This window comes from Terrabacter sp. 01T434 (assembly GCF_056398545.1).
Genome location: NZ_JBFTPP010000006.1, coordinates 228,616 through 286,286 on the forward strand (window position 1 = coordinate 228,616; position 57,671 = coordinate 286,286).

At 71.3% G+C, this 57,671-nt stretch carries 50 protein-coding genes and 1 riboswitch (2 of these 51 only partly in view); of the genes, 23 read left to right on the forward strand and 27 right to left on the reverse strand.

The features are described from left to right. Positions 1–1,048 carry the 3' portion of an N-acetylmuramoyl-L-alanine amidase gene (locus tag AC1DIW_RS14920; RefSeq protein ID WP_478109107.1) on the forward strand. It extends 860 nt beyond the left edge of the window, so 1,048 of the gene's 1,908 nt are visible here — the last part of the coding sequence; the start codon falls outside the window, past its left edge; its stop codon occupies positions 1,046–1,048. Between the two features lie 78 nt (positions 1,049–1,126). On the opposite strand, the gene AC1DIW_RS14925 is transcribed toward AC1DIW_RS14920, so the two are convergent. Next, complete coding sequence (locus tag AC1DIW_RS14925; protein ID WP_478109109.1) at positions 1,127–3,157, reverse strand: SpoIID/LytB domain-containing protein; 2,031 nt, start codon at positions 3,155–3,157, stop codon at positions 1,127–1,129. 170 nt (positions 3,158–3,327) lie between these two features. Continuing rightward, positions 3,328–5,193 carry a glycosyltransferase family 2 protein gene (locus tag AC1DIW_RS14930; protein WP_478109111.1) on the reverse strand — a complete coding sequence of 622 codons (1,866 nt, stop codon included), beginning with the start codon at positions 5,191–5,193 and terminating at the stop codon, positions 3,328–3,330. Between the two features lie 24 nt (positions 5,194–5,217). Here AC1DIW_RS14930 and AC1DIW_RS14935 point away from each other — a divergent pair, with 24 nt between their 5' ends. Next, a complete protein-coding gene (locus AC1DIW_RS14935; RefSeq protein ID WP_478109113.1) occupies positions 5,218–7,404 on the forward strand; it encodes a DUF6541 family protein in 2,187 nt (728 codons plus the stop codon). 100 nt (positions 7,405–7,504) lie between these two features. Here AC1DIW_RS14935 and AC1DIW_RS14940 read toward each other — a convergent pair whose 3' ends face one another. From AC1DIW_RS14940 to glf, 4 genes are read right to left on the reverse strand one after another with little or no spacing between them, the layout of a single operon-like run. Beyond that, a complete protein-coding gene (locus AC1DIW_RS14940) occupies positions 7,505–8,635 on the reverse strand; it encodes an ABC transporter ATP-binding protein (RefSeq protein ID WP_478109114.1) in 1,131 nt (376 codons plus the stop codon). After that, positions 8,632–9,462, reverse strand: a complete 831-nt coding sequence (locus tag AC1DIW_RS14945; RefSeq protein ID WP_442280617.1) for an ABC transporter permease — start codon at positions 9,460–9,462, stop codon at positions 8,632–8,634. The genes AC1DIW_RS14940 and AC1DIW_RS14945 overlap by 4 nt, the downstream gene beginning before the upstream one ends. Continuing rightward, entirely contained in the window at positions 9,459–11,381 is a 1,923-nt protein-coding gene (locus AC1DIW_RS14950) for a glycosyltransferase (RefSeq protein WP_442280616.1), read from the reverse strand. The genes AC1DIW_RS14945 and AC1DIW_RS14950 overlap by 4 nt, the downstream gene beginning before the upstream one ends. Beyond that, the gene (gene glf / locus AC1DIW_RS14955; RefSeq protein ID WP_478109117.1) at positions 11,378–12,565 is read right to left on the reverse strand and encodes a UDP-galactopyranose mutase; all 1,188 of its coding nucleotides are present in this window, start codon (positions 12,563–12,565) and stop codon (positions 11,378–11,380) included. Before glf ends, AC1DIW_RS14950 begins: the two co-directional genes overlap by 4 nt. 110 nt (positions 12,566–12,675) lie before the next feature. Here glf and pseI point away from each other — a divergent pair, with 110 nt between their 5' ends. Continuing rightward, positions 12,676–13,746: a pseudaminic acid synthase gene (gene pseI, locus AC1DIW_RS14960; protein ID WP_478109118.1), complete on the forward strand. Its 1,071-nt coding sequence runs from the start codon at positions 12,676–12,678 to the stop codon at positions 13,744–13,746. On the opposite strand, the gene AC1DIW_RS14965 is transcribed toward pseI, so the two are convergent. Next, entirely contained in the window at positions 13,730–15,232 is a 1,503-nt protein-coding gene (locus AC1DIW_RS14965) for a GNAT family N-acetyltransferase (RefSeq protein ID WP_478109120.1), read from the reverse strand. The genes pseI and AC1DIW_RS14965 overlap by 17 nt on opposite strands. Before the next feature lie 53 nt (positions 15,233–15,285). Beyond that, complete coding sequence (locus AC1DIW_RS14970; RefSeq protein WP_478109121.1) at positions 15,286–16,014, reverse strand: cytidylyltransferase domain-containing protein; 729 nt, start codon at positions 16,012–16,014, stop codon at positions 15,286–15,288. A gap of 112 nt (positions 16,015–16,126) precedes the next feature. Between AC1DIW_RS14970 and pseB the strand changes: the two genes are divergently transcribed. The 4 genes from pseB to AC1DIW_RS14990 all read left to right on the forward strand — a co-directional run bounded on the left by pseB (position 16,127) and on the right by AC1DIW_RS14990 (position 20,454). Continuing rightward, positions 16,127–17,110, forward strand: coding sequence for a UDP-N-acetylglucosamine 4,6-dehydratase (inverting) (gene pseB, locus AC1DIW_RS14975; protein ID WP_442280612.1), 984 nt, complete (start codon positions 16,127–16,129; stop codon positions 17,108–17,110). Between the two features lies 1 nt (position 17,111). After that, a complete protein-coding gene (locus AC1DIW_RS14980) occupies positions 17,112–18,242 on the forward strand; it encodes a DegT/DnrJ/EryC1/StrS family aminotransferase (RefSeq protein WP_442280611.1) in 1,131 nt (376 codons plus the stop codon). 1 nt (position 18,243) lies between these two features. Further along, a complete protein-coding gene (locus tag AC1DIW_RS14985) occupies positions 18,244–19,722 on the forward strand; it encodes a lipopolysaccharide biosynthesis protein (protein WP_478109123.1) in 1,479 nt (492 codons plus the stop codon). An 87-nt stretch (positions 19,723–19,809) separates the two neighbouring features. Continuing rightward, positions 19,810–20,454 carry a pseudaminic acid biosynthesis-associated methylase gene (locus AC1DIW_RS14990; protein ID WP_442280609.1) on the forward strand — a complete coding sequence of 215 codons (645 nt, stop codon included), beginning with the start codon at positions 19,810–19,812 and terminating at the stop codon, positions 20,452–20,454. 21 nt (positions 20,455–20,475) lie between these two features. Here the strand turns inward: AC1DIW_RS14990 and AC1DIW_RS14995 are convergent, their stop codons facing one another. Both AC1DIW_RS14995 and AC1DIW_RS15000 read right to left on the reverse strand, forming a co-directional pair. Next, positions 20,476–21,522: a hypothetical protein gene (locus AC1DIW_RS14995; protein ID WP_478109125.1), complete on the reverse strand. Its 1,047-nt coding sequence runs from the start codon at positions 21,520–21,522 to the stop codon at positions 20,476–20,478. 7 nt (positions 21,523–21,529) lie between these two features. After that, positions 21,530–22,675, reverse strand: a complete 1,146-nt coding sequence (locus AC1DIW_RS15000) for a glycosyltransferase family 4 protein (protein ID WP_478109126.1) — start codon at positions 22,673–22,675, stop codon at positions 21,530–21,532. A 110-nt stretch (positions 22,676–22,785) separates the two neighbouring features. Here AC1DIW_RS15000 and AC1DIW_RS15005 point away from each other — a divergent pair, with 110 nt between their 5' ends. The 4 genes from AC1DIW_RS15005 to glfT1 are packed head-to-tail and all read left to right on the forward strand — an operon-like array spanning position 22,786 to position 26,057. Further along, positions 22,786–23,469, forward strand: coding sequence for a glycosyltransferase family 2 protein (locus tag AC1DIW_RS15005; RefSeq protein WP_478109127.1), 684 nt, complete (start codon positions 22,786–22,788; stop codon positions 23,467–23,469). Further along, the gene (locus tag AC1DIW_RS15010; protein WP_478109129.1) at positions 23,466–23,954 is read left to right on the forward strand and encodes a DUF2304 family protein; all 489 of its coding nucleotides are present in this window, start codon (positions 23,466–23,468) and stop codon (positions 23,952–23,954) included. Before AC1DIW_RS15005 ends, AC1DIW_RS15010 begins: the two co-directional genes overlap by 4 nt. Then, positions 23,941–25,113 (forward strand): LCP family protein, encoded by a 1,173-nt coding sequence (locus AC1DIW_RS15015; RefSeq protein ID WP_442280604.1) that lies wholly within the window; start codon positions 23,941–23,943, stop codon positions 25,111–25,113. Before AC1DIW_RS15010 ends, AC1DIW_RS15015 begins: the two co-directional genes overlap by 14 nt. After that, positions 25,113–26,057: a galactofuranosyltransferase GlfT1 gene (gene glfT1 / locus AC1DIW_RS15020; RefSeq protein WP_478109131.1), complete on the forward strand. Its 945-nt coding sequence runs from the start codon at positions 25,113–25,115 to the stop codon at positions 26,055–26,057. Before AC1DIW_RS15015 ends, glfT1 begins: the two co-directional genes overlap by 1 nt. On the opposite strand, the gene AC1DIW_RS15025 is transcribed toward glfT1, so the two are convergent. Both AC1DIW_RS15025 and AC1DIW_RS15030 read right to left on the reverse strand, forming a co-directional pair. Then, positions 26,036–26,848: a WecB/TagA/CpsF family glycosyltransferase gene (locus AC1DIW_RS15025; RefSeq protein ID WP_478109132.1), complete on the reverse strand. Its 813-nt coding sequence runs from the start codon at positions 26,846–26,848 to the stop codon at positions 26,036–26,038. The two genes, glfT1 and AC1DIW_RS15025, sit on opposite strands and share 22 nt — an antisense overlap. 4 nt (positions 26,849–26,852) lie before the next feature. Beyond that, positions 26,853–28,019, reverse strand: coding sequence for an acyl-CoA dehydrogenase family protein (locus AC1DIW_RS15030; protein WP_478109133.1), 1,167 nt, complete (start codon positions 28,017–28,019; stop codon positions 26,853–26,855). Positions 28,020–28,159: 140 nt separating this feature from the next. Next, positions 28,160–28,273, forward strand: a riboswitch (SAM riboswitch). An 88-nt stretch (positions 28,274–28,361) separates the two neighbouring features. Between AC1DIW_RS15030 and AC1DIW_RS15035 the strand changes: the two genes are divergently transcribed. Beyond that, positions 28,362–29,681 carry a bifunctional o-acetylhomoserine/o-acetylserine sulfhydrylase gene (locus AC1DIW_RS15035; protein ID WP_478109135.1) on the forward strand — a complete coding sequence of 440 codons (1,320 nt, stop codon included), beginning with the start codon at positions 28,362–28,364 and terminating at the stop codon, positions 29,679–29,681. 51 nt (positions 29,682–29,732) lie between these two features. Further along, positions 29,733–30,773, forward strand: a complete 1,041-nt coding sequence (locus AC1DIW_RS15040; RefSeq protein WP_478109136.1) for a S66 family peptidase — start codon at positions 29,733–29,735, stop codon at positions 30,771–30,773. Positions 30,774–30,783: 10 nt separating this feature from the next. Here AC1DIW_RS15040 and AC1DIW_RS15045 read toward each other — a convergent pair whose 3' ends face one another. From AC1DIW_RS15045 to AC1DIW_RS15055, 3 genes are all read right to left on the reverse strand, one after another. Continuing rightward, complete coding sequence (locus AC1DIW_RS15045) at positions 30,784–33,264, reverse strand: exo-alpha-sialidase (protein WP_478109137.1); 2,481 nt, start codon at positions 33,262–33,264, stop codon at positions 30,784–30,786. 130 nt (positions 33,265–33,394) lie between these two features. Beyond that, positions 33,395–35,281: a Na+/H+ antiporter gene (locus tag AC1DIW_RS15050; RefSeq protein WP_478109139.1), complete on the reverse strand. Its 1,887-nt coding sequence runs from the start codon at positions 35,279–35,281 to the stop codon at positions 33,395–33,397. Between the two features lie 24 nt (positions 35,282–35,305). Continuing rightward, the gene (locus AC1DIW_RS15055) at positions 35,306–36,325 is read right to left on the reverse strand and encodes an LLM class F420-dependent oxidoreductase (RefSeq protein WP_478109140.1); all 1,020 of its coding nucleotides are present in this window, start codon (positions 36,323–36,325) and stop codon (positions 35,306–35,308) included. 84 nt (positions 36,326–36,409) lie between these two features. Here AC1DIW_RS15055 and AC1DIW_RS15060 point away from each other — a divergent pair, with 84 nt between their 5' ends. Next, on the forward strand, positions 36,410–36,874 hold the full coding sequence (locus AC1DIW_RS15060; RefSeq protein WP_478109142.1) for a CoA-binding protein: 465 nt from the start codon (positions 36,410–36,412) through the stop codon (positions 36,872–36,874). A gap of 84 nt (positions 36,875–36,958) precedes the next feature. Here the strand turns inward: AC1DIW_RS15060 and purE are convergent, their stop codons facing one another. From purE to AC1DIW_RS15100, 8 genes are all read right to left on the reverse strand, one after another. Continuing rightward, positions 36,959–37,456, reverse strand: a complete 498-nt coding sequence (gene purE / locus AC1DIW_RS15065; protein ID WP_478109200.1) for a 5-(carboxyamino)imidazole ribonucleotide mutase — start codon at positions 37,454–37,456, stop codon at positions 36,959–36,961. Between the two features lie 50 nt (positions 37,457–37,506). Further along, positions 37,507–38,703, reverse strand: a complete 1,197-nt coding sequence (locus tag AC1DIW_RS15070) for a 5-(carboxyamino)imidazole ribonucleotide synthase (protein WP_478109143.1) — start codon at positions 38,701–38,703, stop codon at positions 37,507–37,509. 21 nt (positions 38,704–38,724) lie between these two features. Beyond that, positions 38,725–39,372 (reverse strand): GtrA family protein, encoded by a 648-nt coding sequence (locus AC1DIW_RS15075; RefSeq protein WP_478109144.1) that lies wholly within the window; start codon positions 39,370–39,372, stop codon positions 38,725–38,727. 59 nt (positions 39,373–39,431) lie between these two features. Next, positions 39,432–40,460, reverse strand: coding sequence for a sensor histidine kinase (locus AC1DIW_RS15080; protein ID WP_478109146.1), 1,029 nt, complete (start codon positions 40,458–40,460; stop codon positions 39,432–39,434). A gap of 2 nt (positions 40,461–40,462) precedes the next feature. Further along, positions 40,463–41,140 carry a response regulator transcription factor gene (locus tag AC1DIW_RS15085; RefSeq protein ID WP_442280591.1) on the reverse strand — a complete coding sequence of 226 codons (678 nt, stop codon included), beginning with the start codon at positions 41,138–41,140 and terminating at the stop codon, positions 40,463–40,465. Positions 41,141–41,292: 152 nt separating this feature from the next. Beyond that, complete coding sequence (locus tag AC1DIW_RS15090) at positions 41,293–42,132, reverse strand: enoyl-CoA hydratase/isomerase family protein (RefSeq protein ID WP_478109147.1); 840 nt, start codon at positions 42,130–42,132, stop codon at positions 41,293–41,295. Positions 42,133–42,152: 20 nt separating this feature from the next. Continuing rightward, entirely contained in the window at positions 42,153–43,283 is a 1,131-nt protein-coding gene (locus AC1DIW_RS15095; RefSeq protein WP_478109148.1) for an adenylate/guanylate cyclase domain-containing protein, read from the reverse strand. Between the two features lie 7 nt (positions 43,284–43,290). Then, the gene (locus AC1DIW_RS15100) at positions 43,291–44,184 is read right to left on the reverse strand and encodes a biotin--[acetyl-CoA-carboxylase] ligase (RefSeq protein ID WP_478109149.1); all 894 of its coding nucleotides are present in this window, start codon (positions 44,182–44,184) and stop codon (positions 43,291–43,293) included. Between the two features lie 24 nt (positions 44,185–44,208). Between AC1DIW_RS15100 and AC1DIW_RS15105 the strand changes: the two genes are divergently transcribed. The 5 genes from AC1DIW_RS15105 (at position 44,209) to AC1DIW_RS15125 (ending at position 50,419) form a co-directional block, all read left to right on the forward strand. Then, entirely contained in the window at positions 44,209–45,882 is a 1,674-nt protein-coding gene (locus AC1DIW_RS15105) for an acyl-CoA carboxylase subunit beta (RefSeq protein ID WP_478109151.1), read from the forward strand. A gap of 28 nt (positions 45,883–45,910) precedes the next feature. Continuing rightward, complete coding sequence (locus tag AC1DIW_RS15110) at positions 45,911–46,135, forward strand: acyl-CoA carboxylase subunit epsilon (protein ID WP_478109153.1); 225 nt, start codon at positions 45,911–45,913, stop codon at positions 46,133–46,135. Between the two features lie 91 nt (positions 46,136–46,226). After that, on the forward strand, positions 46,227–47,876 hold the full coding sequence (pknB, locus tag AC1DIW_RS15115; RefSeq protein WP_478109154.1) for a Stk1 family PASTA domain-containing Ser/Thr kinase: 1,650 nt from the start codon (positions 46,227–46,229) through the stop codon (positions 47,874–47,876). An 84-nt stretch (positions 47,877–47,960) separates the two neighbouring features. Continuing rightward, positions 47,961–49,655, forward strand: a complete 1,695-nt coding sequence (locus AC1DIW_RS15120) for a DUF885 domain-containing protein (RefSeq protein ID WP_478109156.1) — start codon at positions 47,961–47,963, stop codon at positions 49,653–49,655. Positions 49,656–49,741: 86 nt separating this feature from the next. Then, positions 49,742–50,419, forward strand: coding sequence for a Maf family protein (locus AC1DIW_RS15125; RefSeq protein ID WP_442280583.1), 678 nt, complete (start codon positions 49,742–49,744; stop codon positions 50,417–50,419). A gap of 17 nt (positions 50,420–50,436) precedes the next feature. Here the strand turns inward: AC1DIW_RS15125 and AC1DIW_RS15130 are convergent, their stop codons facing one another. Genes AC1DIW_RS15130 through AC1DIW_RS15140 form a run of 3 tightly spaced genes read right to left on the reverse strand, consistent with a single transcriptional unit; the run spans position 50,437 to position 54,444 of the window. Next, positions 50,437–51,744: a hypothetical protein gene (locus tag AC1DIW_RS15130; RefSeq protein ID WP_478109158.1), complete on the reverse strand. Its 1,308-nt coding sequence runs from the start codon at positions 51,742–51,744 to the stop codon at positions 50,437–50,439. Then, positions 51,698–53,269: an acyl-CoA carboxylase subunit beta gene (locus tag AC1DIW_RS15135; RefSeq protein WP_478109159.1), complete on the reverse strand. Its 1,572-nt coding sequence runs from the start codon at positions 53,267–53,269 to the stop codon at positions 51,698–51,700. The genes AC1DIW_RS15130 and AC1DIW_RS15135 overlap by 47 nt, the downstream gene beginning before the upstream one ends. Continuing rightward, a complete protein-coding gene (locus AC1DIW_RS15140) occupies positions 53,266–54,444 on the reverse strand; it encodes an acyl-CoA dehydrogenase family protein (RefSeq protein WP_478109161.1) in 1,179 nt (392 codons plus the stop codon). The genes AC1DIW_RS15135 and AC1DIW_RS15140 overlap by 4 nt, the downstream gene beginning before the upstream one ends. Positions 54,445–54,529: 85 nt before the next feature. On the opposite strand from AC1DIW_RS15140, the gene AC1DIW_RS15145 reads away from it, so the two are divergent. From AC1DIW_RS15145 to AC1DIW_RS15160, 4 genes are all read left to right on the forward strand, one after another. Then, complete coding sequence (locus AC1DIW_RS15145; RefSeq protein WP_442280579.1) at positions 54,530–54,913, forward strand: MerR family transcriptional regulator; 384 nt, start codon at positions 54,530–54,532, stop codon at positions 54,911–54,913. 12 nt (positions 54,914–54,925) lie between these two features. Next, a complete protein-coding gene (locus tag AC1DIW_RS15150; RefSeq protein ID WP_478109163.1) occupies positions 54,926–55,804 on the forward strand; it encodes a sulfurtransferase in 879 nt (292 codons plus the stop codon). Positions 55,805–55,808: 4 nt separating this feature from the next. Beyond that, positions 55,809–56,264: a SufE family protein gene (locus tag AC1DIW_RS15155; protein WP_478109165.1), complete on the forward strand. Its 456-nt coding sequence runs from the start codon at positions 55,809–55,811 to the stop codon at positions 56,262–56,264. A 470-nt stretch (positions 56,265–56,734) separates the two neighbouring features. Beyond that, positions 56,735–57,439: a helix-turn-helix transcriptional regulator gene (locus tag AC1DIW_RS15160; protein ID WP_478109167.1), complete on the forward strand. Its 705-nt coding sequence runs from the start codon at positions 56,735–56,737 to the stop codon at positions 57,437–57,439. Here the strand turns inward: AC1DIW_RS15160 and AC1DIW_RS15165 are convergent. Then, positions 57,371–57,671, reverse strand: partial view of a tryptophan 2,3-dioxygenase gene (locus AC1DIW_RS15165; RefSeq protein WP_478109169.1) — the end only. 575 nt of this gene lie beyond the right edge of the window; 301 of the gene's 876 nt are visible here — the last part of the coding sequence; its start codon lies beyond the right edge, outside the window — the gene reads right to left on this strand; the stop codon is at positions 57,371–57,373. The genes AC1DIW_RS15160 and AC1DIW_RS15165 overlap by 69 nt on opposite strands.

Consider the following 57,671-nt stretch of genomic DNA (forward strand, 5'->3'; position numbering starts at 1 on the left):
GTGCGACATCGGCTACAACGTCATCGTCGACAAGTACGGCCAGGCCTTCGAGGGCCGCTACGGCGGACTCAACGTGGCGGTGCAGGGGGCCCACGCCCTCGGCTTCAACGAGGACAGCTTCGGCGTCTCCATGCTCGGCAACTACATGACGGCGACGCCGACCGCGGCCGGCATGGACATCCTGGCCCGCGTCATCGCCTGGCGTCTCAGCGGGGTCTACCGCAACGGCACCGGCACGACCCAGTGGCACGGCGGGGCCGCGACGACGCGCTACCCGAACGTCGGCACCTACACCCTGCCGATGATCATCGGGCACCGGGACGTGAACTTCACCGAGTGCCCGGGCACCAACCTGTACGCGCTCCTGCCCAGCCTGCGCACCCGGGTGTCACAGCTGATCTCCTACACCTCGAGCCCGCTCTACTCGCGCTACGCCAGCACCGGCGGTGCGCCGAAGTGGGGGCCGGTGTGGATGGCGGAGACGGCCGTCGGCGCCGGCATGAACGAGACGGTCGCCTCCGGCGGGGCACGCTTCTACACGACGCCGCGGTTCGGCGTGCGCTGGATGGGCCCGGGTCTCGACGGCATGTGGCGCCAGCTCGGCTGGACGAACTGGGGCGGCTACCCGTGGACCGACGAGGTGTCCACACCGGCCGGGTGGTACGTCGAGCTGGACAAGGGCAAGACCCTGACGATGACCCGTTCGAGCGTGGGCACGTTCACCGAGGGCGCCATCCGCGGCTACTGGGTCTACACGGCCAACGGTTCCTACGGCGTGCTGCGACTGCCTGTCGAGCGTATGTCTCTCGTCAACGGTTTCTGGCAGCAGCGCTTCGAGGGCGGCACCGTCTACTACAACACGGCCACCGGCCAGACGGTGCACACCGAGGGCGGGATGGACTACTTCTACCGGCAGCGAGGCTTCCTCACCGGCAGCATGGGCACCCCGAAGGGCGACGTCGTCAAGACGTCCTACGGAGCCCAGCAGAGCTTCACGAAGGGCGTGCTGCGGTGGAACCGCGGCACCGGAGCGATCACCTTCGCCTGAGCCCAGCCCGGGCCGAGACGCCAGAATGCCGAGAGGGGGTGCGCCGACCAGGCGCACCCCCTCACGCATGCGCGTCGGTCAGTTGAGACCCACGTAGCTGCTCGGCGGCAGGGGCACGGCGCTGCGGCCCTTCCAGACGCCACCACCGAGGTCCGGGTAGAGCCAGGCCTGCCCCGACGAGTCCCGCGCGAGCACGTCGGCGCCGCCCAGGCCGTCGACGTCACCGACCGGCACGAGCTGGGTCATCGCGTTCCAGCCCCACCCGAGGTCGACCCGCGAGGTCCACCGGGAGACGCCGTCCCGGGTGTAGAGCCACAGGGTGCCGGTGGCACGCTCGCGCGCGATGATGTCGGCGTTCCCGTCGCGGTCGGCGTCACCGACGCCGATGATCACGTCCATGGCGTTCCAGCCGGGACCGAGGTCCACCGACGTGGTCCAGCCACCGCACGTGCCGTCGCCCTGGAAGAGCATGAGCCGGCCGTCGTCGCGCCGGGAGATGAAGTCGGCCCGGCCGTCGGAGGTCAGGTCGCCGACCCCGATGAGCTCGCCGAAGGCCGACCAGTCCCCCCGAACCGGCACCCGGGTGCCGATGGTCCCGACCGCCGACAGGGGGTAGCACACCCGCTGCCCGGTGGCGCGGACCCGCCCGAGGATGTCGGCGCGGCCGTTCCCGTCGAGGTCTCCCGCCGTCTGGAGCATGTCGAGGGTCTGCCACCCCGGCCCGAGAGACGTGCCCGAGCCGAAGCCCACGCCCGCCGCGGGAGCCTTCCCCGGCAGCCGCATGAGCAGGCCGCTCGGCGTGACGCCCAGGACATCCGGCTGGCCGTCGCCGGTGAGGTCACGGCGCAGGTGGTCGACGTCGGTCAGGGTGAACCAGTTGGACCGGATGCCGAGCAGGGAGCGGATGCGCTCTCCGGAGACCTTCGAGGCGGTGCCAGACGTCCCGACGAGGTCGGCCGACAGCACCCGGCCGCCCCACTCGCCGTGGCCGTCCCGGGTCAGCACGACGTTCCGGAGCGAGCCGATGGCCGGGTAGGCGCTCTCGAGCTTGGTGCGGAAGCCGGTCGACCCGCTGATCGACCAGGTCGAGCCAGAGGTCGACGCGTCATAGGGGTCCGGCTGCGCGACGAGGTAGGGCACGCTGCCGGCCACCGTCCAGCCACCGTTCGAGGAGGAGAACATCGTGAGCGCGGCTGCCCCCGCGTAGCGCACCGTCATGCCCGCCGTGGCGGTCGTCGCGGCGCTGACGGCAGCGTTGCGGTAGTCGCTGATGAGGCTGCCGTCCGAGCGGTAGTCGGCGATACCGCGGTAGACCTGGCACGACGTCGAGTCGCAGACGTCGTACGCGGAGCCCCACCGCGGGTGGGCCTTCTCGTAGGCCGCGTACGTCCGCGCGGCGACGGCTTGGCTGCGCAGCGCGTCGGCACGCCAGGAGGTCGGCATCTCGCTTCCCACGACGCTGACCAGGTACGGCTCGAACGTCGTGCCGTTGAAGGTGCTCAACCCGCTGCCGTTGACGGCGGCGCCGATGGCGTCGGGGTAGTCGCGCCGGACGCCCCCGGGCAGCGTGAGCCGCGTCCGATGGGTGGTCGGGTTGTCGAAGACGACCGGAGTCGGCAGCGCCGCGCCCGCGGCATACCCCGGCGGGGTGTACTCGACCCACGCGGCACCGGTCTGGTCCCAGGAGCTGACGGTGAGCCCGGCTCCTCGTCGGGTCACGCGCCAGGCCGTCGTCGTCGGGCTGGTCGGCAACGGCGTCGCCGCGTCGGTGCCCACCCGTAGGGTCTGCCCCGGGGCCGCGACCACCTCGGTCGCGCCGTCGGTGTCGGCCGTGATGCCGATCCGCAGTGCCGGGTCGCCCTGGCTCGCGAGGGTCGTGCCGGGGAAGTAGAAGGCGATGATCTGTGACCACGTCAGCCCTTGCAGGGCCGCCCCCTGGGCGCCCCACTGGGACATCCCCATCCCGTGACCGAACCCGCGTCCGCTGATCTCCACGCTGCCCGTCGACGGCAGCGACAGAGAGTCGGCGTGACTCTCGGCGGGAGGCATCCCGACGAACAGGGCGATCGCGACCGCGACCCCCATGCGGAAGACCCTGACACCTGACATGACTCTCCTTCGACGTCGGAGCAGGCCAGTCCTCCCCCCGTGGTGGCCATTGGATCGGACCCGCTCCACGCTCTACCGACATGTGGGTCAATTGGGACTCAATCGTGACATACGGCACGCATCGAAACGCTTGCACGACCCGGTCGCGCGCTCCCCGGAGCTCGACGAGGTCAGCCCGCGCGCACCATGCCGTCCCACGCCTGCGGTGAGGTCATCGTGGGGGCCTCCCGCCGGTAGTCAGCCCGGAGCCGCCGCCAGCGGACCAGCACCCGCGCCGTCTCGGTGCCGATGGCCCACAGCTGGCGACGTGCCAGCCTCCGGTCGCGCACCCGCGCCGGGTGGGGTTGGCCGGTGGGGCTGACGATAGTCGCCAGGTCCAACCCTCCGAGCCGGGCCACGTCTGCGTCCCGAAGGGGGACGAGGGTCGTATGCCGCTGGGCCGGTGCCCAGACGAACGCGCGCAGCAGCGCCCCGCCGAGACTGCTCCGCTCCGGAGCGCTCGCCGCGCCGGGGCCCTGGTCGGGAAGGGTGGGGGTCGGGCGCGACCGATCCGGCTCGCCGGCTGTCGTCCGCAGGAAGCGCTCCTGGCGCTCGCGCACGGCGCCGAGACCGCGGGACTGCTCGGCGACCAGTGCCTCCGGACCGGCGCTGAAGGCCCTCAGCCCCTCGAGTGCGAGGTCCGCGGCGCCGTAGGCCATCGTGACGGTGTGCTCGGCGGCTCGCGCGGCGACGCCGACGACCAGTCGTAGAGGTAGCGCAGGGCCGTGGAGCGCGGCCGTGACCAGCCGGTTGCGGGTGAGGTAGAAGACCTGCCAGTCGACCGCGGTGTCCTTGTCGACCCAGGGGACGTGCCACACGCCGATGCCGGGGAGCGTCCGGGTCCGACGGCCGAGCTTCCGGGCTCGCAGGCCGAGCTCCACGTCGTCCCACTTGATGAAGAAGGGCATGCTCAGCCCCGAGTCCCGCAGGAGGTCCGCGGGCACCAGGCACATCCACCAACCGGAGTAGTCGACGACGTGTGAGCGGCGAACCGCGGGGACGCTGGACGCGGGCTGATCGCCGAGGTCCACCAGGGCCGCGCCGTCCGGAGGGGTGCGCCAGATGAAGGCCCGGGGATCGATGACCTCACCGGTCGAGTGCAGCATGGTCGGCGCGCTGGAGTAGAGCATGTGGGCGCCGATCAGCCCGTCGTGGCCGAGTGCCGCCGCGGCCGCGGCGCGCTCGACGACCTCGGGGTCGAGGACGATGTCGTCGTCCAGGAGCAGCACATGGGTGATGGCGCCGGCCGAGCCGTCAGGCCCGGGGGCGAGCAGCTCGGCCATGCCGCGCGAGAACCCTCCCGAGCCACCGAGGTTCGGTTGGCTGATCAGCTCCAGCCGATCTCCCAGCCGCCCGGCGACCTCGGCGAAACCGGCCGACTGGCTCACCGGCGTGCTGCCGTGGTCGACGACGACGACACGGTCGAGCACACCCGGATCGACCCGGGCCAGGGCCGCGAGCACGGCCAGACAGAAGTCCGGACGGTCGAGGGTCGTGATGACCGCGCCGATGCTGACGGTGCGGACCGGCCCCTCGACCTCGTACGCGAGCGCCGAGGCGCACACCCCCGACGGGGTCCCTGAGGTGAGCTCGGCCCAGACCCACTCGTCCGGACCGTCAAGGCGCAGGGCCGCCTCGCACGTCAGGCTGGTGCCGGCGACCTGCCACTCGTCGAGCAGGCGCCGCCCTCCCCCGGGCCCGACGCCGAAGAGGCGCAGGCTGCCGTGGCCGGCGAGCTGCGCGCGGAAGCGCCCCTGGCGCCGACCGGTCAGCTCGTGCCAGCCGTGAGCGGGAAACCCGCCCGCATACGTGTCGAGACCGAGCGTCGCCCCCGGTGGCACCGAGAGGACGTCACGACGCCCTGCCGGCAGGTGCGCCCCGCGCACGTACACGGGGTCGGCACCAGCCGGGGCGTGCGGGTCCGGCACCAGCCCACGCTGCACGACCGTCCACGTCGCGCCCTCGTCACCGTGCCCACCCCCGGGGACCGCGGTCACCGGGCCTCGCGGACCGCTTGTAGCATGAGGCGACCACCCGCGACCTTCACGAGAGACTCCCCCGCCTTCATGACGAACTGGCACGAGGCCATGCCCGCCATCCTCGCGGCCGTGGGCCTTCTCTTCGCCCCCGGGGGGATCATCGGGCTCGTCATGGGGCTCAGGCTACCTGCCGCCATCGGTCTGGCCCCGCTCCTGTCCGGTGCCGTCGTCGCGCTCGCCGAGCTGCTCAACGGCGTGGGCGTGGCGGCATACGGCCCGATCCTGCTCGGGGTGAGCCTGGCCGCCGCGCTGGTCGTCGCCGTCGTCGTCCGCGTGCTCGCCGGGGCCGCGCCGCTGCGACCCGACCTCGGGCTCGGCGCGGTGTGGTGCCTCGGCATCGGGAGCGGCTTCCTGCTGGCCACACTGAGCTACATCCGTGGGGTCGCGGTTCCCGACGAGTTCCCGCAGGCGCCTGACATCCCCTACCAGGCCAGCCACGTGCGCTGGGGCATCGAGACCGGCAACGTCAACCCCTTCGACTTCGCCCAGATCGGCGGCCTTGGCGAGAACCTCCGGGGGTTCTACCCCTCGCTCTGGCACGGCTTCACGGTTCCCGTCGCGGAGCTCACGGGCGCGTCGGTCCCCCTCGCGATCAATGCGATGGATGTGGGCATGCTCGCCGTGTTCGCTGCCGGCTGCGTGTTCCTCGCCAACCAGCTGATCACCCAGCGCACCAGCGTCACGCTGTGGAGCGGCGTCCTGTCAGCCTGCTTCGTGGCCTTCCCGACCTTCATGTTCACGTGGGGCGGCGTCCTGCCCAACATCCTCGCGATCGCGCTCTACCCCGCACTGCTCGCCATCGTCCTGGAGTGGCTCGACCAGCGGGCGAGCTCGCGCCTCGAGTCCGACAACGGCAACGGCGACGGCAACGGCGGTGGTCGGCGCGTCGTTGCGACCACCGAGGTGGCACCGGACGAGACGTCGGATCGGACGCCCGCCGCGCTGGCGCTGGCCGGACCGGACAGCGCCGGCGTCCCTCTGCTGACCCGCCCACAGATCTACGTGCTCCTCGTGGCGGCCGTGCCCACCATGTTCCTCGCGCACCCCAACACCGTCTTCTCCGCGGCGCTCATGCTCGTCATCGCCGCCGGGACGACGGCTGTCGACTGGCTGCTCCTGCGGGTCCGGCCGCCGCGCGGCGTGCTCATCCGCACCGTCGGCACCCTCGTCGTGGCCCCCCTCGCCACCGTCGTCGCCTACCGCACGGCCGCGGTCCAGCAGATGGTGCAGGCTGTCTGGGCGCCGGGCGAGTCGGTGCCGCAGTCCGTGGGCCAGGCGATCACGAACGCCACGTCCACCCCGTGGGTCAACACCGCCTTCATCCCCGTCACCGCCCTGGTGCTCGGGGGCGTCATCGTCGCGATGCGGACCCGCCGCCACTGGCTCGTCACGGCCTACGTCGTGTGGATCGGGCTCTACGCCTCGACCCAGTCGACCGATCCGCTGGGCAACGCCCTGAGCGGCATCTGGTACCACGACCGGCACCGCGTCGCGGCCTTCCTCAGCATCACCTCGATCATGCTCGCGACGCTGGGGGCGGTCACGGCCTGCGACCGCTTGATGGCGGCCCTGCGTCCCGGCGTCCGCAGGCTCGGGAGCTCGCTGCCTGCGCTCCGGCCCGCACGGTCGGTCAGGCTGGTGGCCAGCGCGCTCGCCGTCGTCCTCGGCCTCGCGGCCTTCCTGTGGGCGAGCGGCCTCGGTGACCGCGAGACCCGGATCGAGGTGCTCCGGACCACGTTCCCCGTCAGCGACGACAACAACCGCAGCGCCTTGATCACGCGGCAGGAACAGGCGTTCTTCACCACCCTCGGCCGGTACGTGCCCGCGGGCCAGCGGATCATCAACCACGGCTGGGACGGCAGTCCGCTGATCTACGCCCTGAGCGGGGTCCCCGTCGTGTCGTACTCCACGGCGTCGACACCCAGTGTTGCCGCCTCGTACCTCTCGCTCCACGTGGACCGCATCGCCCAGGACCCCCAGGCCTGCGCGTACGCCAAGCAGCTCGACGCCCGCTACGTCGTCACGAGCGGACCGATGGAGTTCGCCAACGAACCGTCAGTGCGGTTCTGGTCGGGAGTCGCAGCCGTCAAGCCCTCGAGCACCTTCGAGGTGGTCGCACGCAGCGGGCAGTCCACGCTCTACCGCATCCACGCCTGCGGCTGGAGCTGAGCCGGGCGCTTCCAGCTGCCCGAGAGCTGCGCCGGCCGAACGCTGCCCGGAGCGTTGCCCGACGGCGGCCGAACGCTGCCCGACCGCCGTCGGGCAGCCCTCAGGACTCAAACCGGAGCGGGGTGGACAGCAGGGCGAAGTGCTTGCCGCCCCCCTCGACGAGGAAGTGGTAGGACGCACACGAGGCGTGCTCCTGGCCCTCGGCATCGAACCACGCGCGGACGACGTACTCGCCGGCCTGGAGAGGCAGGCCCGGCAGGTCGACCGAGGCGCGGGCGGACCCGCCGACGACGGGAACGTCCTGCGAGCCGTCGACGAGGGGCAGCCCCCGGTCGTCGAGGAGCTCGACCCGGAGGTTCACCGTCGCCACGGGTTGGTTCATCTGTGCCTCGACGCGAAGAGTCAGCGGGGTGCCGGAGGCGACGTCGGTCACCTCTCGGTCGGTGTCGTCGCGAAGGTCCATGGCGATGGCCCCGATGACCTCGTGCGACGAGCCGAGCCGGTCCTGCTCGTCGAGGTAGGCGGACACCACCGTGCCCGCGTCGCCGAGCGCCCGTTGCGTGCCCCGGTCCAGCCACAGGGCGGAGTCGCACAGGTCGCGCACCTGCCCCATCGAGTGGGTGACGAGCACGATCGTCGTGCCCTGGGTCTGGAGCTCGCCGAACTTCGCGGCGCACTGGCGCTGGAACTGCTCGTCGCCGACCGCCAGCACCTCGTCGACGAGGAAGAGGTCGGGCTGGATGTGGATCGCCACCGAGAATCCCAGTCGGACGTACATGCCCGACGAGTAGTTCTTCACCGGAGAGTCGATGAACTCCCGGATGCCGGAGAAGTCGACGATGTCGTCGAAACGTGCAGCGGTCTCCTTGCGGGACAGCCCGAGGATCGAGGCGTTGAGGAAGACGTTGTCGCGCCCGGATAGCTCCGGGTGGAAGCCGGAGCCGAGCTCGAGCAGGGAGGCGACGCGTCCGCGCGTCTGGATCGTGCCGGAGTCGGGGACGAGGATGCCGGCGATGCACTTGAGCATCGTCGACTTGCCTGACCCGTTGCCTCCGAGCAGGCCGAAGGTGTGCCCGGCCTCGACCTCGAAGGTCACTCCCTTCAGGGCCTCGTAGACCTCGAAGTTGGACCGGCTCCCGCGCAGGAGGACGCTCTTGAGGGAGGCGTTGCGCTCGTGGTAGAGCCGAAAGCCCTTGTGGACGTCGTGGACGGAGACAGCCGGTTGTCTCATATCTCCTCCGCCAGACGCGGTTCGAAGCGGCGGAACACGGCCCAGCCGATGACGAGCACGGCGACGGAGGCGACCACGAGGTAGCCCACCGAGGCCACACCGGGCCAACGGTGGTAGTAGAGCGCGTCACGCACGATGTTCACCGCAGAGACCATCGGGTTGGCCTTGTAGAGGAGCAACACCCACTCGTTGGTCACGACCTTGGTCAGGTGTTCGTAGGGGTAGATCACCGGCGTCGCATAGAACCACAGCTGGAAGACGATCACCATCAGGTGCGACGTGTCGCGGAAGTAGACGTTGGCGATCGAGAGGAGCAGACCGATCCCGGTGGTGAACGCGAGGACGGCCAGCAGCGCCAGGAGCGCGAGGGGCAGCCACAGGAAGGGCATGGCGCCGAGGACGACGAGCAGGACCAGCAGGACGGCGAACTCGATGAGCGAGGTGACGCCCTGAGCCGCCGTCGCGGACCCGACGAGGAGCGCCCGCGGGAACGCCGCCTTCTGCACGAGGTTGGCGTTGCCCGTCAGCGACAGCATGCTCATGGTCGCGCCGGTCGTGAAGAAGTTCCACGTGATGATCCCGCAGAGCACCCAGACCGGGAACGAGTTGAGACCGTTGACGCCGGTCTCGGGCTCGACCCGGAAGATGAACTTGACGACGATCGTGAAGATGATGACCTGGGCGACCGGGTTGGCCAGCGACCAGAGCCAACCCAGCGCCGTGGTCTTGAACTTGCCCCGCAGCTCCCGCTGGACGAGGTTGGTGAAGAGCTCCCTGGCCGGGACGAGGTCCCGCAGGGTCGTCAGCGGCCGGGACTGCACCGTCACTCGAAGTACCTGCGCCAGGCGTCCGCGGACACCCAGCCCGCGAACCCTGTCTGGTAGGTCTTCTGGAGCTCGTCGACGCGGCGCAGCATCTCGACGTGCAGCTGGGCCACCCGGCGGAGCTGGTGGCGCATCGTCTCGGTGTCACGCACGCGCATCGAGACCCCTGCGCCGTCCGCGGTGGAGACGATGGCGCGGTCCAACCTGGCGAGCACGGCCCAGTGGGCGACGAGGCCGGAGAGGTCTGCGTCCTGCTTGGTGCGGTTGCGGACCACGCCGCGCTTCGCCGTCGCGACGAGGGCGCCGAGGATCTTTCCGGCTCCGTCGACCTTGCCTCGAGGCCTGCGGGTGAACCGGTCGACGTCGACCGGGCTGAGCGTGGAGCTGAAGTCCTCGGGCACGGAGTCGAGGACCCGCGCGTCCGGGAACAGCGAACGGGTCTCACGGATCCGCTGCATGACGGTGGGCAGGTCGTCGGCGATGTACTCAGGGCCGCGGAGCAGGTCGCTCAGCGCGAGCGCGCCCAGCTCGATCGCGGAGTAGTTCATCGTCAGGAGGTTCTTCGTGACGATGCGGAGGTTGTCGCGGATCGTGGAGCGCACCTCGTCCGGCTGTCCGTGCACGATGGCCGTGAGCATCCGGTTGCGGCACTCGAAGTAGGCCGTCCAGTCGGTCTGGACGTCCTTGAGGTAGAACGGCTGGTGCCACACGGCGACGCCCGGGAGGGTGATCGTCGGGTGACCGGCCGCGCGCGCCCGGAGGCCGTACTCGACGTCGTCCCACTTGATGAAGACGGGCATCGCCAGACCGATCTCGGCCATGACCTCACGGGGGATGAGGCACATCCACCAGCCGCCGAAGTCGGCTTCGAAGCGGTTGCTGAGCCCCGGCTCCTTCCACAGCGTGACCTCGCTCAGCTCGATGTCCTGCAGGTCGTCTGCGACGGCCTTGGTGCGGAAGGTCGAGCGGTCGACGAGGTCGCCGGTGTTGTGCAGCTTCGACTGCGCCCAGAGGTCGAGCATGTGCCCGTGGACGAGCACCCGGCCACCGGAGGCGCCGGCGAAGAGGATCGCCCGGTGGAAGCTCTCCGGCTCCGGGCTGATGTCGTCGTCGGTGAGGATGACGTCGCCCGCGGACTCGTTCTGCAGCACCTCGAACATGGCCCGGCTGAAGCCGCCGCTGCCGCCGAGGTTGGGCTGACGGACCACGCGAACCCGACCCTCCCAGGCCTTGGACACGTCCTCGAAGTCCGGGTGGTCGGAGACGAGCTGGGTCCCCTGGTCCACGACGACGACCTCGCGGACGTGGCGCACGCTCTCGGGGTCGCTGATCAGCCGCGCCATGGTCGCGACGCAGTCGTCGGTGCGGTTGAAGGTGCAGATGCCGATGGTGGCGCCCCGGACCTCGATCGGCTCGGGCGCGTGCCACGAGGCGCTGACCAGGGTCGTGTCGGTCAGGGCGCGGATGCCGAACCAGTAGGAGCCGCCGTCGGCGAAGCGCTTCTCGATGGGCAGGGTGAGGCGGACCGTCTCCTTGCCACGGACGACGCGGGCGGTGTCGTGGGTCACTCGGCCGGCCCCGCTGGAGCGGTAGACGTCGATGCGGCAGTCGCCCTCCACCGTCACCTCGAGGATGACGTCGGACAGTGAGGTCCAGCGGCGCCAGTAGGCGGCTGGGAAGGCGTTGAAGAAGCTGTCGAACGTGACGACCGTGCCCTTGTCGATGGTCAGTGACCTGCGACCGGTGATCTCGAAACCCTCGACCGACGTCTTGTCCATGCCGGTGCCGGAGCGGGCGTAGACGGGCACGAGGTCGGGTGAGACGTCACTCTCCGGAAGGACCACCCTCGCGAGCAGCGTGTCCGTCGCGGCGTGCTGCCCGTCGTCAGAGTCGGTGTGGGCCATGGTGTCGGTGTCCGTCATTCGTCGACTCCTCCGCTTTCGATGGCTGCACCCGTCGTGAAGTGCTGCTCGAGCTTGTTGTCGACCATGCTCAGGGCGGCCCCGATGGCCATGTGCATGTCGAGGTACTTGTACGTGCCGAGGCGGCCGCCGAAGAGGACGCCCCGCTCCCCCTTCGCCCGGTCGCGGTACTTCAGCAGCCCGTCGCGGTCGGCAGGGGTGTTGACCGGGTAGTACGGCTCGTCGTCGCCCTCGGCGAAGCGCGAGAACTCGCGCATGATGACCGTCTTGTCCGTGGGGTACGCCCGCTCCGGGTGGAAGTGCCGGAACTCGTGGATGCGCGTGTACGGCACGTCGGCGTCCGGGTAGTTCATGACGGGGGTGCCCTGGAAGTCACCGACCTGGAGCACCTCCTCCTCGAAGTCGAGGGTGCGCCAGCCGAGGCGGCCCTCGGCGTAGTCGAAGTAACGGTCGACCGGCCCGGTGAAGACCACGGGGACGTTGCCGATGACGTTGTCCTTGTTGAGCGGCTGGCTCGCGTCGAAGAAGTCGGTCTCGAGCTTGACCTCGATCCGGTCGTGGTCGGCCATCCGCTCGAGCCACGCGGTGTAGCCGTCGACCGGCAGGCCCTCGTACGTGTCGTTGAAGTAGCGGTTGTCGTAGGTGTAGCGCACGGGAAGGCGGCTGATGATGTCGGCCGACAGCTTCTCCGGGTCGGTCTGCCACTGCTTGGCGGTGTAGTGGGCGATGAAGGCCTCGTAGAGCGGGCGCCCGATGAGCGAGACGCCCTTCTCGACGAAGTTGTCGGGCACCTTGTCACCGAGCTCGGCGGCCTGCTCGCGGATCAGGGCCCGGGCCTCGTCCGGGGTGTAGGCGGCCCGGAAGAACTGGTTGATCGTGCCGAGGTTGATCGGCATGGGGTACACCTCGCCCTGGTGGGAGGTGTAGACACGGTGCACGTAGCTCGTGAACTTCGTGAACTCGTTGACGTAGTCCCAGACCCTCTGGTTGGAGGTGTGGAAGAGGTGGGCGCCGTAGCGGTGCACCTCGATCCCGGTCTCCGGCTCGTTCTCGCTGTAGGCGTTGCCGCCGATGTGTGAGCGCCGGTCGATGATGACGACTTTGCGTCCGAGGCGCTCTGCACACTGCTGGGCGACCGTGAGGCCGAAAAGTCCGGATCCGACGATGACGAGGTCCGCGTCCACACATGCTCCTTCTGATTGAGGTCCGGGACAGGCTATCCGATCGTTCCGGACCCTCCCGACGCCCGAAGGACCACGCGGAGGCTCCCCTTCGGCGGTTTAGGCTGGGGCCCATGCAACGACCCCGCCCCATCACCATCGCCGGTCAGCAGGTCGGTCCCGGCCAGCGGCCCTTCGTCATCGGGGAGGTCTCCGGCAACCACAACGGCTCCCTCGAGCGCGCGCTCGACCTCATCGACGCGATCGCCGAGTCGGGCGCCCAGGCCGTCAAGTTCCAGACGTACACGGCCGACACCCTGACGATCCGGTCCGACGAGCCGCCCTTCCGGGTCGATGCGGGGCACGGGCTCTGGGGCGGTCGCCAGCTCTACGACCTCTACGAGGAGGCGCACACCCCCTGGGAGTGGCACGAGCCGATGTTCGCCCGGGCCCGCGAGCGGGGCCTCATCCCCTTCTCCAGCCCCTTCGACGTGACGGCCATCGAGCTGCTCGAGTCGCTCGACGCGCCCTGCTACAAGATCGCCTCTGCCGAGCTCGTCGACCTCCCGCTCATCCGCAACGTGGCGGCGACGGGCAAGCCGATGATCATCTCGAGCGGCATGGCCACGCTCGGCGAGATCGACGCGGCGATCACCGCAGCCCGCCAGGGCGGCTGCCAGGAGATCGTGCTGCTCGCGTGCACGGCCGCCTACCCCGCCTCACCAGACGACGCGCGCCTGCTCTCGGTGCCGACGCTCGAGCAGGCCTTCGGCATTCCGATCGGCCTGTCCGACCACACCCCCGGCATCGGGGTCTCGGTGGCGGCCGTCGCCCTCGGTGCGTGCGTCCTCGAGAAGCACGTGACCCTGCGCCGCGCCGACGGCGGGGTCGACTCCGACTTCTCGCTGGAGCCGGAGGAGCTCGCCGCCCTCGTCACGGAGACCGATGCGGCCCAGCGCGCCGTGTCGCCCGCGCGGTTCGGACCCACGGACGCCGAGAAGGCAGTGCTGGCCCTGCGCCGCTCCCTCTACGTCGTCGAGGACGTCGCCGAGGGCGACCCCGTCACGAGCACGAACGTCCGCTCGATCCGCCCGTCGGGCGGGCTCGCGCCGGACATGATGGCGACGGTCTCCGGCCTGAGGTTCGTCCGCGACGTCCGTCGCGGGACGGCCCTGAGCTGGGACCACCTCAGCGCGCGAGCCTGAGGTAGCGCGCGAAACCCTCCGACGTCGCGGGTGTGTCGGGCAGGTAGCCCGCCCCTGTGAAGAGGCGCCTCGACGAGACGTTGTCGTCGTGGACGACCGCCAGATAAGTAGAGAGGCCGTCGACCTCCGCCCGGTCGGCGGCCTCGAGGAGCCACCGCTCCCCGGCCTGCAGGAGCGGACGGGCGAGGCCGGCGCCCCGGCGGGTGGTGGCGACGGTGATCGAGACCTCCCACTCCCCCGGGGCCTCCCGGTCCCAGCGCACCGTGCCGACCGGGCCGGCGTGGTCGGCGGCGACGAGCAGGCGGCGGTCGTCACGCGCCAGGGTCGCCTCCAGCCACCGCACGTGGTCCGCGCGTGCGATCGGTTCGTTGGTGCGTGAGGCGGCCCGGGTCGTGGGGTCGTTGCGCCACTCGAGGAGCAGGTCGGCGTCGTCGACCGTCGCCGGCCGCACCGACATGCCGGAGGCATTCCGGGGGGCCGTATGCCGTGGGGTCCCTCCTTGCGCTGCCGGCCGCGCCCCGGTCACGAGGGCCTCCCACGCCGACACGATGCGCCATGCACCGAGACCGTCGACGACCCGGTCGGCCGTCTCGGCGAGCTCCGCCCGCGCCGCCGGGTCCCCGAGGAGGTCGGCGAGGGTCGTCGTCGTCTCCTCCGCGGACAGGTCGGCCGGCGTGCCGAGGCCGGCGGCCATCCCCCGCCTGATCACCTCGTCGTAGCCGGTCTGCTGGTTGTCGACCACGCAGACGAGCGCCATGGGCGTGCGCAGCGCGCACAGCTCCCACACCGTCGTGCCCGCCGCGCTCACGACGAGGTCGGCCACGGCGAGACGGGAGGCGAGGTCGGGTGTCGGGTCGATGACCGTCACGGTGTCGCCGGGCCGCTCCGTCATCGCGGTGAGCCGGTCGCGCGTCTCCGGGCTCGCCACGACGAGCACGTCGACCGCGACGCCGGCACGCGTCGCGGCCGCCTGCACCGCGGCGACGGCGTCAGGGGCGCACCGGGCCGGGTCGGCGCCGCCCATGACGACGACCACGTCCAGGCGATCGCCCGTCGAGCGGTCCGGGTGTCTCCCGCTCAGGCGGCGGATCGCGGGACGCAGCGGCACCCACCGCCCGCCCCGCACCGACCAGGCTGCGTCCTCCGGAGCCGGGGTGGCCTCGGCGCCGAGGGTGGGGTCGATGGCGAGGTCCGCGGGTCGCCGGCCGTCGTGACCGTCGTGCATGACGCTGAGGACGGGACCGGTTCCGAGGCTTTCGCGGACGGCGCTCGACACGGTGTAGCTGTCGACGTGGACGACGTCGTGCGTGTTCCACACGGCCCGGTCCGGCAGGTCGCCCGAGTCGCCCAGCCGCCCGACGACCGGGTGGACGAGCAGGCCGGAGCCGGCCACGGCACGGGTGAGCAGGTCACCCTCGACGATGCCGGCGAGCGACACCTCGTGGCCGCGCGACGTGGCCTCCTCGGCCAGGGCGAGGCTGCGCATCACGTGCCCTACGCCGACGCCGGGGCCCCCGTCGCAGCGGAGCAGCACCCGCATCAGCCGGCCTCGAGCGGCTTCTGCACGACCTCGGCGTTGAGCTGCGCGATGTGGGGATGGGCGCGCATGACGCGGAGGATCTCGGTGCGGTGGGCGATGCCGTCCCCGCGCACCGCCACGAGGGCCCGTAGCGCCTCGAGGTCCTCGGGCGTGTCGAGCGTGATGCGCAGCTCCGCCGCCGACGGGGCGAAGACGAGGCCGACGACGTCGAAGGCCTCGGGGTCGGTGTAGATCGCCGAGGTGACGTGGGTGCGGTGGTGGGCCTTCGCGACGGCGTCGGCCCGGTGCAGCGCGTCCGTCGTCGCGAGCTCGACGTCCATGCCGTGCGGGAGGGTCCGCACGAGCACCGACGACACGTAGTCGAGGTGCGGGGCGCCGAGCCACGTCGACACGACGAGGTCGATCACCTCGGGGTCGAGCATGGGGCAGTCGGACGTCAGCCGCACGACCGCGTCGCAGGGGTGCTCCTCGGCGGCGAGCAGGTAGCGCGACAGGACGTCGTCCTCGCTGCCACGGACCACGAGTGCACCGGCTGCCTCGGCGGCCCGGGCGACGGAGTCATCGACCGTCTCGACCGTCGTGGCGACGACGACGGTGTCCACCAGACGCGCCGCGCGTGCCGCACGGATCACCCACTCCAGCACGGTCAGGGAGCCCAGCGGCTCGAGCACCTTGCCGGGCAGCCGGGTCGACCCGGCCCGGGCCTGGATGACGGCATTGACGCGCATGGTCCTCCTCGACGGCGTTTCAGCGGTGCGATTGTCCCGCCCCGCAGACGGTAGCCTGACTGCTGGCGCGCGCATCAGTGCGCCTTTCGTCCGTGCTGCCCAAGGAGGCCACATGTCGCTGCTCACCGGTTCGTCAATCCTCGTGACCGGGGGGACCGGTTCGTTCGGCAAGGCCTTCATCACCGAGCTTCTGGCCAACCACGACCCGAAGCGCGTCGTGATCTTCAGCCGCGACGAGCTCAAGCAGTACGAAGCCCGGCAGATGTTCGACAACGACCCGCGGCTGCGCTGGTTCATCGGCGACATCCGCGACGAGCACCGCCTGCGTCGGGCCATGCACGGCGTCGACTACGTCGTGCACGCTGCCGCGCTCAAGCAGGTCGACACCGCGGAGTACAACCCGTGGGAGTTCGTCAAGACCAACGTCGTGGGCTCGCAGAACGTCATCGAGGCGTGCATCGACACGGGCGTCAAGAAGGTCGTGGCCCTCTCGACCGACAAGGCCTCCTCCCCGATCAACCTCTACGGGGCCACCAAGCTCACGGCCGACAAGCTCTTCATCACGGGCAACCACTACGCGGCCGCCTACCCCACGCGCTTCTGCGTCGTGCGCTACGGCAACGTCATGGGCAGCCGCGGGTCGGTCATCCCGTTCTTCCGCCGTCTGGCCGAGGCCGGCGAGTCCCTGCCCATCACCGACCTCCGGATGACGCGCTTCTTCATCACGCTCCCCCAGGCCGTCAAGTTCGTCACCGACTCCTTCGAGATGATGCAGGGCGGCGAGCTGTACGTGCCCCGCATCCCGTCGATGAAGATCACCGACCTGGCGCAGGCGGTCGCCCCCGGCGCTGCGATGCACGAGATCGGCCTGCGCCCCGGCGAGAAGCTGCACGAGGAGATGATCTCGGCCGAGGAGGGCCGCCGTGCGCTGCGCATCGGTGACCGCTTCGTGCTCCAGCCCGACATCGCCTCCTGGGGCTACACCGCGCCCGCCGACGGCACCCCGGTGCCCGCCGGCTTCCACTACACGTCCGACACCAACGACCAGTGGTTCAGCGGCGAGGAGATGGTGAGCATCCTCGAGACGGAGGTCTGAGGTGCTCCCGTACGGCCGACAGTCCATCACCGAGGCCGACGTCGCTGCGGTGACGGAGGTGCTCCGCGGCGACTGGCTGACCACGGGTCCGTCGGTCGAGCGCTTCGAGACCGACATCGCGGCGGTCGCGGGCCTGTCGGGTCGCGCCGTCTCGGTGACCTCCGGGACCGCGGCCCTGCACGTCGCGTATGCCGCTGCGGGCGTCGGTCCTGGCGACGAGGTGGTCACGACGCCGCTGACCTTCCTCGCGACCGCGACCTGCGCCTCGGTGCTCGGTGCGAAGGTCCGCTTCGCCGACGTCTCGGCGGACACCGGCAACCTCGACCCCGAGGCCGCGGCCGCGGCGGTCACCGAGCGCACCAAGGTCGTCACCGGGGTCGACTACGCCGGTCACCCGATCGACGCCGCCGGCCTCACCCGCGCCGCCCACGATGTGGGCGCCATCGTGCTCGAGGACGCCGCCCACTCCGTCGGCGGCTCGCTCGACGGCACCCCGGTGGGCTCGCTCGCCGACGTCACGACGTTCTCCTTCTTCCCGACGAAGAACCTGACGACGGCCGAAGGCGGCGCCGTCGTCAGCCGCGACCCGGCACTGCTCGAGCGCGCCCGCACGTTCAAGGGCATCGGGATGGTGCGCGAGCAGGAGCGCCTGCGGCACCCAGACGAAGGCGCCTGGTGGTACGAGATGCCCGAGCTCGGGCTGAACTACCGCCTTCCCGACGTGCTCGCTGCCCTCGGTTCGAGCCAGCTGACGAGGCTCGGCGAGTTCGTGGCCCGCCGCCAGGAGATCACCGACCGCTACAACGCGGCCTTCGAGGGCATCGACGTGCTCCGGCGTCCGGCGCACCGCAGCGGTGCGGTCCCGGCCTGGCACCTCTACCCCCTGCGCATCCTCGACGGTCGCCGGCGTGAGCTCTTCGACCACCTGCGCGGCCACGGGATCGGGGTGCAGGTCAACTACATCCCGGTCTACTGGCAGCCCTACTTCGAGGACCTGGGCTACCAGCGCGGCATGTGCCCCGTCGCCGAGGAGTACTACTCCCAGGAGATCTCGCTCCCCCTCTTCCCGGACCTCACCGACAGCGACGTCGACCGCGTCAGCGACCTCGTCCGTGGATTCGTCGGCGCCTGACGTGGACGAACCGGTCGACCGGCACAGCGAGGAGCCACACGACGGTTCGCAGGCAGGCGAGCACGGCAGGCAGGCCAGCCGGGCCGTGCTCGGTCGCGGGTCGCTCTACACGCTCGGCACTGCGGCGCCCATCCTCGCGCAGGCGGCCGTCACGCCGGTCGTGACCCGGCTGCTCGGCCGCGACGCCTACGGTCTCGTCGCGCAGGGCGTCGTCGTCATCCAGGTGACCATGATGCTCGCGAGCCTGGGCCTGCCGTCCGTCATCACGCGGCAGGCGCTCATGACGACGAACGGGATGGCGCGGGCCCGCTCGATCCTGCTGCGGGGCTCCCTGACGACCCTCGGGTTCGCGGCCGTGGCGGTGGCCGTGACCGGAGTCGTCCTCGGTGGCGCCGCCCCCGTCACGCGGCAGACCATGCTGCTGGCCGTCGCCTCCGGCGCGTGCTTCGTGGTCGTCGAGAACGCCCAGGCCCTGATGCGCTCGCTCGACCGTCCCCTCGCCTTCATCTCGATCTCCTCGGTGGCGACCCTGGGAGGACCCCTGGCCGGCCTCGCCGCCATCCTGCTGCTCGGCCGTTCCGCCCAGAACTACCTGCTCGGCCTCCTCGTCGGCTATGCGCTCGCGGCGCTCACGGGCGCCGTGCTCTCACTGGGGGTCCGGCTCTCCCACAAGCGCGAGCACACCCCGGGCGACATGCGCGAGGCCTACCGCCTGGGGCTTCCGATGCTGCCCCACATGGTCGCGCTCTACCTCGCGAGCATGGCCCTCGTCTTCGTCGCCGGGGCCCTCTACGGCCGAGCGGACAGCGGACGTCTGCAGCTCGCCCTGCTCATCGGGACGGCGCCGAACGTCATCACCTCCTCCCTCAACAACTCGTGGGCTCCGGTCGTCTTCGCCGCTCCGCCCGAGCGCCGGGCCGCCGTGCTCGAGCGCACGGCCACCGACGTCGCCACCGTCGCCGCGCTCGTCGCGGGTGGCGTGGCACTGCTCAGCCCGTGGCTCCTCCGGCTGACCGCGGACGCCCGCTTCACTCCCGACCTGCTCGTCCCCGCCGTCTGCCTCGCCTGCATCGGCGCCATGGTCTCGGTCGCCTATCTCGCCAACGTCCATCTCGTCTTCGCCCAGGGTCGACCCGCCGGCCTGTCCCTCGTCACCCCGCTGTGCCTCGCGCTCGGGGTGGCGACGGCGTGGGCCCTGGGCCACCTCGATGTCGTCTGGGTCGCGATCGGCTTCCCGGTGACGTATGCCGCCCTCGCCGTGGGAGCGGCCGGGCTCCGTCGCAGGGTCGGTGGCCCCGCGTGGAGGGAGCGCCGCCTGGCGCGGCCCTTCCTCATCGGGTCGCTCTTCATCGTCTGCGGCTTCCTGCTCCCGGTGACCGGCCCCTGGTCGGCGAGCCGTTGGCTGGTGGCCGCCGTGGCCGGCGTCCTCGTCCTGCAGCACGGACGCCAGGTCCTGCGTCCTGCCACCCCCGCCGTCTGACCCGCACCTGACCCGCCGCGACCGACATACCGGACACGCGGGGGCCGCTCCGACCGGCACGGTCGAGGTGGTGTGATGATGTCCCGCATGAGCGACTCCACACAGCCCCGGACGGTCACCCAGCAAGAGGTCTTCTGGACCGGCGACTTCGGCAAGCAGTACATCGAACGCAACCGGGACGAGCGTCTGGTCGAGAACAACAAGGCGCTCTTCGCGAAGGTGGTCGCCGCCAGCGGAGGCACCATCGGGTCGGCCATCGAGTTCGGTGCCAACATCGGCAACAACCTCAAGGCCCTGCGCGACCTGCTCCCCGACGCCGAGCTGGCCGCCATCGAGATCAACCCGGAGGCGGCTGCCCACCTCTCCGCGTGGGGCGGCGCCGAGGTGACGGTCGCCTCGATCCTCGACCACGACCCGGTCGAGGGCAGCCACGACCTCGCTTTCACCAAGGGTGTGCTCATCCACCTCGACCCCGAGTCGCTGCCGTCGGTCTACGACAAGCTGGTGAAGGCATCGCGCCGCTGGGTCATGGTGTGCGAGTACTACAACCCCACTCCGGTGGAGATCACCTACCGCGGACAGAGCGGGGTCCTCTTCAAGCGCGACTTCGCCGGGGAGATCCTCGACCGGCACCCCGAGCTGCGGCTCGTCGACTACGGGTTCACCTACCACCGCGACCCGGAGCACCCGCTCGACGACTCGACGTGGTTCCTCCTCGAGAAGACGAGCTGACCGGGCCCGCCCGGTCGCGGGTCAGGACGGCCGGCACCAGTCGAGGGACGCCCGCGGGTCGACGAGTCGCGGCAGGCGACGCGGCAGGTGGGACAGGGGATGCCTGAGGAAGTCCACGGGCCGGGGGCCTCCCTGCACGGTCGTCGCCGCGACGGCCGTGCCCGACGCCTCGCGGTCACGCAGCCCCACCACGGTCAGGGCCTTGGCGACCGGGCCCCCCATCCAGTAGCTGCCGAAGGCTCGACCCGACAGCGGACGCGACCAGCCGAGCACCCGCGCCAGCTCGGCGGGACTGAGCAGGTGGGAGGCGCCGAGCTCGGCGTCGGCCAGGGGCTTGGTCGCCGCCAGCGGGGCGTCCTCGGCGTGCAGCTCCGGCCAGAGGTGGGTCAGACGGTCGAGCGCGTCGCGGCTCTCCCCCTCGATGAGCGGCGCCGGACCGAACACCGTGGCGCTCACCCCGGCGGCCGCGGCATACCAGACGATCGTCGACAGGCGGTTGCTCACGACGCGCGGCGAGGCCAGCACCCCGCGGGCCAGTCGGGGCAGGAAGAGCGGGTCGAACCGGTCGCCGGCGCTCACGACCTCGTGTCCGCCACGCCGCCACGCCTGCACCGTCCCCGCCTGCTTGAGGTCCTCCGAGTGCAGGCACACCGTGGAGGGACCGAGCAGCTCGCGGTAGAAGCGCGATAGGCCCTCGGGGTCGCTGTCGGTCGCACGCACGTGGGTGCGGTGGAGCGGGACGACCAGCGGGCGGCCGTCGCCGGGGACCTGCTCGAGCTGCTGCTGGTCCGCGAGCAGGCGCAGCAGGTAGAGGAACGGCGCACCCACCGGCGTCGTCACGCGATCCTCGTCGTCGGGCGACCACGCGCGGGAGGTGTGGGTCCACACGAGGAGGCGGCGCTGGTCCGCCCCACGGCCGACCTCCGGGAAGTCCCCGAAGTTGACCGCCAGGGGGGAGCTGGCGACCCAGCCGTGCTGCAGCAGCCCGTCGATGTGCCGGGCCCGGTGCTGACCGGCATACCTGGCCAGCGCAGCGGAGTGTCCGTAGAAGTGGTTCTGGATGTCCATCGTGCTCCTAGCGGGGTCCGGCTGACGACAGCAACGCAGCATAGTCATCGGCCACGGTCTCCCAGTCCCAGCGCAGGACCTCCGCGCGGGTGGGATGAGAGGGGGCCCGACCAGAGGCAGCGACCGCCGCCTCGGCCAGGCGCACCAGGTCCCCGCGGGGCACGACGTGGACATCGCCCACTCCCGAGGTCTCGAGCTCCCGGGCCACTCCCACGTCATAGGAGACGACGGCGGCTCCCGACAGGAGCGCCTCGAGCTGGGTGAGCTGGAAGCCCTCGGCGGCGACCGACGGGTTGACGTAGACCGCGCCGCGGAGCGCCGCCCGGATCCCGTCGGGCTCGAGCCGCCCGTGCCACTGCACGTCGAGGCCCCACGCCCGCGCCGTGTCCTGCGCCCTGGCCAGGTCCGGGCCGTCGCCGACGACGTGGACCGGCCGCGACACCCCGGTGCGCTCCCCCACGGTCCGGGCCACCGAGAGGAAGTCCTCCCACCCCTTCTCGGCGACGACGCGCCCCACGAAGACGAGCGGCCTCGCGTCGCCGCCCCCGGCGTCCGCCGGCTCCACCCCGCCGAGCCAGCGGTCGACGTCGATCCCGTTGGGGATCATGACCGCGTCGACGCCGGCGAGCTGCCGCACGAAACCGACGACCTCCGCGGAGACACCCACGACGCGGTCGGCGTGACGCAGCACCCACCTGCCCATGGTCGCGTCGACGCCCCGGCTCCCGGCCTCGACCAGCGCCGAGCCGGTGACGACCGAGCCGGCCCCGTGCTCGGTGTGCACGACCGGCACACCGAGCCGGTGCCCGAGCCGCAGCCCCAGGGCACTCATCGGGAAGAAACGCGTGTGCGTCGCCACCACCGACACGGGTCCCGCCGGCAACCCGCCCCGCCGCACCCGCCCCACGAACGCCGCCCACTCGCGTGGACCCGGCAGGCCGATGACGTCCTTGAGGTCGACGCGACGACGCAGCGGCACCACCGACACGCCGTCGACGGCATACGGCTCCGTGCGCTCGCCGAGGTACACGACCGTCGTGGCGACGCCCCGCTCGACCAGCCGCGGCAACAGCTCCGCCAGGTGCGCCTGCACCCCTCCGTGCGTCTCTGCGAAGTTCGTCGTCACGACGAGGAGGTGCTGCGGAGCTGACATGGGAGGACCCTATCCGCGCGCTGGCTCCGCCCGTCGGCGCCGGGGTGGGAGGGGACGCGCCCGCGACGGCGAACGCGATGCCCGCACTCCTCGCCTATTGTGGTGTCCCGATGAACGAGGACACGTGGCTGGTCGTACCGCTCTACAACGAGGCAGCGGTGATCGGGGAGGTCGTGCGCAGGACGCGCGAGACCTTCCCGAAGATCGTGTGCGTCGACGACGGTTCCAGCGACGACTCGGCGCGTGAGGCGGAGGCAGCAGGGGCCGCGGTCGTCCGCCACCCCGTCAACCTCGGCCAGGGCGCGGCGCTGCAGACCGGCTTCACCTACTGCCTCGGCGACCCCGAGATGCGCTACGTCGTCACCTTCGACGCGGACGGCCAGCACCAGGTCCCGGACGTGCTCGTCATGCTCGAACGCATCCGCCGTGGTGACGTCAGGGTCGTCTTCGGCTCGCGCTTCCTCGACGACCGCACCAGCGCCACGGCCCTGAAGAAGCTCGTGCTGCGGATGGCCGTCGGCTACACCAACCTGACGACGCACACGAAGCTCACCGACGCCCACAACGGGCTCCGTGTCCTCGAGCGGTCCGTCGTCGAGCGGCTCGACATCACCCAGAACCGGATGGCGCACGCCTCCGAGATCGTGGCCCAGATCGGCCGGATGCAGTTCGACGGCCGGCAGGTCGCCTACACCGAGGAGCCGGTCCACATCCTCTACACCGACTACTCCATGTCCAAGGGCCAGTCCCTCTGGAACTCGGTCAACATCCTCGCGGAGCTGATCTGGCGATGAAGCAGCTCGCGGTCCAGGTCCTCCTCATCGTCGGCACCCTCGCGGTCTCCTGGCGGCTCCTGCTCGGCTACGGGCAACGCGCGCAGGCGCTGCGCCGGCTCGGCCTGCTCCTCTTCGCCGCCTTCGCCGTGTGGTCGATCCTCGACCCCGGCGTGTGGACCCGCCTGGCCTCGATGGTCGGGATCGGCCGTGGCGCCGACCTCATCCTCTACGGCCTCGTCGTCGCCTTCTTCAGCTTCGTCGTCACCACGTTCAAGCGGTTCCGCGAGATGGAGATCCGCTACACGCGGCTCGCCCGGCGGATCGCCATCGACGAGGCCGCGCCTCCGACGAGACGTCCCGCCGTGACGGCTGCCGCCACCCCAGCGGCCACCCCAGCGGCCACCCCCGCGCCCACCCCCGCGGCCACCCCCTCGAGCGACGACGGCAACACCCCCGGCAACGCGCCGGCACCCGAGAGCGGAGCGCCCCATGACGCCGCCTGAGTCCCGCACCGGCGACGACGACGCGTACGTCGTCGACACCCGGCGCCAACCGTCCGGCCGCGGCCGCAGCTCCTCCGCCACGGCGACGAGCCACGACGACGCCTACGTCGTCGACACGCGGAACCGTCCGGCGGGCTCTCGCGGCGACGGCTCCGGTGCGGGACCGACCGACCCGGCGCGACGACCCCGCCGTCGCAAGGGCCGCCTCATCGCCCTGCTCATCGGCGTGCTCGTCCTCGCGTGGCTCGCCTTCATGGTGTGGGTGCCCTACAACGCGTGGACCAACATCACCCGGGTCGACTCAGCACCGAGCGGGGACCGTCCGACCGACGGCAAGGGCACGAACTTCCTGCTCATCGGGTCGGACTCGCGGCAGGGCCTCACCGAGGAGCAGAAGAAGCTCTACGGCGCGACGAACGCCGAGGGCGCGCGCACCGACTCGATCATCCTGGTGCACGTCTCGGACAGCGGGAACAAGCCGCTCATCATCTCGCTGCCGCGTGACTCCTACGTGCCCATCCCGGGCTACAAGAAGAACAAGATCAACGCCGCCTACACCTTCGGTGGCCCCAAGCTGCTCGTGGCGACGGTCGAGAACGCGACCGGCCTGCCCATCAAGGGCTACCTCGAGATCGGCTTCGGCGGGTTCGCCTCCGTGGTGGACTCCCTCGGCGGTGTCGACATCTGCGTGCCCTTCAACATGAAGGACCCCGAGGCCGGCATCGACCTCAAGAAGGGCTGCCAGACCCTGAACGGCCCCAACGCCCTCGGCTTCGTCCGCACCCGCCACACCGACCCGCGCGGGGACCTCGGGCGCGCCGACCGGCAGCGCCAGTTCCTCTCGGCGGTCATGAAGAAGGCCATGTCGCCCAGCACCGTCCTCGTGCCGTGGAAGTACCGCTCCTTCGCCGACTCGATGAGCCACGGGCTCACCCTCGGCCAGGACACGACTATGGGTGAGGCCATCGCGATCTTCCAGGCCATGCGGTCGGTCTCCAACGGCGACGGGCTCTCGGCCACGGTCCCGATCTCCGACCCGAACTACACGACGTATGCCGGCTCGTCGGTCAAGTGGGACTCGGCCAAGGCGACCGAGCTGTTCCGCATGATCAAGGACGACGAGTCGCTCACGGCGGTCCCCAAGGGCGCCGGGAACTGATGACGGCCGAGCATCCCGGAGACGACCTCGCCGCACGGGCCGCCTCGACGGTGGCCGTCGTCGTGACCTGCGACCGGGTCGAGCTGCTCGAGCGCTCGCTCGCCGCCCTCGCGGGCCAGCAGCCGCCGCCCGGGCACGTCGTCGTCGTCGACAACGGCGCCGACGACCGGGTGCGCGCCCTCGTCGAGGCGCTTCCCGTGCCTGCCACGTGGCTGCCCTCGCGACGCAACCTCGGGGGCGCCGGCGGCTTCGCGTACGGGATGCTGCACGCGCTCGCCCAGGGGGCCGACTACGTCTGGCTCGCCGACGACGACGGCCGCCCGGGATCCGACTCGACCCTCGCCGCCCTGCTCGAGCACGTCGGCGACGGGCGCCTCGCGATGGCCTCCCCCGCCGTCGTCAACGACGACGACCCGCAGCGACTTGCCTTCCCGACGCGTCGCGCGCTCAAGCCGGTCACCACCGTCGGCGGCCTCGCCGCCGAGGGCCAAGACGGCGTCCTGGAGGGCTTTGCGGCGCTCTTCAACGGGGCTCTCTTCACCGCCGAGTGCATCGAGGCGGTCGGTGTGCCCGACCTGCGGCTGTTCCTGCGCGGCGACGAGATCGAGATGATCCGCCGGCTCCAGCGCTCCGGCCAGCGGTACGGCACCGTGACCGCCGCGACCTACATCCACCCCAGCGGCGCAGCGGAGTTCCACGGCCCGCTCAGTGTCGTGCTGCCGCCCGACGGGGCGAAGCGCTTCTACACCTTCCGCAACCGCGGCTACCTGACCAACCAGCCGGGCAAGCGCCTCAAGCGCCCGCTGGAGTATGCCGTGTACTCGGCCTTCCTGCTCGGCGTCCGGCGGTCGCCCGAGGAGTGGCGTGAGTGGCGCGACCTCATGCGCGACGGGCGCCACGAACGGTTCGAGCGGTTCGAGCGCTACGACGCCCGGTCGGAGTGACCCCCGCGTCGTGACGCGATGCGGCGGCGCAGGAGCACCGCGCCCAGCTGCGCCGGCTCGACGAAGACGCGCCGGGCGTTGCGGCTCGGGTTCGCCGCGAGCCGGTAGAGCCATTCCAGACCGGCACGCCCCACCCAGCGAGGGGTGTGCACCTGCTCGCCGGACACGTAGTCGATGCAGCCGCCGACATTGGCGATGACGCCGTGGGTCATCTGGCCCTGGTGCTCCTCGATCCACCGCTCCTGGGCCCCCATGCCCATGCCGACGAGCACGAGGTCGGCCTGGGGCAGCGCCGCCTCGATCGTCGTGGCCGGGCCGGCGTCGTGCTGTGCCCGGTCGTAGCCGTCGAAGGCGATCCAGCGCACGGCGGGCGCCCGCTCGGCCACGACCGACGCGGCGCGGGCGCTCGACTCCGGCGAGGCGCCCACGGCGAGCACCGTGAGGCTCGGGTTGCGCTCGAGGACCCGGAAGAGCCAGTCGCTGCTGCCCACCCGGTAGGAGGCGTCGAGCGTGGGGTCGGCAGTGCGCAGTGCACGCCAGACCGGCCAGCCGTCGGCCAGCACGACGTCGGCGCCGTCGGTGTAACGACGGAACGCCGGGTCGGTGAGGTAGAGGTGCACGCCGTGGAGGTTGAGGTTGCCGAGGCGTACGGCCGGGACCGGACCGGACAGGACGAGGTCGACGACCGCCTGCTCCGACATCGGCGTCGCCGTGGTGCACAGGTAGGGCACCTCGACCCGGGGCGGGATGCCGAGCGAAGCGCGCGCGGCATCATCGGGACCGGACGACACCGCGTCAGCCCTTGAGCAGCTGGCGGGCCATGACGATGCGCTGGACCTGGTTGGTGCCCTCGTAGATCTGGGTGATCTTCGCGTCGCGCATCATCCGCTCGAGCGGGAAGTCCGTCGTGTAGCCGGCTCCCCCGAGCAGCTGGACGGCATCCGTCGTGATCTTCATCGCCACGTCCGAGGCGTAGCACTTGGCGGCCGCCCCGAAGAAGGTGAGGTCCTTGTCGCCGCGCTCGGACTTCGCGGCCGCGACGTAGACCATCTGGCGCGCGGCCTCGAGCTCCATCGCCATGTCGGCGAGCATAAACTGGATGCCCTGGAAGTCGGCGATGCGCTTGCCGAACTGCTTGCGCTCCCTGACGTAGGCGACGGCCTGGTCGAGCGCGCCCTGCGCGATCCCGACGGCCTGGGCGCCGATGGTGACCCGCGTGTGGTCGAGCGTGCGCAGTGCGATCTTCAGCCCGTCACCCACCGGCCCGACGACACGGTCCCCCGGGATGCGCACGTTGTCGAAGTGCAGCTCGCGCGTCGGGCTGCCCTTGATGCCGAGCTTGCGTTCCTTCTCCCCGAAGGTGAAGCCCTCGTCGGACTTCTCGAGGACGAAGGCCGTGACGTTGCCGCCGCGGGGGCCGTCGGGGTCGGTCACCGCGAGGACCGTGTAGTACTCGGACACACCGGCGTTCGTGATCCACGACTTGTGGCCGTTGACGACCCAGCCGTCGCCGTCCTGACGCGCCCGGCACCTCATCGCCGCGGTGTCGGAGCCCGCCTCGCGCTCGGACAGGCCGTAGGAGAACGTCGTGCGGCCCTGGGCGAGCGGCGGGAGGTAGCGGCGCTTGACGTCGTCGCTGGCGGCGAGGATGAGCGGGAGCGAGCCGAGCTTGTTGACGGCCGGGATGAGCGAGGCGGACGCGTCGACCCGGGCCACCTCCTCGATGACGATGCACGTCGCGAGGGCGTCGGCACCGACGCCGTCGTACTCCTCGGGCACGTGGGGTGCGAAGAAGTCGGAGGCGACGAGGGCGTCGTGGGCCTCCTGGGGGTAGCGCGCGTCCGCGTCGACGGCGGCGGCATACGGGGCGATCTTGTCCTCTGCGACCGCGCGGACGGCCTCCCTCAGGGCCTCGTGGTCCTCGCTGGTCCGGAACAGGTCGAAGTCGGCATTCGTGCTCACGCAGGGATCCTACTCGTGGGTTCGATTAGTAGGACGTCCTCGTGATCGACGCCACGGCCACCGGGTGCCGGACCTGGCGCGCGTCCACGATGAGGACGGCGACTCCTCTCGGTGGCGGACGCATACGTAGACTCCCAGCAGGTCATGAGTGTCAGCGACAAGCCCCGGCTCGCTGGCCGGCAACCCTCCAACCGCGGTGGGGTGCCCCGGGTGAGGACCTGGCCACGGACACTCGTCCGCGGCAAGCGCGGAGAGCCTCTCTCCCGCACCGATCCGTCGGTGCGCCGGGCACACGACGGTTGTCGTGGACCGGCCAGCGACATGGCACGAGGAGAACGACCGATGAGCGAGACCCCCAGCTGGTCCTTCGAGACCAAGCAGATCCATGCCGGACAGACCCCCGACACGGCCACCGGAGCGCGCGCCGTGCCGATCTACCAGACCACGAGCTACGTCTTCAACGACACCGACCACGCAGCAAACCTGTTCGGGCTCAAGGAGTTCGGCAACATCTACACGCGCATCATGAACCCCACCGCCGACGTGGTCGAGCAGCGCGTCGCCGCTCTCGAGGGTGGTGTGGGCGCCCTGCTCGTGGCCTCGGGGCAGTCGGCGACGACGCTCGCCCTGCTCAACATCGCCGAGGCCGGCGACCACATCGTGGCCTCCCCCAGCCTCTACGGCGGCACCGCGAACCTGCTGCAGTTCACCTTCCCCCGGCTCGGCGTCGAGGTGACCTTCGTCGAGGACCCCACCTCGCTCGACTCGTGGCGCGCGGCCGTGCGCCCCAACACCAAGGTCTTCTTCGGCGAGACCATCGCCAACCCCAAGGCCGAGGTCCTCGACATCGAGGGCGTCGCCGCCCTCGCGCACGAGCACGGCGTGCCGCTCGTCGTCGACAACACCATCGCCACGCCCTACGTCATCCGGCCGTTCGAGTGGGGCGCCGACGTCGTCGTGCACTCGGCCACGAAGTACCTCGGCGGCCACGGCACGTCCATCGCCGGCATCATCGTCGACGCCGGCAGCTTCGACTTCGCCGCCGACCCCGAGAAGTTCCCCGCCTACAACACCCCGGACGAGAGCTACCACGGTCTCGTCTACGCCCGCGACCTCGGCGTCGGCAGCCCGCTCGGGGCCAATCTCGCCTACATCCTCAAGGCGCGGGTGCAGCTGCTCCGGGACCTCGGCCCGGCGGCGGCCCCCTTCAACGCCTTCCTCATCACCCAGGGGCTCGAGACCCTCTCGCTGCGCATCGACCGGCACCTCGAGAACGCGGCGAAGGTCGCGGCCCACCTGCAGGGCCACGACCAGGTCGAGCGGGTGGTCTGGGCGTCCCTGCCCGAGAGCCCGTCGTACGCGCTGGCGCAGAAGTACGCGCCGCGTGGCGCCGGCGCGGTGCTCTCCTTCGAGATCGAGGGCGGCCTCGAGGCGGGCAAGAAGTTCGTCGAGGCGCTGACGCTGCACAGCCACGTCGCCAACATCGGTGACGTGCGCTCGCTCGTCATCCACCCCGCCTCGACGACGCACTCGCAAGGTGGTGACGACGCCCGCCTGGCCGCCGGGGTCACGCCCGGGCTGGTGCGCCTCTCGGTCGGGCTGGAGCACATCGACGACATCATCGCCGACCTCGAGCAGGGCTTCGCCGCCGCGAAGGCCTGACCGCCCGAAACCGGGGTGAAGCGGGTCGGCAGGGCTGGCACGATGGCGGCCATGCCGATCCGCTACCCCGCCCCGCTCCGTCCCGGTGACCGGATCGGCGTGACGTCGCCGAGCTCCGGTGTCTCCGACGAGCTGTGGGGCCGGTTCACGTATGCCGTCGAGTGCCTCCGCGACCGCGGCTTCGACGTCGTGGTGGGCGAGCTCAACCACGCCCCCTCGCACGTCAGCGGTCCCCGCGAGGCCCGCGCGGCGGAGCTCATGGCGATGCTGCTCGACCCGGCGATCCGGGCCGTGGTCCCGCCGTGGGGCGGCGAGACCGGGATCGACCTGCTCGACCTCCTCGACCTCGAGGCCGTGGCCGACGCGGAGCCGACGTGGTGTGTGGGCTTCTCCGACACCTCGACCTGGCTCACCCCGCTCACGCTGGCCACCGGCATCGCGACGATCCACGGGCAGAACTTCATGGACACCCCGTATGCCGTGCCGGACGGCATACGCCACTGGGTCGAGGTCGCGAGCGCGAGCCCGGGCGACGAGCTCGAGCAGCGCTCCCCCGGCCGCTTCAGGTCGGACGGCGGCTGGGACGACTACGCCGGAAACCCCACCGTCAGGGCCATGACCCTCGACAGCCCGGGGACGTGGGTCCGCATCGACCCGGGGCACGAGGGCGAGCCGGCGACCGTGTCGGGGCGACTCATCGGCGGCTGCGTCGAGACGATCGGGTTCACGGCCGGGAGCCGTTTCGGTGGGGTGGCGGACTTCGCCGAGGCCCACGCGCCGGAGGGACTGCTGCACTACCTCGACATCTGCGAGTGGAACTCCTACGACATCTGCCGGGCCCTGCACGCAATGCGGCTGGCCGGATGGTTCGACCAGGCGAACGGCATCCTCGTCAGCCGCACCCACGCCCCGGGCCGCCCCGGCTTCGCGCAGCACGACGCGGTGCGGGACGCCCTCGGGATGCTCGGCGTGCCGATCATCGCCGACGTGGAGTGCGGCCACGTCGCGCCCCACCTCGCGCTCGTCAACGGCGCCCTCGCGACGGTCACGGCGGGTCCCGAGGAGTGCTCGGTCCGCCAGCGACTCGTCTGAGCCGACCCGGTCAGGACGCGGCGTAGACCTCGTCGAGGAGCACGTCGTCCCCGACCGGCGCGGTTCCCCCGGAGGAGACCTCGACGCCGGTGAACCCGGTGGTGCCGGCGGCGACCGGCACCCGGCCGAGCAGCACCCCGTTGACGTAGACCGAGGCCCCGGACGCGGAGGCCTGGATGCGCACCGCGCTCCAGGTGCCCGCCCGGACCCGACCCGGGCCCGAGAGAAGCTTCCAGGCCGCGCCGTCCCATCGCTTGACGCTGCCGTCGGGCCACACCGAGACCATCAGGCCCTTCTGCGAGACCGGCCCACGGTAGGCGTTGAGCGTCAGCACCAGCGCGCAGCGGATCGCGACCGGGTTCAGCATCATCGAGAAGGTCCTGGTGGACGTGAGCGGCAGGCTCTTGGCGAAGATCGCGGTCGCGGAGGACGACCGGTCGGTCAGGCGCACGGCACGGTCGCTCGACCGTCCCGCGCCGTTCCCCTGCACGGTGACGCTGGGAGCGCCCGCGCTGACGGCGACGTAGCCGGCGGGGACACTCCCGACGGCGTCGTCCTCGAAGGTCGACGGGAGGGTCCGCAGCTGGATCTCGGACAGTTCGACCAGGTCCTGCGGGCTGCCGACGTTGAACCGCACGTAGCGCGCCACGACCCCCGCCGGGAACCCCCGGTCGGTGAGCAACGAGTAGCGACCCGAGCTGTACCACGATGCGACCGTCCGCCAGGTCCTGCCGTCGCTCGACACGGCGGCGTTCGCGCTGGAACCGGGCACCGGCAGCACGAGCGAGGCACCGGTCAGGGTGCTGAGCCCGCCCAGGTCGAGGGTGAGCGTGCCGGACCGCGCCCGGCGCACGGCGCCGGCGTCGGGTTCGATGCTGCCGTCGACGACCGCGGCCGGCCCCGAGGCCGACGTCAGGCGGTCGACCATGTCCGTGGAGATCCGCGCCTGACCGGAGGCCACGAGCCGGCGCACGTCGATCCGGCGGCCGTCCGGTGGAGCCACGTCGATCTCCCGGGACCAGATCCCGACGGGACGCGGGGCGGTGCCGGTGAAGCACCAGTTGCTGCCCATGTCGCCGAACTGGAGGAGCCGGTTGTCCCCCACGCTCACCAGGCTGGTGTAGCCGCTCGTGCGGTCCGCGTAGGTGGTGGTCGGCGGCGTCCACGTCTTGCCCGTGCCGTCCTGCGAGAAGAGCACCTGCGTGCCCGGCCGCCCGAAGCTCAGCGCGAGCTGGCCTCGTGGCGTGACCAGCAGGTGGGGGTCTGCGCTGGAGATGAGCGACGGCGCCACCCCCGGGACGTTGAGCGGTGCCGGAGGGCTCCAGGTCAGGCCGTCGTCGCTCGACCGGGTGATGAGGAGGGGATCGCCGACGACCGCGCCGGTGCAGACCGCGGGGAAGATGGGCGCATCCTGTCGCAGCACCGCGACGAGGTCGCCGTTCGGCACCCGGATCATGGTGGCCTCGTCACGACCTTCGTTCGCGACGGAGTCGTTGCCCTCGGCCATGGTGGACACCCAGGTCCACGTCATGCCGCCGTCGGCGCTGCGCATCAGTTCGACGTCGTAGGTCTTGCGACCCGAACGGACCACGTAGGTCGTCGCCAGGAGCGCCCCGTCCCGCGCTTGGACGATGCCGCGGTGGAAGAGGAAGAGGTCGGCCGCGAACGGCAGTCGCGCCGTGCCGGTGAAGGTGGACCACGTGGCACCGTTGTCGCGTGAGGTCCAGCTGGGCGTGTCGAACTCGCTGCTCCCCGTCGACGTCAGCACCTGGACGTGCGGGGCGGTCAGCGCCCGTGGCGGCACCGGGGGCGCCGGTGCGGGTGTCGAGGTCTCCTGGGCGGCGGCTGCCGGCTGTGGCGTCCCGGTCACGCCCGCGCCCGCGGACGGCGTGCTCGTCGGGGTGTCGGTGCTCGTCGGGGTCTCGGTGCTGGTGGGCGTGTCGGTGCTGGTCGGGGTCTCGGTGCTCGTCGGCGGGTCCGTGCTCGTCGGGGTCTCGGTGCTCGTCGCCGGCGTCGTGGGAGTGTCCGCGCTCGTCGGGGGCACCGTCGGGGTGTCGGTGGGCACCGGCACCGCCTTGGGCTTGGTCCGGAAGTCGACGGCGAGGATCGAGCCGTCGTCGAGACGAGTCGCCGACAGGAGAGGAACGTTGCCCACCGGTGACCAGCTGCGGCCACCGTCGGTCGAGCGCAGCGTCCGCGGGGGCGTGTCCACGGCGCCCGAGTCGATGTCCTGGTTGTAGCTGACGAGCAGCGTGCGCGGTGACCGGCCCCCGTCGGCGGAGGGCAGCGCGAGCACCGCCGGGAACTGCATGTAGCTCGACCCGGCCAGCGTGGCGCGTCCGCTGGCGTCGGGAGTGACGCTGCCCGCCACGACCATGGTGCTAGAGCTGGCAGCGGTCACCGCCGTGAGCGCGTCCGCCTCGTCGGGCGCCACGGCCACCGCCGACCCGATCAGAGCAAGGACCACCACGGACCCGGTGACGCGACGCATTGCAACCCCCATAGCAGCGCGGTCCGAGCCCCCCATGAGCCCACGCGCAAGGGAAGATTACGGCAGCAAGGGCACAAATGCGGTCGTTTTGGCCGGGGTCGTTATTACCATTTCTTTAGAAGGCGCAGACCTAACCCAGAACCTCGTCGACGTAGCACCAGCGCCACGCCTCCCCCGGCTCGATCGAGCGCATCACCGGATGGTGCGTCTCGTGGAAGTGTCCCGTCGCGTGCTTGTACTCTGACGAGTCGCAGCATCCGACGTGGCCGCAGACGAGGCAGAGGCGCAGGTGCACCCAGGTCGTGCCGTCGCGCAGGCACTCCTCGCACCCCTCCGGGGTCCGCGCAGCGGTGCACGAGTCCGTCGCGCGGAGGTGCTCGCACGCGGCCTCGATCGTGTCCACGGGCAGCATCTCGCTCTCCGCCAGACGGCTCTCCTGGTCATCGAGACGGTCGAGCATGGTCTCCTCGAGGTCGAGGGACGCCAGCACGGTGCGGAGCACGACGTGGTCGGCCCGGCCCTCGTCGCGCAGCCGCAACACCTCGTCGCGCTCGGCCTGGAGCATCTGCATGCGGGCCCGGCGGTAGACAGCGCTCGGCGTCTCGTCGGCATCGCCGCTGCGCGGCCCGAGCCGCTCCCACATCTGGTTGAGCCGGTCGTCCGACCGTGACCGCAGCATCTCCTTGGTCGCACCGTCGAGCTCGGTCATCGAGTCGAGGACGTCGAGCCCCGAGCGCGTCGCGGCCTGCAGCACGGTCGCCGCCTGAAGGGCATCCTCGCGGGGGTCGGGGCCACGCACGTCGAGCCGACGAGCCAGGGCAGGCAGGGTCGTACCCTGGATGAGCAGCGTGCCGATCGTGACGACGACAGCGATGAGCACGAGCACCTTCTGGTGTGGGGTCTCCAGCGGCAGCAGCAGGGCCGCCGCGAGCGTCACCACGCCTCGCATGCCCGCCCAGGACAGGACGACGGTGTGCGTCCACGGCGCCTGCGCCTCCTCGTGGAGCAGACGCGTGCGCAGGTAGCGGAACGGCACGACCCACAGGGGCCGCAGCACGAGGACCACGACGAGCGTCCCGACGGCGGCGAGCGTGATCTGCCCTGCGGAGAGGGGTGAGCTGCGGACGTCGGCGATGACGTAGAAGACCTGCAGCCCGATGAGGAGGAAGACGGCGTTCTCGAGGAGGAACTGGATCGAGGTCCAGTTGATCCGCTCGCTGAGGCGTGATGCGCCCGTCTGCGTGCGCGGCGACTTGTGGCCGAGGACGAGACCAGCCGTCACGACGGCGATGACGCCCGAGGCGTGGAGCTCCTCGGCAGGGACGTAGGCCGCGAAGGGCACCATGAACGACAGCACGGTGTCGAACGCCGGCTCGGTGGAGAAGTGCCGACGCAGCACGGTGACGAGCAGCGCGACGCCGAAGCCGATCGCGGCCCCGCCGGCCGACGCCCACGCGAAGTCGAGCACGACCCCGCCGAACGACACACCCTTCGACGCCACCCCGGCGGCGAGCCCGGCCGCGGCGAGAGCGGTGCGCAGCGAGACGAGCGCCGTCGCGTCGTTGACGAGCGACTCCCCCTCGAGGATGGACACGAGGCGACGCGGGAGACCGATCCGTCGCCCGACGGCGGTCGCGGCCACCGCGTCCGGCGGTGCGACGACCGCGCCGATCGCGAAGGCGACCGCGAAGTCGAGCCCGAGCGCCCAGCGCAGGAAGAGTGCGACGCCGAGGGCCGTGAAGAGCACGAGCCCCACGGAGAGGCTGAGGATGACGGCCTTGTTGTTGCGGAAGTCGACGAGCGAGGTCTGGATCGCGGCGGCATACAGCAGCGGCGGCAGGATGCCGAGCAGCACGACCTCGGGACTCAGGACCACCTCGGGGACGAACGGGAGGTAGGACCCGAGGATCCCGATGACGATGAGGACGAGGGGCGGGGGCAGGTCGAAGCGGTCGGCCAGCCACGAGCCCCCGAGGACGGTGGCCGCGATGGCCAGCAGCCCGATGGCGATCTCCACGACGACAGCGAGCTGGCGGGCGGGTCAGCCCGCGAGCTCGGGGGCGACGGTCTGCTCGAAGAGCTCGATGCCGGAGCGGTCGTAGGCGGCCTCGGCGAAGTACGTGATGGCGTACGTCATGCCGCGCGCCTCCATGTCCTTGAACATCGAGACGATCTTGTCGGGCGTGCCGACCGCGGGCTGCTTGCGCAGGTCGTCGACGGCTGCCGCGGCCTTGGCGTCGGCCACGCCGCCCTTGCGGAGCAGCTCGCCGTAGAACTGGAGACGGTCCTCGACGTCGGCCTCGGTCTCACCGATGACGACGTTGTAGTTGGCCGAGCGGACGATGTCGCCGAAGTCGCGGCCGAGGTCGTCGCAGTGGCCTTCGAGGATCGCGCTCTTGTGGTCGAAGCCCTCGGGGCTGCCGTCGAAGTTCGTGTAGTCGGCGTACTGGGCCGCGATCTTCAGCGTCACCTTCTCGCCGCCGCCGGCGATCCACATCGGGATGCCGTTGAGGACGCTCCCCGGGTGGCTCGTGCCCTGCAGCGGCCGCGGAGCGCAGAGGGCGCCGTCGACCTGGTAGTACTTCCCGTCGAGCGTGGCCGACCCCTTGGTCCACATGTCGCGGAAGACCTGGACGCCCTCGCGGAGCGCGCCGAGGCGGTCGCCGGCCTTGGGGAAGCCGTAGCCGTAGGCGCGCCACTCGTGCTCGTACCAGCCGGCGCCGATGCCCATCTCGGTGCGGCCTCCGGAGATGACGTCGACGGTCGCGGCGACCTTCGCGAGGTAGGCGGGGTTGCGGTAGGCCATGCACGTGCACATCTGGCCGAGGCGGACCCGGCTCGTCGCGGCGCCGAAGCCCGCCATGAGCGACCACGCCTCGTGCGTCGCCTCGCCCGAGGGCTGGGGCACCGTGTGGAAGTGGTCGTAGACCCAGATCGACTCGAAGACGTCTCCGTCGTCGGCGTGCTTGGCGAGGTTGACCATGACTTCCCACTGCTGGGCCGGCTCGATGCCGACGAGATCCATCCGCCAGCCCTGGGGAACGAACATTCCGAATCGCATTCCCTCATCCAACCACGGTCGCCCGGGACCGGTCCGGACGCGACCTGCGGGCACCTACATGCACGTACGTGTGAGGATGACGGGATGAGTCCGCACCACAACGACCCGGACGTCATCCGGGACCTGCTGCACACCCCTGCCTCCTGGGCCGTCGTCGGCCTCGGCGACAACCCCGACCGCACGGCCTACCGCGTGTCGTTGTGGCTCCAGCGCGAGCTCGGGATCCGTCTCGTCCCGGTGCACCCGAGCGCCGCCCGCGTGCACGGCTGCCAGGGCTACAAGACCCTGTCCGACATCCCGGACGGCACCGTCGTCAAGGTCGTCGACTGCTTCGTCAACAGTGAGCGGGTCGGTGCCGTCGTCGACGAGGCGATCGCCGAGCGGGAGCGACTCGGCATCGAGGCGCTGTGGCTGCAGCTCGGGGTCGTCGACGAGCAGGCAGCTGCCCGCGCCGAACAGGCCGGGCTCGCGGTCGTCATGGACACCTGCCCGAAGATCGAGTACCCCCGGATCCAGCCCGGTGACGGCGCCGCGGCCGTGACCGACTGACGGCGCCAGCGCGGGCCTCATCGTTCTCGCCGTCCCCTACGTCACTGCTGCACCCCACGCAGCACTGACGCACCCCTCGGGCGCTCAGTCCGAGAGTCCGCGCGCCACCTGCTCGCGCAGCGACGCGCCCTTTGCGTGCGCCTGGTCGCACAGGTCGGCCTGGAAGGCGACCATCTGCTCGCGGACGTCGACCGACAGGTCGTCCGTGCCCGTGCCGACGATGCGCGCAGCGAGCAGACCCGCGTTGCGGGCGCCCCCGATCGACACGGTCGCGACCGGCACGCCGGCCGGCATCTGGACGATCGAGAGGAGCGAGTCCATGCCGTCGAGGTACTTCAGCGGGACCGGCACGCCGACGACCGGGAGGGGCGTCACCGACGCGAGCATGCCGGGCAGGTGCGCTGCTCCCCCGGCCCCGGCGATGACGACCCGCAGACCGCGCGCGGCGGCGTTCTGGCCGTAGGCGATCATCTCGTCGGGCATCCGGTGGGCCGAGACGACGTCGGCCTCGTAGGGGATGCCGAACTCCTCGAGGACGCGAGCGGCCTCACGCATGACGGGCCAGTCGCTGTCGCTGCCCATGACGATGCCGACGACGGGTGCTGGGCTCGCTGCGTTCACGGCGGTCTCGCTCACTCGGTGATCACTCCTCGGAGGTAGTCGGCCGCGTGGCCCGCGCGCTCGCGGGCATCGCCCAGGTCGGCGCCGCTGACGTTGACGTGGCCGATCTTTCGGCCCGGACGCACGCCCTTGCCGTAGACGTGGACCTTGGCGCCGGGGTCGCGGGCCATGATGTGGCGGTAGGCCGGGTAGAGGTGCTCGTAGTCGCCGCCGAGGACGTTGGCCATGACGGTCCACGGCGCCCGCGGCCTGGGGTCGCCGAGCGGGAGGTCGAGGACCGCACGCAGGTGCTGCTCGAACTGCCCGGTGACGGCGCCGTCCATCGACCAGTGGCCGCTGTTGTGCGGGCGCATCGCGAGCTCGTTGACGACGTATGCCGCTGCGCCGCCCTTCCCGGGACGCACCTCGAACAGCTCGACGGCGAGCACGCCGGTCACATCGAGCTCGCCGGCGATCCGGAGCGCGGCCTCGGTGACGACGGACGCGAGGTCTGCGTCGAGCGCCGGCGCGGGGGCGAGGACCTCGGTGCAGATGCCGTCGGTCTGGACGGTCTCGACGACCGGCCACGCCGCCGCCTGGCCGGACGGGCTGCGGGCGATGAGCACCGCGAGCTCGCGGACGAAGTCGACCTTCTCCTCGAGGAGCAGACCGCCCTCGAGCGGACCGGGCTCACCGATCCGGGCGATCCACTCGGTGAGGTCGTCAGCCGACGACACGACGGCCACGCCCTTGCCGTCGTAACCGCCGCGGGGCGTCTTGGCGACGATCGGCCAGCCGACCTCGTCCCCGAAGGCGGTGACCTCCTCAGCAGTCGTGGCGCGGGACCACCGCGGACAGGCGATGCCCAGCGCGGTGAGGCGCTCACGCATCGCGAGCTTGTCCTGGGCGAAGTTCAGGGCGGCGCGGGTCGGGTGGATGGCGACCCCGTCGGCCTCGAGCGCCTCGAGGACGGCCGGCGGCACGTGCTCGTGGTCGAACGTGACGACGTCGCAGTGGCGGGCGAACTCGAGCACCGTCTCGAGGTCGGTGTGCTCCCCCACCGGCGAGCTCGGCACGACGAGCGCGGCAGCAGCGGTGTCGCTCTCGGCGAGCACCGACAGCTGGACGCCCAGCTCGACGGCCGGGCCCTGCATCATGCGGGCGAGCTGTCCACCACCGACGACGCCGACGACGGGAAATCCTCCGGGGGCGCGCTTCGGCTTGCTCACGCGTCCCAAGGGTAGTCGGCCTCAGGCGGGACGGTCGTGGCGGCCCGGTCCGGCGCTCGCCGGCTGGCCCGCGCCGGGTGCGCTGTGGAGGCTCTCGTCGGTCAGTGCCGCCTCGACGTGGCTCGGGTCGGCGAGATCGGGGTGGTGGGTGCGCACCGCCGCGAAGGTCCACAGCTTGTTGAGCACGAAGGAGATCGGGGTGACGACGACGATGACGATGAGCTGGGCCCAGTAGAGCCTCGTGCGGAAGCCGGTGGAGTCGTCGAGCACGGTGGGCGACAGGTGGATCGGTGAGTCGAGGTGCATGAGCAGGGTCAGCAGCACCAGACCGACGACCTGTCCCAGGAGCCCCACCGCGAGGAACGGCCAGTACTCGTGCCACCACCTCGCGTGCTTGCTCGTGCGGAACGTCCAGGTCCGGTTCAGCTGGAAGTTCCAGAGGTTCGCCACGAGGAAGGCGAAGGTCGAGTAAGCGTGGTACCAGCGGACGTTGAACTCGGTGCCGGGCACGGGGACGATCGCCTGGTTGAAGCCCGGTCCGAGCTTCTTGACGATGACGAGCGTCAGCAGGTTGACGAGCACGCCGGAGGCGCCCACCACCGCGAACCGGAGCAGCAGCAGCCAGTTGTGCCGGTGGCGCACGAACAGGAACTCATGCAGGCGCCTCACCGGGGCACCCTATCCCGCGCGCCCGAGTGTCCCGGGCGGGATCGGACCGTCGGGCCGGGTCAGTCCGTCTCCGCCTCGGAGAGGAAGAGCGCGAAGCGGGCGGGCTGGGCCTGGACCAGGTCGAGGCGGCCGCCGTTGGACTCGGCGAGGTCGCGCGCCAGGGCGAGCCCGAGACCGGTGCTGCCACCGGCCCCGCTGCTGACCGAGCGTTCGAAGATGTGCGGCGCCATGGCCGCGGGCACCCCGTCCCCCTGGTCGCTGACCTCGATGATCACCGACGGGCCGGACCGGCGGGCGTGCACGTCCACCGTCCCGCGACCGTGCACGAGGGAGTTCTCCAGGAGCGTCGAGAGCACCTGCGACAGGGCGACCGGCGTCGACCGGACGAAGAGACCTCGCTCCCCGCGCACCCGTACCGAGCGTCGAGCCTGCTCGAAGGCGGGCTGCCACTCACGCTGCAGGGCGGCGATGACCGAGTCGAGCGACACCGCCGGCGACGGCCCTCCGGACCCGCGGGTGCGGCCGAGGAGGTCGTCGACGACACGGGTCAGGCGCTCGACCTGGGCGATGGCGATGGTGGCCTCCTCCTTGACCACCTCGGCGTCGTCGGTCTCGGAGATCTCCTCGAGGCGCATGAGCAGGGCCGTCAGCGGCGTGCGCAGCTGGTGCGAGGCGTCAGCGGCGAAGTCCCGCTCGGCGGCGAGCGACTTCGTCATGTCGTGGGCCCGACGGTTCATGACCCCCGACACGTGGTCGATCTCGTCGATGTCGGAGTGCACCGGCGTCAGGCGCGCCTCCCCGGCGGCGAAGCGGTTCGCGAGCTGGACGAGCTCCTGCGACGACTGCTCGACGCGGGCCCGGGCGCCCAGCGTGCTGAGGTAGGCCGCACCACCGCCGATGGCGCCCACCCCCAGCATGAGGGCGCCGAAGCGGACGACGCCGACGGACGGGTCGGAGACGACCCACGAGGTGATGGCGTCCGGCCGCTGCATGACGGCCCACGCGACGACGACGGTCGAGAGCAGGACGAACGACCCGGCGCAGACGACTGCGCCGACAAGGGCCATCCGGTCGAGCACCCGGCGCACGGTCAGTCGACCTGAGGGCGCTCGAAGCGGAAGCCGACGCCACGGACCGTGGCGATGTACTGCGGCGAGGTCGCGTCGTCGCCGAGCTTCCGGCGCAGGACGGAGATGTGCATGTCGAGGGTCTTCGTGGAGCCGAACCACGCGGTGTCCCAGATCTCGCGCATCAGCTGCTCACGGGAGACGACCTTGCCCTGCTCGCGCACGAGGACCCGCAGCAGGTCGAACTCCTTGGCGGTCAGCTGCAGCTCCTCGCCCTTGAACCAGGCCCGTCGCCCCTCGGAGTCGATGCGGACGAGCTCGCCGGTCGCCGCGACCTCGGTCGGGGTGCGACGCAGCAGCGCCCGCACGCGAGCGAGCAGCTCGGCGAGCCGGAACGGCTTCGTGACGTAGTCGTCGGCGCCGGCGTCCAGGCCGACGACGGTGTCGACCTCGTCGGCACGGGCGGTGAGGATGAGCACGGGGATGGCGCGCCCCTCGGCCCGGATGCGACGGCACACCTCGAGGCCGTCGATCTTCGGCAGCCCGAGGTCGAGGAGCACGAGGTCGGGGTTCTCCTTGGCGCCGTCGAGGGCGGCCAGGCCGTCCTCGCGCACGTCGACGTCGTAGCCCTCCCGCCGCAGTGCACGGGCCAGCGGTTCGGAGATGGCTGTGTCGTCCTCCGCCAGGAGCACTCGGGTCATGTCACCGTCCTCAAGATCTGCCGGTCCGAAGGCGCACCGACCGAGGTGAGCCTATCCACATCGGCCCGAAATGCACCCTGACGCCCCGCCCGTCCGCGGAGATGCCCCCGGCCCACCGGGCCGGCTGGCACCCGCCAGCCCGGCTGCACGAGTCAGCGCCCGGGCCAGACGGGACGACGCTTCTCCGCGAAGGCGGCGACCCCCTCACGCCGATCGCCGGAGAAGGCGGTGGCCCGCCAGCAGGCGTCCTCGATCTCGAGGCCCGCGTCGAGGCCGACGTCGGCCCCGAGCCGCATGGCACGCTTCGCGTTGCGCAGGCCGACGGGCGAGTTGGCCGAGATGGCCCCGGCCAGCTCGAGCGCCCGGTCGCGGGCGGTGCCGGCGGCCACGACCTCGTCGACGGCTCCGAGCTCGAGGGCCTCGCGCGCGGGCATGCGGGACGCGGTGAAGATCGCCTTGGCAGCGCGGGACCACCCGATGCGGCGCACGAGCAGCTGCGTGCCGCCGCCACCCGGGATGACGCCGACGCTGACCTCGGGCAGCCCGACCAGCGCGCCCTCTCCGGCGACGACGACGTCGCACGAGAGGGCCAGCTCGAAGCCGCCCCCGAGTGCGAAACCGTCGACCGCCGCGATCGCCGGCACGGGCAGGTCGAGGACACCGCCGTAGGCCGCCCGCGCCACCGGCCGCTGTTCCATGAGGTCGGCGTCCGTGAAGGCGTTGCGCTCCTTGAGGTCGGCTCCGACGCAGAACGCCTTCTCGTGGCTCGAGGTCAGCACGACGCAGCGCACCGTCTCGTCGGCCGCGACCCGGGCCGTCGCCGCGGCGATGGCGCGGGCCATCGCCGTGGAGACGGCGTTCATGGCCTCGGGCCGGTCGAGGACGATCTCGGCGACGTGCGCGAGCGCGGGGTCCTCGAAGCGCTCGACGCGCACGAGTGCGTCCGACCCCGCGCTCGCGGTGGCGTCGGCTCCAGTCGGCAGTGACGGCATACGTCGGTCTCCTCGGTCGGTCACGTGTCGCCGGGCGAGCCGGCTCGGTGGGTGGGGACGGGAGCCGGGGCCCCCGAGACGGAGCGGCGACCGGCGGACGTCGCCCGGCGCAGGAGCGAGGGGGTCACGGGTCCGACGCCACGCAGGATGCGGCGGCGTTGTCCGGTCAGCTCGAAGCCGGAGAGGCTGGCGAGCTCGCGGGCCATCGTCGCGTCGACGAGCACGCTGCCGGCCTGGGCGACGGCGGTCAGGCGGGAGGCCCGGTTCACGGTCGTGCCGAAGACGTCGCCGAGCCGGCTGATGATCGGGCCGCGGGCCATGCCGCAGCGCACGTCGGGCAGGACGTCGTCGTTCGTCATCGTCTCGACGAGGTCGAGCGCGATGGCCGCGGCCGGCGCCGCGCCGACCGTCGTGAAGAGCACCTCGTCGCCGACCGTCTTGATGAGCCGTCCGCCGTGGGCGGTGATGACGTCGGCCGAGAGCGCCTCGAAGCGGGAGACCAGCCGCGCGAGGTCGCGCTCGGACATCCGACGGACGAGCGCCGTGAAGTTGACGAGGTCCGCGAAGCCCACGGACCGCATCTTCGTCATGCCGTAGGCCTCGGGGTCGGCGTCGGCGAGCATGCGGGCCACCGTGGCCGACAGGTGCCGGCGCCAGGCGTAGACGAGGAGCGGCTCGAGGCGGTCGGTGAGCACGGCGAGACGCTTCGCCGTCTCGGTGGCGGTCTCGAGGCTCGGCACCGAGCGGGACTCGTGGTCCTCGTCGTCACCCTCGTCGGCGAGGGCGGCCGTCATGTGCGTCTCGACGGCCTCGGCGATGAGCTGGGACTGCCACCCCGCGAGGCGGTCGGCCGACCGGGCGAAGGCCCGCGTCATCGCGAGCGCCGTCTGCTCGTCGAGGAGCCCGTCCCGGACGATGCCGGCGACCGCGGCCAGCGCCTTCTGGTCCGCCTCGGTGAACAGCTCGTCGTCCGTGTCCACCACGGGGAAGCCCAGGGCGTGCCAGAACTTGCGCGCCGAGAGCAGGGACACCTCGGCGCCGCGGCTGACGTCGCGGCGGCGCAGGTCGAGCGGACGACCGAGCAGCTGCTCGGTGTAGTCCTCGCTCACCCGCCCGGCTGGCTCGGTGCCAGCGCTGCCCGGCTCGGTCATGAGCCGATCATGCCAGTCCGCCGGCGGCGGGTCGGACGTGGACGACGTCACCGGCGGCGAACGTCCGGGTGCCCTCGCCGGTGCGCACCACGAGCCCGCCGTCGTCGTCGACCGCGACGGCGGTGCCCTCGGCGGCGCCACCTGCGGGCAGGTGCACCCGGACGCGGAGACCGAGGGTGGAGCACGCGGAGCGGTATGCCGCCCGCACCGCGGCGCCGTCGTCGGCCCCCTCCCCGGCGGCGCCCTGCACGCCCGCGCCCGCGAGCACCCGGGTGAGGTGGTCGAGGTAGGCGAGCAGGAGGTCCTCGCGGCGCACCTGGCTGCCCGCGAGCGCCAGTGACGTGGCGGTCTCCACCGGCAGCTCGCTCCGGGTCTGGTCGACGTTGACGCCGGTCCCGACGACGACCACCTGGCGACCCCCGGACTTGACCAGCTCGCACAGGATGCCGCTGAGCTTCCGGTCCCCGTCGTCGGCGAGGAGCACGTCGTTGGGCCACTTGAGCCGAGCCGTGAGCGGCCGCCCGGCCCGCTCCGACACCTCGCGCACGGCACGCGCGAGGGCGAGCCCGGCGAGCAGCGGCATCCAGCCGGCCTGCGTGGCGTCGGTGACGGGCACCGCGACGCTGACCGCGAGCGAGGCGCGGTCGGGAACGGTCCAGGCGCGTCCCAGCCGCCCGCGCCCGCCGGTCTGGTGGTCGGTCAGGACGACCCACCAGAGGCCGCGGTCGTCGTCTCCCGACGACACGGCATACGCACCGCTCGTCGGGGATGACCCGCTGAGCAGCTCGCGCAGCCGGGTGTTCGTCGACCCGAGGGCGGGGTGGAACTCGACCCCGCGCCACGGCCGTCCGGACGTGACCAAGGCCGCACTCACAGTCTCGATGTCAAGCGAATCGCGCACGTCCACAAGGCTAGAGTGCCGAGCATGGCAACCGATCACGTCGTCGCAGAGCAGCCGACCAGCACGGCCGACCCCAGCACGACGCCCGCGGCGCAGGCGTCCCCAGCGTCCCCAGCGCCCGACCTCGCCACCACCGCCGGCAAGCTCGCCGACCTCCGGCGCCGCGTCGCCGAGGTCGCCAACGCGGGGTCGGAACGGGCCGTCGAGAAGCAGCACGCGCGCGGCAAGAAGACGGCCCGCGAGCGCATCGAGATGCTCCTCGACGAGGGCACCTTCATCGAGCTCGACAAGTACGCCCGGCACCGCAGCAACAACTTCGGCCAGGAGAAGAACCGCCCCTACGGCGACGGCGTCGTCACCGGTTACGGCATGGTCGACGGTCGCCAGGTCGCTGTCTTCGCCCAGGACTTCACCGTCTTCGGTGGCTCCCTCGGCGAGGTCTTCGGCGAGAAGATCGTCAAGGTCATGGACTTCGCGATGAAGATCGGCTGCCCGGTCATCGGCCTCAACGACTCCGGTGGCGCCCGCATCCAGGAGGGCGTCGTCTCCCTCGGACTCTACGGCGAGATCTTCTTCCGCAACGTGCGTGCCTCGGGTGTCATCCCGCAGATCTCGCTGGTCATGGGCCCGTGCGCCGGGGGCGCGGTCTACTCCCCCGCCATCACCGACTTCACCGTCATGGTCGACCAGACCTCGCACATGTTCATCACCGGCCCCGACGTCATCAAGACCGTCACCGGTGAGGACGTCGGTTTCGAGGAGCTCGGCGGCGCCCAGACCCACAACAGCAAGTCGGGTGTCGCGCACTACATGGGCACCGACGAGCAGGACGCCATCGACTACGTCAAGGCCCTGCTGTCCTACCTGCCGAGCAACAACATGGACACCCCGCCGACCTACGGCGACGGGGACGGCGACCTGTCGGTCACCGACGACGACCGCTGGCTCGACACGTGCATCCCCGACTCGCCCAACGTGCCCTACGACATGAAGCACGTCATCGAGCACGTCGTCGACGACGGTGAGTTCCTCGAGGTGCAGCCGCTCTTCGCGCCGAACATCATCACCGGCTTCGCCCGCATCGACGGGATGTCGGTCGGTGTCGTGGCGAACCAGCCGATGCAGTTCGCCGGCTGCCTCGACATCGACGCCTCCGAGAAGGCGGCGCGGTTCGTGCGCACGTGCGACTGCTTCAACGTGCCGGTGCTGACCTTCGTCGACGTGCCCGGCTTCCTGCCCGGCACGGGCCAGGAGTGGGACGGCATCATCCGCCGCGGCGCCAAGCTCATCTACGCGTATGCCGAGGCCACCGTCCCGAAGATCACCGTCATCACCCGCAAGGCCTACGGCGGCGCCTACGACGTCATGGGCTCCAAGCACCTCGGCGCCGACATCAACCTCGCGTGGCCGACCGGGCAGATCGCCGTCATGGGGGCCCAGGGCGCCGTCAACATCCTCTACCGCAAGGAGCTCAAGCACACCGCGGAGAAGGGCGGTGACGTCGAGGCCCAGCGCCAGGAGCTCATCACGCACTACGAGGAGACGCTCGCCAACCCCTACGTCGCGGCGGAGCGTGGCTACATCGACACCGTCATCAGCCCGTCCAACACGCGGATGAACGTCACCCGGGCCTTGCGGGCGCTGCAGAACAAGCGCGAGACGCTGCCGCCCAAGAAGCACGGGAACATCCCGCTGTGACGCTCGAACCGCGACGAAGGAGCTTGGTTTGAGCGAGAACGAGCACAGCGCGAGCGCAGCGAGCCCGACGGTGTCCGTGACGGGCAACGCGACGGCTGAGGAGGTCGCGGCGCTCGTCGTCGTCCTCTCGGCCCTGGGCGGCGAGGAACCCGCTCCTGAGCACGCACGCTCGGCGTGGTCCGACCCGTCCTGGCGGCTCGTCGGCCCGTCCCGCACCCGGGACGGCTGGCGCACGAGCGCCCTTCCCCGCTGACCCGCTGAGTCGGGCGCCGACCGTCCATCGGTCGCCGCTCGAGCCGCTTCGGTTGGCCCGCAGGGGGGCGCTTCCTCTAAAGTCGATGCCCATGTCTGTCGACTCCTCACCCGCCGTCCGCATCGCTCAGCGCTACCTGCTGGGCGAGCGCATCGCCGTCGGCGGCATGGGTGAGGTGTATCTCGCGACCGACGAGCGCCTCGGTCGACAGGTCGCCGTCAAGGTCCTCTCCCCGGCTTTCGCCGAGTCCCCCGACTTCGTCGAGCGCTTCCGTCGTGAGGCCCTGACGGCCGCCGCGCTCTCCCACCCGAACATCGCGCAGGTCTACGACTACGGCGTCGACGGCGCCTCCCACTTCATCGTGATGGAGTATGCCGAGGGCTGGGACCTCGCCCACCTGATCCGCGAGCACGGCCGGCTCACCCCCAGCGACGCCGTGCGCATCGCCGAGCAGGTCTGCGCCGCCCTGGCGGTGGCCCACCGTGCCGGGGTCGTGCACCGGGACGTCAAGCCGGGCAACGTCATCGTCCGGCCCGACGGCACCGTCAAGGTCACGGACTTCGGGATCGCACGCGCGCTCGGGCAGGCGTCGATCACCGACACCGGCACGGTCATGGGGACCGCCGCCTACATCGCCCCGGAGCAGGCCCGCGGGGAGCCCACGACCCCGGCGTCCGACCTCTACTCGCTCGGGATCCTGCTCTTCCAGATGCTGACCGGCGCCGTCCCCTTCGAGGGCGACACCCCCGTCGCGGTCGCCATCCGCCACCTCGACGAGCCGGTGCCGCTGCCCAGCTCGCGCGTCGCCGACCTGCCCGCGAACCTCGACGAGGTCGTCGTGCGGGCCACCGCGAAGGCGCCCGCCGACCGCTACCCCGACGCCGACGCGATGGCCGCAGCACTGCGGGTCCACGAGACGCTCGCCGACGCTGCAACCCGGGCCCTCCCGCTGGGCGAGGCGACCGCGGTCCTCGACCTCGCCGCCACGACGTCCAGCCCCGCGTCGAGCCCGCCGTCCAGCCCGGCGTCGAGCACGGCGATGATGCCGGCCGTCGCGTCGGGTCCGCCGACCGGCCCCGTCGACACGACCGAGCGCTCGAGCGCTGAGGCGCATCGGCGACCGTCCGGCCGGAGGCCCGTCGTCTGGGTGCTCGCCGCCGCCGTCGTGGCGCTCGTCGCGACGCTGGCCTACGTCCTGCTGTCGGGTTCGGACCCGGCCGCCCCGCCCGCCACCGGCAAGCCCGCGGCGAGCTCCTCGACGCCGTCATCGACTCCGCCCACCACCTCCGCCCCGGCCGACGGCAGCGCCGTTCCCTCCGGCCTGGTCGGCCGGCAGCGCGACGCCGCGGTCCGCGAGCTCATCGGCTCCGGGGTCAACGTGCGGTGGGTCCTCGTGCGCTCGACGCAACCGGACGGCGCGGTCATGGGCTCCTTCCCCGCGGAGGGCCAGCCGCTGACGAAGGGCCAGACGGTGGCCCTGGTCGTGAGCCGTGGACATGCACCCGACCAGGTCAGCTCCTCGTTCGTCGTCCCCGACGGGCTCGTCGGCACCAGCGCCTCGGACGCGACGCAGCGCCTGGGCGGCACGGACGTCCGGGTCACGCGAGTCACCATCCCCGCCCCCGGCAAGGAGGGGCAGGTGCTGGCGACGTGGCCCGCGGCCGGCGCCCGGACGACCGACGGGGTCGTCGTGCTCGTCGTGGGCGGTGGCGACAAGGGCGGCTCGTCCAACGGCGGCTGACGCACGACCCGCGGCGGCGACCACCGCCGCCGGACCGCGCACAATGTGCTGGCACGCGGCGCCGGCCTCGATTACCTTCACCGGGTGACCGCCAACACCCAGACCGCGCGACCCCGGACCGACGTCGACCGCATCGCGGAGACCTACTTCGAGGCCGCCGTCGCCCTCAGTCCCATCAACGCGACCTTCCTCGGCGTGCCCGGCGGCGAGGAGGATCTCGACGACCTCTCGCCCGCCGGTAACGCCGCCGCCGCCGAGCTGCGCCGGGCCACGCTGGCCCGACTGGCCACTGCGACTCCGAGCGACGACGTCGACCGGGTCACCGTCGACGCCATGACCGAGCGCCTCCAGCTCGCCGAGGACCGGTATGCCGCGGGACTCGACGAGATGTCGCTCAACGTCCTCGCGTCGCCCCTCCAGAGCGTCCGCGACGTCTTCGACCTGATGCCGCAGCAGACGGCGGACGACTGGCGCGTCTTCGCGACCCGGATGGGCAAGATCCCGGCCGCCCTCGAGGGCTACCAGGAGGCGCTGCTCCTCGCCCGCGAGCGTGGGCAGGTCTCGCCGCGCCGCCAGGTCGAGGCCTGCGCCGAGCAGTCCCGCGACCTCACCGCCGACGACGGCTACTTCGCCAAGATCGTGGCCGACGCCACGGTCGGCGACGAGCCGTTGGAGAGCGAGCTCGCGGCGGCGCTCGCCGCCTCCGCACAGGCTGCGTCGGCGGCATACGGCGCGATGGCCGACTGGCTCGAGCGGGAGCTGCTGCCGCACGCGCCCGAGGCAGACGCCTGCGGGCGCGAGCGCTACGCCCTCGAGTCGCGCTACTTCCTCGGTGCCACCGTCGACCTCGAGGAGACCTACCGCTGGGGCCAGCAGGAGGTCGCGAGCCTCCACGCCCAGATGAGCGAGATCGCCGACGGGCTCGAGGCCGGCGCCAGCGTCGCGCGCGGTGTCGAGATCCTCGACGCCGACGAGAAGTACCAGCTGCACGGCACCGACGCCCTCAAGGCCTGGATGCAGGAGCGCGCCGACGAGGTCATCGCCGACCTCAAGGACGTGCACTTCGACATCCCCGGGCCGGTGCAGCGCATCGAGTGCATGATCGCGCCGACGCAGACCGGCGGCATCTACTACACCGGGCCGTCCGACGACTTCAGCCGGCCGGGGCGGATGTGGTGGTCGGTGCCGAAGGGCAACACCGAGTTCCGCACGTGGAACGAGCTGACGACCGTCTACCACGAGGGGGTCCCCGGCCATCACCTCCAGGTCGCGCAGACGGTCTACCGCTCCGAGCTGCTCAACCGCTGGCGCCGGCTCGAGGCCTGGACCTCGGGTCACGGCGAGGGGTGGGCGCTCTACGCCGAGCGGCTCATGGCCGAGCTCGGCTACATGGACGACCCGGGCAACCGGATGGGCTGGCTTGCGGGACAGTCGCTTCGGGCCGCTCGCGTCGTCATCGACATCGGCGTGCACTGCGGCTTCGACGCCCCGGACGAGGTCGGCGGGGGTGCGTGGGACTACGACAAGGCGTGGACCTACCTGACCCGCTACGGCTTCATGGACGAGAAGATCCTGCGCTTCGAGCTCAACCGCTACCTCGGTTGGCCGGGCCAGGCGCCGAGCTACAAGATCGGCGAACGGCTGTGGCTCCAGCTGCGTGACGAGGTCAAGCAGCGCGAGGGCGACGCGTTCGACCTCAAGTCCTTCCACCGTCGGGCGCTCGACATCGGCGGCGTCGGCCTCGACACCCTGCGCGCAGCTGTCCTCCAGGAGATCTGAGGTCCGCCCGCACCGCTGACGGCGCCGCTCCTCGGAGTGGCGCCGTTGACGCCCGCCGGCTCCGGATCGGCGCCTAGCATGTCGTCATGCCGACGAGCCCCCTCCCCGACGTGCCGACCGTCCAGCTCGTCCTCGCCTCCGCCTCCCCCGCGCGTCGCTCGACCCTCCGCGCGGCGGGGATCGAGCCCGTCGTCCTCGTGAGCGGCGTCGACGAGGACCTCACCGTCGCCGAGGCGACGGACCGCTACGGCCTGCTGGGCCCCGGCGACATCGCGTTGCTGCTGGCGCGTGCCAAGGCGGAGGATGTCGCTTCCCGGCTCGACGACCACGCCGTCGTGCTGGGCTGCGACTCGGTGCTCGAGCTCGACGGCGAGGTGCACGGCAAGCCGGGCGACGCCGAGGAGGCCGTGGCGCGGTGGCGTCGGATGCGCGGCCGCTCCGGGGTGCTGCACACCGGACACTGGCTCATCGACGAGCGGAACGGCGGCGGGGCGACCCTCGGCGCGACCGCGTCGACGACCGTCCACTTCGCCGAGGTCTCCGACGAGGAGATCGCCGCCTACGTCGCCACGGGCGAACCGCTCACGGTGGCAGGCGCCTTCACCATCGACGGGCTCGGCGGCGCGTTCATCACGGCTGTCGAGGGCGACCACCACAACGTCGTCGGCCTGTCCCTCCCGTTGCTGCGCGAGCTGCTCGCCGACGCCGGCATCGAGTGGTTCGACGTCGTGGGGTGCGTGCGGCGCCAGCCCGACTGCGGCTGACGGCGCCACGCGGGGCCTCAGGGGTACAGGTCGTCGGTGAGGTTCTCGATGACGAGGTAGTGCTCGGTCCACCACCACATCTGGGCCGCGCCGACGACGACGATGAGCCCGAGCAGCCAGTAGCGGTAGCGCCCCCACCAGCGCAGCTTGAGGAACCACGCGATGACCAGCGTCATCGGGAAGGCGAGCAGGGCGTAGCGCACGCGACTCGGGGTCGTGCTCGTCACGAGGATGATGTAGGCCGGGTAGGCGCCGGCCCAGCCCCAGATCTCCGGACCCCAGCGCCACGAGTTCTTCGAGAGCATGAACCAGGTGAATGCCGCGACACCGAGCACCCCGGCGACCTGACCGATGACGCCCCAGTAGTCGTAGAGCAGGTTCCACCAGAGGTAGAGCTTGATCTTCGTCTCGATGTTCCAGGCGAGCATCGTGTCGTTGTACGCGTTGGGGGTGTCCGTCGCGATCGTGACGATCGTCGGCCAGAGCCACGTCAGGGCGCCGGCGTATGCCGCGAGCGCCCCCAGTCCGACGCGCAGGCGCACCGGGTGCTCTCCCTCGTCACCCTGACGCCAGCGCACGACCCAGTGGGCGACGATGACCGGCACCATGGCGATGACGACGTTGCGGCTCAGCGAGAGCACGAGCAGCGCGAGGACGACCCACCAGTACTGCCGCTTCCGCATCAGCCAGAGCACCGTGACGACGCCGAGCAGGGCGGTGGACTCGGTGTAGGACGCCGAGAACGCCGGGGAGGCGATGAAGAAGCAGGTCGCGACGACGGCGACGATCGCCTCCCAGCGCCCGACCGCCTGGTCGACGAGCTTGAAGAGCACGTGCATCGCGGCGAAACCGATGGCCGTCGACAGCACCGGTGCGACGACGGTGAAACCCAGCCCGGTGACCTTCATGACCAGCCCGGACGTCATGGGGAACACCGGGAAGAACGCCCACGGGTTCATGTCGATGCCGCCCCAGCCGACGCGGGGCAGGACTGCGGGATAGCCGTGTTCGGCGATGACGCGGTACCACTGGCCGTCCCAGCCGGTCATGACGGCGTTGTAGCCGGGGTCCGCCGGGGTGGGGTAGAAGATCCGGATGTTCGCCGTCCCGATGGGCAGCGGGATCTGGTAGCGCGAGAGGTAGGTGGCCGCCACCCAGACGAACAGGCGCGAGACCGCGAAGACGGCGAACGGGAACCAGACCGGGAAGCGTCGCCAGAACGGCTGCTTCGCCTCGACCTCCCGGTCGGGGTGCTCGAGGCGGCGACCGAGACGCGGCTCAGACCGGCGGGACGGCGCGTCGGCGCTCGCTGAAGTGACGGTCACGCCGGGAAGCATAAGCCAGTCGTCGCACGAGGTCCGAGCGCAGTTCATCCGCCTCGATGATGGAGTCGAGCACCAGGTCGGCCGCGAGACGCTCGATGTCGACGTCCTCCTCGTACTCGCGACGGCGGTCCGCGACGAACCGTGCCTGCTCGTCCGGGTCCGCGATCTCGGCGATCTTGTTGGCATAGACGGCGTTGACGGCGGCCTCCGGACCCATGACGGCGATCCGGGCGGTCGGCAGGGCGATGGTCGCGTCGGGTCCGAAGCCGGGACCGCCCATGGCGTAGAGCCCGGCGCCGTAGGCCTTGCGCACGATGACGCAGAACTGCGGCACCGTGGCGGACGAGACCGCGCTGACCATCTTGGCCCCGTGGCGGATGATGCCGCCCCGCTCGACCTCCGAGCCGATCATGAAGCCCGGCACGTCGGCCAGGTAGACGAGCGGCACGTTGAAGGCATCGCACAGCCAGATGAAGCGCGCGGCCTTGTCCGCGCTGTCGGTGAAGAGCACGCCACCCTTGACCATCGAGTTGTTCGCGACGATGCCGACGGTCTGGCCCTCGAGGCGGCCGAAGCCGATGACGAGCTCGCCCGCCCACAGCGGCTTGAGCTCGAAGAAGGAGTCGTCGTCGACGAGCCCGTCTATGACGTCGTGGATGTCGAAGGGCACCGACTCGCGCTCGGGCACGGTCTCGGGGGTGAGCGGCGTGGCCGGTGCCTCGGCGGCATACGTCGGCGGGTGGTCGCGCCAGCTGCCGGGGACGTAGGAGAAGTAGAGCTTGGCCAGCTCGATGGCCTCGGCGTCGTCGTGCGCGAGCAGGTCGCCGACCCCGGAGACGGTGCAGTGCATCCGGGCGCCACCCATCTCCTCGAGGGAGACCTTCTCGCCGACGACCATCTCGGCCATGCGGGGGCTGCCGAGGTACATCGAGGCGTTGCCCTCGACCATGATGATGAGGTCGCAGAAGCTGGGGATGTAGGCCCCGCCCGCGGCGCTCGGACCGAAGAGGCAGCAGATCTGCGGCACCTTGCCCGAGAGCGCCACCTGGTTGTGGAAGATGCGACCGGCGCCGCGGCGGCCGGGGAACATCTCGACCTGGTCGGTGATGCGGGCACCCGCAGAGTCGACGAACCAGAAGACGGGCAGCTCCTCGCGCAGCGCCATCTCGGTGGCGCGGACGATCTTCTCGACCGTGCGCGAGCCCCAGGAGCCGGCCTTGACCGTCGGGTCGTTGGCGATGACGATCGCGGGGCGACCGTCGACGGTGCCACGGCCGGTGACCACGCCATCGGCCGGCAGCCCGGGCTGGAGCGCGTTGGCGTAGCGGCCGTCCTCGACGAAGCTGCCCTCGTCGAAGAGCAGGGCGATGCGGTCGCGGACGTAGATCTTGCCCTGGGCGTCGAGCTTGGCCTGCGCCTTGTCGGGCGCGCTGGCCGACGCGGTGTGGGCCGCGGCGAGACGGGCCCGGACGTCGGCGACGCGCGGGTCGCCGTGGGGGTTCGAGATCGACGCGGCTGCGCTCATGCCGGCAGACCCAGGCCACGGGCGATGAGCATCCGCTGCACCTCGGAGGTGCCCTCACCGATCTCGAGGATCTTGGCGTCGCGGTAGAAGCGTGCGACGGGGAACTCCTCCATGAAGCCGTTGCCACCGAACACCTGCGTCGCGATGCGGGTGGCGGTGACGGCGGCCTCCGTCGAGTAGAGCTTGGCAATGGCGGCGGCCTGCTTGACCTCCTTGACCGAGCGCTTGCCGGCGTGGAGCTCGTCCTTGAGCCAGGCGGCCTTGTACGTCAGCAGGCGCGCGCCCTCGACCATGACGGCCAGGTCGGCCAGCTGGAAGGAGACGCCCTGGTTGACGCCGATCGGACGACCGAAGGCCGTGCGGGTCTTGGCGTAGTCGGTGGCGAGCTCGAGGCACGCCTGGGCGCAGCCGACGGCCAGCGCCGAGATGGCGATGCGACCGTCGTCGAGGGTCTTGAGGAACTGCTTGAAGCCCTGCCCCTCCGCGCCGAGGAGGTGGTCGGCCGGGACGCGGCAGTCCTCGAAGGTGAGGCCGTGGGTGTCGGACACGTGCCAGCCGAGCTTGTGGTAGGCCGGTTCGACGACGAAGCCGGGCGTTCCGGCCGGGACCATGATCGCCGAGATCTGGGGCGATCCGTCCTCGTTCGTGCCGGTGCGCGCGGTGACGGTGACGACCGAGGTGATGTCGGTGCCGGAGTTGGTGATGAACGCCTTCGACCCGCTGACGACCCACTCGTCACCGTCGCGCGCGGCGCGGGTCCGAGTGGCTCCGGCGTCGGAGCCGGCCTCGGGCTCGGTGAGGCCGAAACCGGCGAGCGCGCGGCCCGAGACGAGGTCGGGCAGGAAGCGCTGCTTCTGCTCCTCGGTGCCGTAGGTGAGGATCGGGTTGATGCCGAGGCCGACCCCGGCGGAGAGCGTGATGCCGATGGACTGGTCGACGCGGCCGAGCTCCTCGATGGCGACGCAGAGGCTCGTGAAGTCGCCGGCGTCGCCCGCGCCGCCGAACTCCTCCGGGACGACGAGGCCGAACAGGCCGAGGTCACCCATCTTGGGCACGAGGTCGGTCGGGAAGTAGGCGGCAGCGTCCCACTTGGCGATGTTGGGCGCGACCTCCTTCTCGGCGAAGTCGCGGACGACCATCCGGAAGTCCTCGTGGTCCTGGCTGAGCTCGAACATCGCTGTTCTCCTGAGATCGTCGCCGTCATCATGCGCTCGTGACGCGTGCTTGACGTTGACGTAAACGTAAAGCACTATCGACCTCATGACAAGTGCGCCGACCTGGACCATCGCCGAGGTGGCGGAGGAGTTCGACGTCACGCACCGGACCGTGCGCCACTACGAGGACCTCGGCCTGATCTCCCCCGAGCGCCGTGGGACGCAGCGGATCTACCACCGTCGGGACCGGACGCGTCTCGGCCTCATCCTGCGGGGCAAGCGACTGGGTTTCCCGCTCGAGGAGATCCGCACGATCATCGACCTGTTCGACGCGCCTCGGGGCCGTCGCGCCCAGCTCGAGTACGTCCTCGGCCAGATCGACGAGCGCCGGGCAGATCTCGACCAGCGGCTGCGGGACATCCAGGACGCCATCGCCGAGCTGGGCGAGTTCGAGCGACGATGCCGTGAGGATCTCGACAAGCTCGCGTGACACGATGGGCTCATGAGCGCCGAAGACACGAAGATCTCCGCCTACGCCCACCCCGAGCGCCTCGTCACCACCGACTGGCTCGCGGAGCAGGTCGCGGCCGGCCGGATCGGCGGCCCCGACGGGATCGTGCTGCTGGAGTCGGACGAGGACGTGCTGCTCTACGAGACCGGTCACATCCCCGGCGCCCTCAAGATCGACTGGCACGCCGACCTCAACGACCAGGTGTCGCGCGACTACGTCGACGGCGCCCGGTTCGCCGAGGTGATGGGCTCGCGCGGGATCCGGCGCGACACGACCGTGGTCATCTACGGCGACAAGAGCAACTGGTGGGCGGCCTACGCGCTGTGGGTCTTCAGCCTCTTCGGGCACGAGGACGTCCGGCTGCTCGACGGCGGCCGCGCCAAGTGGATCGCTGAGGGCCGCGAGCTGACCCGTGACGTGCCGACCGCGACGTCGGTGGACTATCCCGTGGCCGACCGGGACGACGCCCCGATCCGGGCGTTCAAGGACGACGTGCTCGCCCACCTCGGCAAGCCACTCGTCGACGTCCGCTCCCCCGGCGAGTACTCGGGTGAGCTGCTGCACATGCCCGACTACCCGCAGGAGGGCGCGATGCGCGGCGGACACATCCCCGGCGCCAAGTCCGTGCCGTGGGCACGCGCGGCCAACGAGGACGGCTCGTTCAAGTCCCGTGAGGACCTCGAGGCGATCTACCTGCAGGAGCAGGGACTCACGCCCTCGGACGACGTGGTCGCGTACTGCCGCATCGGCGAGCGCTCGTCGCACACGTGGTTCGTCCTGACACACCTGCTGGGTTTCGAGGCGGTGCGCAACTACGACGGTTCGTGGACCGAGTGGGGCAACGCCGTACGCGTCCCGATCGAGAGGTGAACCCGTGACCGAGACCGCCCTGCCCGCGTCGCTGGCCGAGATCGCCGAGGACTTCCGCTCGGCCAGCAACGACCTCAAGCTGCAGCTGCTGCTGGAGTTCAGTGACGAGCTGCCCGGCCTGCCCGAGCGGTATGCCGGCCACCTCGACCAGCTCGAACGCGTCGACGAGTGCCAGTCGCCGCTCTTCCTCACCGTCGAGGTGGGTGACGGCGCGTCCCTCGAGGATCGGGTCGTCAGCCTGTTCTTCGACGCGCCCGCCGAGGCCCCGACGACGCGCGGCTTCGCGGGCATTCTCCGTGAGGGCCTCGACGGCCTCTCCGCAGCCGAGGTGCTCGCCGTACCCGACGACGCCCCGATGCGATTCGGCCTCGCGGAAGCGGTGTCCCCCCTGCGCATGCGCGGCATGGTCGCGATGCTCGCCCGCATCAAACGCCAGGTCCGCGCCAAGACSGCCACCTGAGTCAGGTCATCGACGGCGCGCTACGTCACTGCCCCACCCACCGGAGCACCGACGTAGCCGCCAGCACCCCACCGCCCGCCAGGTGACCAGGCCCAGCCGCTACGTCACTGCCCCACCCACCGGAGCACTGACGTAGCCGCCAACCCCTCACCACCCGCTGGGTGACCATGCCGAACTGCTACGTTACTGCCCCACCCACCGGAGCACTGACGTAGCCGCCGACCCCTCACCACCCGCTGGGTGACCATGCCGAACTGCTACGTTACTGCCCCACCCACCGGAGCACTGACGTAGCCGCCGACCCCTCACCACCCGCTGGGTGACCATGCCGAGCCGCTACGTCACTGCTCCACGAGGGGAGGCAGTGACCTAGGTCCCTCGTCCACAGCCCCACCGGTTGCCACCACGCTTGTGGACAACCACGGGTCGACACTCCGGCTGTGTCAGTGGACCGCGTCACGATCGGCGACATGGACATCAGGATCGAGCGGATGCGTGACGGAGTCGCACGCTACGTCATCCGCGCGCGTCGGCTCGCAGACCTGAGCCAACGTGATCTGGCTGCTCGCGTAGGTGTGGCGCCGAGCACGATCGGCCGCTACGAGACCGGAAGCGCGGCGCCATCGCTGCTCCTCTTCGAGGAGATCCTGGATCTGGCTAGCCTTCGGCTCGCGGTCGTGGACGGTGACGGGAACGAGGTGTTTCCCGTGCCGGTCGACACGGTGCGCGACAACCAGGGGCGCCGGTTCCCCGCGCATCTCGACGTGGCGCCCCCGGACGAGGTGCCGTACGAGCGGTGGGCGTTCCCGCGCTACGACCGACCCGACGCGCAGGGCTGGTTCCAGCACCGAACCGCTCGCGACCAGCGTGGTGCCGAGGACGCGCCGCTCCGGGAGCGACCGGCCGACCACCCGACGGAGAACGAGCTCGCCCTGCGACGACGCCTCATGCGCGGCCGACAGCCGCGGGTTGATGCGCCGCCGGCGCCGGATCTCGTGTGTGAGTGCCTCGACGCGTGCTTCGAAGAGGTGTGCGTGACCGAGTGCCCGTGCCAGTGCGAGCCCCGGACCGGCGACCTCTGGCGACGACTCCTCGCTGCCCGGTCGTCAGCCCCCGATGCGAGTGCGGACCTCGTACAGCTCGGGGAAGAAGGTGAGGTCGAGCGCTCGTCGTAGGAAGTCGACGCCCGTCGAGCCTCCGGTGCCCGTCTTCTGCCCGATGGTGCGCTGGACGACCTGGAGGTGACGGAACCGCCACTGCTGGAAGTTGTCCTCGAGATCGACCAGCTCCTCGCACGTCTCGTAGACACCCCAGTGCTCGTTCGGCCGGGCATAGACACCGGCGAAGACGTCGACGAGCCCCTCGTCGAGGCGGTACGGCTGGGTCCAGTCACGGTCGAGGAGGACC

Coding starts and splice junctions, on each gene's coding strand:
- AC1DIW_RS14925 (WP_478109109.1), bottom strand. CDS start 3,157: ATGTCAGGTGTCAGGGTCTTCCGCATGGGGGTCGCGGTCGCGATCGCC.
- AC1DIW_RS14935 (WP_478109113.1), top strand. CDS start 5,218: ATGAGGCGACCACCCGCGACCTTCACGAGAGACTCCCCCGCCTTCATG.
- AC1DIW_RS14940 (WP_478109114.1), bottom strand. CDS start 8,635: ATGAGACAACCGGCTGTCTCCGTCCACGACGTCCACAAGGGCTTTCGG.
- AC1DIW_RS14950 (WP_442280616.1), bottom strand. CDS start 11,381: ATGACGGACACCGACACCATGGCCCACACCGACTCTGACGACGGGCAG.
- pseI (WP_478109118.1), top strand. CDS start 12,676: ATGCAACGACCCCGCCCCATCACCATCGCCGGTCAGCAGGTCGGTCCC.
- AC1DIW_RS14965 (WP_478109120.1), bottom strand. CDS start 15,232: ATGCGCAGCCTCGCCCTGGCCGAGGAGGCCACGTCGCGCGGCCACGAG.
- AC1DIW_RS14970 (WP_478109121.1), bottom strand. CDS start 16,014: ATGCGCGTCAATGCCGTCATCCAGGCCCGGGCCGGGTCGACCCGGCTG.
- pseB (WP_442280612.1), top strand. CDS start 16,127: ATGTCGCTGCTCACCGGTTCGTCAATCCTCGTGACCGGGGGGACCGGT.
- AC1DIW_RS14990 (WP_442280609.1), top strand. CDS start 19,810: ATGAGCGACTCCACACAGCCCCGGACGGTCACCCAGCAAGAGGTCTTC.
- AC1DIW_RS14995 (WP_478109125.1), bottom strand. CDS start 21,522: ATGGACATCCAGAACCACTTCTACGGACACTCCGCTGCGCTGGCCAGG.
- AC1DIW_RS15000 (WP_478109126.1), bottom strand. CDS start 22,675: ATGTCAGCTCCGCAGCACCTCCTCGTCGTGACGACGAACTTCGCAGAG.
- AC1DIW_RS15005 (WP_478109127.1), top strand. CDS start 22,786: ATGAACGAGGACACGTGGCTGGTCGTACCGCTCTACAACGAGGCAGCG.
- AC1DIW_RS15010 (WP_478109129.1), top strand. CDS start 23,466: ATGAAGCAGCTCGCGGTCCAGGTCCTCCTCATCGTCGGCACCCTCGCG.
- AC1DIW_RS15015 (WP_442280604.1), top strand. CDS start 23,941: ATGACGCCGCCTGAGTCCCGCACCGGCGACGACGACGCGTACGTCGTC.
- glfT1 (WP_478109131.1), top strand. CDS start 25,113: ATGACGGCCGAGCATCCCGGAGACGACCTCGCCGCACGGGCCGCCTCG.
- AC1DIW_RS15035 (WP_478109135.1), top strand. CDS start 28,362: ATGAGCGAGACCCCCAGCTGGTCCTTCGAGACCAAGCAGATCCATGCC.
- AC1DIW_RS15040 (WP_478109136.1), top strand. CDS start 29,733: ATGCCGATCCGCTACCCCGCCCCGCTCCGTCCCGGTGACCGGATCGGC.
- AC1DIW_RS15045 (WP_478109137.1), bottom strand. CDS start 33,264: ATGCGTCGCGTCACCGGGTCCGTGGTGGTCCTTGCTCTGATCGGGTCG.
- AC1DIW_RS15055 (WP_478109140.1), bottom strand. CDS start 36,325: ATGCGATTCGGAATGTTCGTTCCCCAGGGCTGGCGGATGGATCTCGTC.
- AC1DIW_RS15060 (WP_478109142.1), top strand. CDS start 36,410: ATGAGTCCGCACCACAACGACCCGGACGTCATCCGGGACCTGCTGCAC.
- purE (WP_478109200.1), bottom strand. CDS start 37,456: ATGGGCAGCGACAGCGACTGGCCCGTCATGCGTGAGGCCGCTCGCGTC.
- AC1DIW_RS15085 (WP_442280591.1), bottom strand. CDS start 41,140: ATGACCCGAGTGCTCCTGGCGGAGGACGACACAGCCATCTCCGAACCG.
- AC1DIW_RS15090 (WP_478109147.1), bottom strand. CDS start 42,132: ATGCCGTCACTGCCGACTGGAGCCGACGCCACCGCGAGCGCGGGGTCG.
- AC1DIW_RS15095 (WP_478109148.1), bottom strand. CDS start 43,283: ATGACCGAGCCGGGCAGCGCTGGCACCGAGCCAGCCGGGCGGGTGAGC.
- AC1DIW_RS15105 (WP_478109151.1), top strand. CDS start 44,209: ATGGCAACCGATCACGTCGTCGCAGAGCAGCCGACCAGCACGGCCGAC.
- pknB (WP_478109154.1), top strand. CDS start 46,227: ATGTCTGTCGACTCCTCACCCGCCGTCCGCATCGCTCAGCGCTACCTG.
- AC1DIW_RS15125 (WP_442280583.1), top strand. CDS start 49,742: ATGCCGACGAGCCCCCTCCCCGACGTGCCGACCGTCCAGCTCGTCCTC.
- AC1DIW_RS15135 (WP_478109159.1), bottom strand. CDS start 53,269: ATGAGCGCAGCCGCGTCGATCTCGAACCCCCACGGCGACCCGCGCGTC.
- AC1DIW_RS15140 (WP_478109161.1), bottom strand. CDS start 54,444: ATGTTCGAGCTCAGCCAGGACCACGAGGACTTCCGGATGGTCGTCCGC.
- AC1DIW_RS15145 (WP_442280579.1), top strand. CDS start 54,530: ATGACAAGTGCGCCGACCTGGACCATCGCCGAGGTGGCGGAGGAGTTC.
- AC1DIW_RS15150 (WP_478109163.1), top strand. CDS start 54,926: ATGAGCGCCGAAGACACGAAGATCTCCGCCTACGCCCACCCCGAGCGC.
- AC1DIW_RS15160 (WP_478109167.1), top strand. CDS start 56,735: ATGGACATCAGGATCGAGCGGATGCGTGACGGAGTCGCACGCTACGTC.